Annotated in this window: 45 protein-coding genes and 1 other annotated feature; of the genes, 33 read left to right on the top strand and 12 right to left on the bottom strand. The window is 42.3% G+C overall.

Features of this window, described 5'->3' with window-relative positions:
• Positions 1–344: 344 nt before the first annotated feature.
• Complete coding sequence (locus tag I2503_RS02775) at positions 345–626, bottom strand: type II toxin-antitoxin system RelB/DinJ family antitoxin (protein WP_196966940.1); 282 nt, start codon at positions 624–626, stop codon at positions 345–347.
• A 995-nt stretch (positions 627–1,621) separates the two neighbouring features.
• On the opposite strand from I2503_RS02775, the gene lepA reads away from it, so the two are divergent.
• The 5 genes from lepA (at position 1,622) to I2503_RS02750 (ending at position 12,034) form a co-directional block, all read left to right on the top strand.
• Positions 1,622–3,445 (top strand): translation elongation factor 4, encoded by a 1,824-nt coding sequence (gene lepA, locus I2503_RS02770; RefSeq protein WP_196966939.1) that lies wholly within the window; start codon positions 1,622–1,624, stop codon positions 3,443–3,445.
• A 182-nt stretch (positions 3,446–3,627) separates the two neighbouring features.
• Positions 3,628–4,665, top strand: coding sequence for a M42 family metallopeptidase (locus tag I2503_RS02765; RefSeq protein WP_196966938.1), 1,038 nt, complete (start codon positions 3,628–3,630; stop codon positions 4,663–4,665).
• 2 nt (positions 4,666–4,667) lie between these two features.
• A complete protein-coding gene (rexB, locus tag I2503_RS02760) occupies positions 4,668–7,895 on the top strand; it encodes an ATP-dependent nuclease subunit B (protein ID WP_196966937.1) in 3,228 nt (1,075 codons plus the stop codon).
• 1 nt (position 7,896) lies between these two features.
• On the top strand, positions 7,897–11,499 hold the full coding sequence (gene addA, locus I2503_RS02755; RefSeq protein WP_196966936.1) for a helicase-exonuclease AddAB subunit AddA: 3,603 nt from the start codon (positions 7,897–7,899) through the stop codon (positions 11,497–11,499).
• A gap of 55 nt (positions 11,500–11,554) precedes the next feature.
• Positions 11,555–12,034, top strand: a complete 480-nt coding sequence (locus tag I2503_RS02750) for an EbsA family protein (RefSeq protein WP_196092240.1) — start codon at positions 11,555–11,557, stop codon at positions 12,032–12,034.
• On the opposite strand, the gene I2503_RS02745 is transcribed toward I2503_RS02750, so the two are convergent.
• Entirely contained in the window at positions 12,031–12,222 is a 192-nt protein-coding gene (locus I2503_RS02745; RefSeq protein WP_196092241.1) for a ferredoxin, read from the bottom strand. The two genes, I2503_RS02750 and I2503_RS02745, sit on opposite strands and share 4 nt — an antisense overlap.
• Before the next feature lie 54 nt (positions 12,223–12,276).
• Here I2503_RS02745 and I2503_RS02740 point away from each other — a divergent pair, with 54 nt between their 5' ends.
• From I2503_RS02740 to I2503_RS02715, 6 genes are all read left to right on the top strand, one after another.
• Complete coding sequence (locus I2503_RS02740) at positions 12,277–12,717, top strand: SAG1386/EF1546 family surface-associated protein (protein ID WP_210766789.1); 441 nt, start codon at positions 12,277–12,279, stop codon at positions 12,715–12,717.
• Positions 12,718–12,725: 8 nt separating this feature from the next.
• Entirely contained in the window at positions 12,726–13,400 is a 675-nt protein-coding gene (gene cmk / locus I2503_RS02735; protein WP_196966935.1) for a (d)CMP kinase, read from the top strand.
• Between the two features lie 39 nt (positions 13,401–13,439).
• Positions 13,440–13,567, top strand: a sequence feature (ribosomal protein L20 leader region).
• Between the two features lie 15 nt (positions 13,568–13,582).
• Entirely contained in the window at positions 13,583–14,113 is a 531-nt protein-coding gene (infC, locus tag I2503_RS02730) for a translation initiation factor IF-3 (RefSeq protein ID WP_196966934.1), read from the top strand.
• 29 nt (positions 14,114–14,142) lie between these two features.
• Positions 14,143–14,343: a 50S ribosomal protein L35 gene (gene rpmI / locus I2503_RS02725; protein WP_135037788.1), complete on the top strand. Its 201-nt coding sequence runs from the start codon at positions 14,143–14,145 to the stop codon at positions 14,341–14,343.
• A gap of 37 nt (positions 14,344–14,380) precedes the next feature.
• On the top strand, positions 14,381–14,740 hold the full coding sequence (gene rplT / locus I2503_RS02720) for a 50S ribosomal protein L20 (protein ID WP_135037785.1): 360 nt from the start codon (positions 14,381–14,383) through the stop codon (positions 14,738–14,740).
• A gap of 357 nt (positions 14,741–15,097) precedes the next feature.
• Positions 15,098–15,736, top strand: a complete 639-nt coding sequence (locus tag I2503_RS02715) for an NAD(P)H-binding protein (RefSeq protein ID WP_210766788.1) — start codon at positions 15,098–15,100, stop codon at positions 15,734–15,736.
• 215 nt (positions 15,737–15,951) lie between these two features.
• Here I2503_RS02715 and I2503_RS02710 read toward each other — a convergent pair whose 3' ends face one another.
• Positions 15,952–16,257, bottom strand: coding sequence for a bacteriocin immunity protein (locus tag I2503_RS02710; RefSeq protein ID WP_196092057.1), 306 nt, complete (start codon positions 16,255–16,257; stop codon positions 15,952–15,954).
• Positions 16,258–16,260: 3 nt separating this feature from the next.
• Positions 16,261–16,488, bottom strand: a complete 228-nt coding sequence (locus I2503_RS02705; RefSeq protein WP_196966933.1) for a garvicin Q family class II bacteriocin — start codon at positions 16,486–16,488, stop codon at positions 16,261–16,263.
• 253 nt (positions 16,489–16,741) lie between these two features.
• Here I2503_RS02705 and I2503_RS02700 point away from each other — a divergent pair, with 253 nt between their 5' ends.
• Positions 16,742–18,142, top strand: a complete 1,401-nt coding sequence (locus tag I2503_RS02700; protein WP_196092059.1) for a polysaccharide deacetylase family protein — start codon at positions 16,742–16,744, stop codon at positions 18,140–18,142.
• A 137-nt stretch (positions 18,143–18,279) separates the two neighbouring features.
• On the opposite strand, the gene I2503_RS02695 is transcribed toward I2503_RS02700, so the two are convergent.
• Together I2503_RS02695 and udk are read right to left on the bottom strand one after the other, a co-directional pair.
• Entirely contained in the window at positions 18,280–18,888 is a 609-nt protein-coding gene (locus tag I2503_RS02695; protein WP_196092060.1) for a DUF975 family protein, read from the bottom strand.
• An 83-nt stretch (positions 18,889–18,971) separates the two neighbouring features.
• Positions 18,972–19,628 carry a uridine kinase gene (gene udk / locus I2503_RS02690; RefSeq protein ID WP_196092061.1) on the bottom strand — a complete coding sequence of 219 codons (657 nt, stop codon included), beginning with the start codon at positions 19,626–19,628 and terminating at the stop codon, positions 18,972–18,974.
• A gap of 94 nt (positions 19,629–19,722) precedes the next feature.
• On the opposite strand from udk, the gene I2503_RS02685 reads away from it, so the two are divergent.
• The 4 genes from I2503_RS02685 to I2503_RS02670 all read left to right on the top strand — a co-directional run bounded on the left by I2503_RS02685 (position 19,723) and on the right by I2503_RS02670 (position 23,547).
• Complete coding sequence (locus I2503_RS02685) at positions 19,723–20,715, top strand: Gfo/Idh/MocA family oxidoreductase (protein ID WP_196966932.1); 993 nt, start codon at positions 19,723–19,725, stop codon at positions 20,713–20,715.
• Positions 20,705–21,799: a DEAD/DEAH box helicase gene (locus tag I2503_RS02680; protein ID WP_196966931.1), complete on the top strand. Its 1,095-nt coding sequence runs from the start codon at positions 20,705–20,707 to the stop codon at positions 21,797–21,799. Before I2503_RS02685 ends, I2503_RS02680 begins: the two co-directional genes overlap by 11 nt.
• A gap of 121 nt (positions 21,800–21,920) precedes the next feature.
• Positions 21,921–22,727, top strand: coding sequence for an ABC transporter substrate-binding protein (locus I2503_RS02675; protein ID WP_196092064.1), 807 nt, complete (start codon positions 21,921–21,923; stop codon positions 22,725–22,727).
• Positions 22,728–22,737: 10 nt separating this feature from the next.
• Complete coding sequence (locus I2503_RS02670) at positions 22,738–23,547, top strand: transporter substrate-binding domain-containing protein (protein ID WP_196092065.1); 810 nt, start codon at positions 22,738–22,740, stop codon at positions 23,545–23,547.
• A gap of 265 nt (positions 23,548–23,812) precedes the next feature.
• On the opposite strand, the gene I2503_RS02665 is transcribed toward I2503_RS02670, so the two are convergent.
• The 3 genes from I2503_RS02665 to I2503_RS02655 are packed head-to-tail and all read right to left on the bottom strand — an operon-like array spanning position 23,813 to position 26,587.
• Complete coding sequence (locus I2503_RS02665) at positions 23,813–24,547, bottom strand: ABC transporter permease (protein ID WP_196092066.1); 735 nt, start codon at positions 24,545–24,547, stop codon at positions 23,813–23,815.
• Positions 24,537–25,442: an ABC transporter ATP-binding protein gene (locus I2503_RS02660; RefSeq protein ID WP_196092067.1), complete on the bottom strand. Its 906-nt coding sequence runs from the start codon at positions 25,440–25,442 to the stop codon at positions 24,537–24,539. Before I2503_RS02660 ends, I2503_RS02665 begins: the two co-directional genes overlap by 11 nt.
• On the bottom strand, positions 25,433–26,587 hold the full coding sequence (locus I2503_RS02655) for a ThiF family adenylyltransferase (RefSeq protein ID WP_196092068.1): 1,155 nt from the start codon (positions 26,585–26,587) through the stop codon (positions 25,433–25,435). The genes I2503_RS02660 and I2503_RS02655 overlap by 10 nt, the downstream gene beginning before the upstream one ends.
• A 389-nt stretch (positions 26,588–26,976) precedes the next feature.
• Here I2503_RS02655 and I2503_RS02650 point away from each other — a divergent pair, with 389 nt between their 5' ends.
• The 15 genes from I2503_RS02650 (at position 26,977) to I2503_RS02575 (ending at position 43,556) form a co-directional block, all read left to right on the top strand.
• A complete protein-coding gene (locus I2503_RS02650; RefSeq protein ID WP_196092069.1) occupies positions 26,977–27,696 on the top strand; it encodes a LytTR family DNA-binding domain-containing protein in 720 nt (239 codons plus the stop codon).
• On the top strand, positions 27,683–28,912 hold the full coding sequence (locus tag I2503_RS02645) for a GHKL domain-containing protein (RefSeq protein ID WP_196966930.1): 1,230 nt from the start codon (positions 27,683–27,685) through the stop codon (positions 28,910–28,912). The genes I2503_RS02650 and I2503_RS02645 overlap by 14 nt, the downstream gene beginning before the upstream one ends.
• Before the next feature lie 921 nt (positions 28,913–29,833).
• Entirely contained in the window at positions 29,834–30,964 is a 1,131-nt protein-coding gene (gene hemW, locus I2503_RS02640; protein WP_196966929.1) for a radical SAM family heme chaperone HemW, read from the top strand.
• A 2-nt stretch (positions 30,965–30,966) separates the two neighbouring features.
• A complete protein-coding gene (locus I2503_RS02635; protein ID WP_196966928.1) occupies positions 30,967–31,704 on the top strand; it encodes an acyl-ACP thioesterase domain-containing protein in 738 nt (245 codons plus the stop codon).
• Entirely contained in the window at positions 31,697–32,464 is a 768-nt protein-coding gene (locus tag I2503_RS02630; RefSeq protein WP_196092073.1) for a TIGR01457 family HAD-type hydrolase, read from the top strand. Before I2503_RS02635 ends, I2503_RS02630 begins: the two co-directional genes overlap by 8 nt.
• Positions 32,457–33,071 carry a TIGR01906 family membrane protein gene (locus tag I2503_RS02625; protein WP_196092074.1) on the top strand — a complete coding sequence of 205 codons (615 nt, stop codon included), beginning with the start codon at positions 32,457–32,459 and terminating at the stop codon, positions 33,069–33,071. The genes I2503_RS02630 and I2503_RS02625 overlap by 8 nt, the downstream gene beginning before the upstream one ends.
• Before the next feature lie 856 nt (positions 33,072–33,927).
• The gene (locus I2503_RS02615; protein ID WP_196966927.1) at positions 33,928–36,897 is read left to right on the top strand and encodes a type I restriction endonuclease subunit R; all 2,970 of its coding nucleotides are present in this window, start codon (positions 33,928–33,930) and stop codon (positions 36,895–36,897) included.
• A gap of 3 nt (positions 36,898–36,900) precedes the next feature.
• Entirely contained in the window at positions 36,901–37,965 is a 1,065-nt protein-coding gene (locus I2503_RS02610) for an AbiH family protein (protein ID WP_196966926.1), read from the top strand.
• Positions 37,966–38,034: 69 nt separating this feature from the next.
• Entirely contained in the window at positions 38,035–39,261 is a 1,227-nt protein-coding gene (locus I2503_RS02605) for a restriction endonuclease subunit S (RefSeq protein WP_247644669.1), read from the top strand.
• Between the two features lie 148 nt (positions 39,262–39,409).
• Positions 39,410–41,011: a type I restriction-modification system subunit M gene (locus tag I2503_RS02600; protein ID WP_196966924.1), complete on the top strand. Its 1,602-nt coding sequence runs from the start codon at positions 39,410–39,412 to the stop codon at positions 41,009–41,011.
• Positions 41,012–41,054: 43 nt separating this feature from the next.
• Positions 41,055–41,951, top strand: a complete 897-nt coding sequence (locus I2503_RS02595) for a hypothetical protein (RefSeq protein WP_196966923.1) — start codon at positions 41,055–41,057, stop codon at positions 41,949–41,951.
• A gap of 129 nt (positions 41,952–42,080) precedes the next feature.
• The gene (locus I2503_RS02590) at positions 42,081–42,266 is read left to right on the top strand and encodes a hypothetical protein (RefSeq protein ID WP_196966922.1); all 186 of its coding nucleotides are present in this window, start codon (positions 42,081–42,083) and stop codon (positions 42,264–42,266) included.
• Between the two features lie 188 nt (positions 42,267–42,454).
• On the top strand, positions 42,455–43,018 hold the full coding sequence (locus tag I2503_RS02585; RefSeq protein WP_196966921.1) for a hypothetical protein: 564 nt from the start codon (positions 42,455–42,457) through the stop codon (positions 43,016–43,018).
• A 14-nt stretch (positions 43,019–43,032) separates the two neighbouring features.
• The gene (locus I2503_RS02580) at positions 43,033–43,242 is read left to right on the top strand and encodes a hypothetical protein (RefSeq protein WP_196092010.1); all 210 of its coding nucleotides are present in this window, start codon (positions 43,033–43,035) and stop codon (positions 43,240–43,242) included.
• A gap of 104 nt (positions 43,243–43,346) precedes the next feature.
• Positions 43,347–43,556, top strand: a complete 210-nt coding sequence (locus tag I2503_RS02575; protein ID WP_196966920.1) for a hypothetical protein — start codon at positions 43,347–43,349, stop codon at positions 43,554–43,556.
• Between the two features lie 44 nt (positions 43,557–43,600).
• On the opposite strand, the gene I2503_RS02570 is transcribed toward I2503_RS02575, so the two are convergent.
• Positions 43,601–44,488 (bottom strand): cation diffusion facilitator family transporter, encoded by an 888-nt coding sequence (locus tag I2503_RS02570; protein ID WP_196966919.1) that lies wholly within the window; start codon positions 44,486–44,488, stop codon positions 43,601–43,603.
• Positions 44,489–44,532: 44 nt separating this feature from the next.
• A complete protein-coding gene (locus I2503_RS02565) occupies positions 44,533–45,324 on the bottom strand; it encodes a pseudouridine synthase (protein WP_196966918.1) in 792 nt (263 codons plus the stop codon).
• 111 nt (positions 45,325–45,435) lie between these two features.
• On the opposite strand from I2503_RS02565, the gene I2503_RS02560 reads away from it, so the two are divergent.
• Positions 45,436–45,798, top strand: coding sequence for a DUF1304 family protein (locus I2503_RS02560; RefSeq protein ID WP_196092014.1), 363 nt, complete (start codon positions 45,436–45,438; stop codon positions 45,796–45,798).
• Between the two features lie 137 nt (positions 45,799–45,935).
• On the opposite strand, the gene I2503_RS02555 is transcribed toward I2503_RS02560, so the two are convergent.
• A complete protein-coding gene (locus I2503_RS02555) occupies positions 45,936–46,781 on the bottom strand; it encodes a DegV family protein (protein WP_196966917.1) in 846 nt (281 codons plus the stop codon).
• A gap of 124 nt (positions 46,782–46,905) precedes the next feature.
• Here I2503_RS02555 and I2503_RS02550 point away from each other — a divergent pair, with 124 nt between their 5' ends.
• Positions 46,906–47,376, top strand: a complete 471-nt coding sequence (locus I2503_RS02550) for a cytidine/deoxycytidylate deaminase family protein (protein ID WP_196966916.1) — start codon at positions 46,906–46,908, stop codon at positions 47,374–47,376.
• The last annotated feature ends 164 nt before the right edge of the window (positions 47,377–47,540 follow it).

Here is a 47,540-nt window from a genome sequence, read left to right as displayed (position 1 = left end):
ATTTTATTTTCACGCTCAAGGCGTATTCGAGTTATCTCATGACTCTTATTCATCCAGTTTTAGTTACAGGCTCGGCAAAGCCCTAATAAACTTACGGATTTGTATTGCTCATCTTTATTATATACCTAAACTAATTTTCCGTCATGAGTTAGCAGGCGAAGCCTGCTTGGAGTTTTAGTTTGCTTTTAGTACAAGGCAGCGAGTCGCAGACAGTACTGAAGTACGGCAAGACGAGCTAACACAGTAATAAAAGATAAACTAAAAGAGTATAAATTACCTCCACGTTTTTGGATTCGTCTAATATCCTTTCGGAATTGGTTAGTGGTTCTGAGCTCTAACATGAGCTATTCCTCATTCAAGTCATTCAGAAAATCTGAAAAATCCGAATAAGATTGACTAGGAAGGTCACCAGCAATAATACGTCGGGCTTCCTCTATTGCTAATTCTGTCGGTTTATTGTACCTAGGTTGCCGAATTTGAAATGGAAATCCACCTTGCATAATTGCAATATTAAGAAAAATATTAATCGCATCTGTAACAGAGATGCCAAAACTTCCAAAGAGCTCCTCAGCCTCTTTTTTCAAAGCAGGTTCAATTCTTAGATTAATGTTTGCAGTTTTTGCCAAAGAAATCACCTCCTAAGTCAAATTGTACTCCATTTGTGTAACATTTGCAACTATTTTTTTGTGCGTTGGCTCTTTTATTAGAGATTACAAATCAAGATAATTTGGAAGAGTGGCTAGAACTCTTGTGATACAAAAGGCTTGTGTATTTTTTAGTGGATTAAAACGTGTTGAACTTACCAGCAATGAAAGCTAGCTTGAACGATTTATAGGTTTCTTTTCTAACAGTCCTTTTTCTGAAATTAAATTAATATAGTGACGAAAAAATGTTAGTAAATAGTTTTCTCGATTAAGCAGAAACAAAAACCGATAAATCTTAGACAGAGGTCTCGAAAAGGAGTATACTAGAAGAGTAGAAAGTTACAAAGCGGGGCGGAAATCTTATTTTGGAGGTAATGCGTATGCAGAAACCACCTAGAAAGAGAGACGCTATGAGTGTTGAAGCAGCCATTGGGCTTATGCTTCAGTTCGGGATTGACTCCTGGCACTTTTGACATTTATTGTCCTTTGCATTCATCGCATGAACAAAAAATGACAATCAACCGCTAAGAACTTGACAGAGTGACTCGCGGCTGATTGTCGTCTTACATTCGTCCCAAACGCAGTTCAAATTTTGAAACGATGCTCTTTTAAAATTTGAAGAAGTGCATAACTTAGTCAAATTCAAGATAGAATTTGACGTTTGTTGATGAGTTGGTTTACCAACCATCAACAATAGTTAGTGAAACGGTCTACTTGAGGTTGAGCTGGAACTCAACCTCTTTCATAACAAGTATAGCAGATAGTTCTGGGAAAGGCAAAGAATTATCGGTTCTGTGTTATTTTTTCAAGAATTACGTGGAAGTGCCTACAGGTCCTTTAAACAGTTTTGTTAAGGGACTTTTTTATTATTTTTTTTTCGATATAGCAGAAGCGAAAGCCTTGCCCCTCGTTGAAAAGCGAGGGGGTTCTTGTTATAATGGTAGGAGCTTAGATCTGAAAAGAAAGAGACTGTGTTTATGAATTTTGAGGAATTAAAGGCAAGGCAGGAGAAGATTCGAAATTTCTCTATTATTGCCCATATTGACCACGGGAAGTCGACGTTGGCGGACCGGATTTTGGAGGCAACGGAGACGGTTTCTAGTCGGGAGATGCAGGCGCAGCTTCTAGATAGTATGGATTTGGAGCGTGAGCGGGGGATCACCATCAAGCTCAATGCTATTGAATTGAACTATACGGCTAAGGATGGCGAGACTTACATTTTTCACTTGATTGACACCCCGGGACACGTGGACTTCACTTATGAAGTTTCCCGCTCTTTGGCGGCTTGTGAGGGAGCTATTTTGGTAGTGGATGCGGCTCAAGGGATTGAGGCGCAAACCTTGGCCAATGTGTACTTGGCTTTAGACAATGATTTGGAAATTTTGCCGGTCATTAATAAAATTGATTTGCCGGCTGCTGATCCTGAGCGCGTGCGGACCGAGGTTGAGGATGTTATTGGCTTAGATGCCTCTGAAGCGGTTTTGGCTTCTGCTAAAGCAGGTATTGGTATTGAAGAAATCCTAGAGCAGATTGTGGAGAAGGTGCCAGCACCAGCGGGCGATGTGGAAGCTCCGCTAAAAGCCTTAATTTTTGACTCTGTTTATGATGCTTACCGTGGGGTTATTCTTCAAGTTCGGGTTATGGACGGACTCGTTAAGCCTGGTGATAAGATTCAATTGATGAGCAATGGTAAAACCTTCGATGTAACCGAAGTTGGAATCTTCACGCCAAAAGCGGTGGGACGAGACTATTTGGCAACAGGAGATGTTGGTTACATTGCTGCGTCCATTAAGACCGTTCAGGATACCCGTGTCGGGGATACTGTAACCTTGGCTTCAAATCCAGCGGATGCACCTTTGGATGGTTACAAGCAGATGAATCCCATGGTCTTTGCTGGACTTTACCCAATCGAGTCTAACAAATACAACGATTTGCGTGAAGCACTAGAGAAATTGCAACTGAATGATGCCTCTCTTCAATTTGAACCAGAAACGTCACAGGCCTTGGGCTTTGGATTCCGCTGTGGTTTCTTGGGACTGCTTCATATGGACGTTATTCAAGAGCGTCTAGAACGGGAGTTTAACATTGATTTGATTATGACAGCGCCATCGGTTATCTATCAGGTTAACCTAACAGATGGCGAAGTGATAGATGTCTCAAATCCGAGTGAGTTCCCAGATCCAACTAAAATTGAGTCCATTGAAGAGCCGTATGTGAAGGCGCAAATTATGGTTCCGCAAGAATTTGTTGGGGCTGTGATGGAGTTAGCCCAGCGTAAGCGGGGAGATTTTGTGACCATGGATTACATCGATGAGAATCGTGTTAATGTCATTTACCAAATTCCACTAGCTGAGATTGTTTTTGATTTCTTTGATAAATTGAAATCATCGACGCGTGGTTACGCTAGCTTCGATTACGAAATTTCGGAGTATCGGAAATCTCAATTGGTGAAAATGGACATCCTTCTCAATGGCGATAAGGTTGATGCACTTAGCTTCATTGTCCACAAGGAATTTGCCTATGAACGTGGAAAAGTCATTGTTGAGAAGCTCAAGAAAATCATTCCTCGTCAGCAGTTTGAAGTTCCAATTCAAGCGGCGATTGGCCATAAAATCGTGGCCCGCACCGATATCAAGGCCCTTCGGAAAAACGTCTTGGCCAAATGTTATGGCGGTGACGTTTCTCGGAAACGCAAACTCTTAGAAAAACAAAAAGCCGGTAAAAAACGGATGAAAGCCATCGGATCAGTCGAAGTCCCTCAAGAAGCCTTCTTGAGTGTCCTATCCATGGATGACGAATAACCAATGAATGTCAAAACCAGGATACTCGAAAAATTTTAAAAAAATGACGAGGAAGGACGACGAAGGTTGAACTAAGGTTCATCAAGGAGGCATGACAAAGTCAGATTTTAAAATTTAATGAGTATGAATAACCAAGGAAGAGGTGGGTGGGCATAGCCCACCCACTTTTTACAAAGGAGAAAATGATGAAAACTGTAACCTATCTTGAAAACTTACTCGCAATTCCTTCCCCAACTGGTTTTACCCAGGATGTGGTGTCCTATTTGGTGGAGACTTTGGAAAACCTGGGTTTAGAACCACAGGTCAGCCCCAAAGGGAATGTCTTAGTAACTTTGAAGGGAAAAGAGGAAGGGCCTGCTCGTCTTTTGACAGCTCATGTGGATACATTGGGAGCGATGGTTCGGGCCATTAAACCGGATGGTCGTTTGAAGTTGGACCGGGTTGGTGGTTTTCCTTGGAACATGATTGAAGGGGAGAACTGTTTGGTTCATTTGGCAGATGCTTCGACGGTTTCAGGGACGATTTTGTTACACCAAACCTCTACCCATGTCTATAAGGATGCAGGGACTCTTGAGCGGAGCCAGGAGAATATGGAAGTTCGCTTGGATGCCAAGGTGACTAAGGCAGAAGAGACTCAAGCTTTGGGGATTCAGGTTGGCGACTATGTTTCCTTTGATCCACGGACTCAAGTGACGGAGACAGGTTTTGTTAAGAGTCGTTTTTTGGATGACAAGGCCAGTGTTGCGATTTTGTTAGCGCTCTTGGAACAGATTCAATCTGAAGGAATTCAGTTTCCAGTAACCACGCACTTTATGTTCTCAACCTTTGAAGAGGTTGGTCATGGAGCTAATTCGTCCATCCCAGACCAGGTGGTGGAATATCTAGCTGTGGATATGGGAGCCATGGGTGATGACCAAGCCACGGATGAATACACGGTTTCCATTTGTAGTAAGGATGCGACGGGTCCCTATCATTATGGTTTCCGTCGCCAGCTAGAAGCCTTGGCTCAGGAATTTGACATTCCCTACAAAATTGATATTTATCCCTTCTACGGCAGTGATGCTTCGGCAGCTATGAGGGCTGGATGGGACGTGCGCCACGCTTTAATCGGTCCGGGGATCGAATCTAGCCATTCTTATGAGCGCACCCATGTCGATTCCTTGAAGGCTACCTCTGATTTGATTTTCCGCTATCTCCAATCTCCTCTAATGGAAGGTTAAACATGAAAGTAATTTACACTTCAATCCGGGCCAATCTGGTTAAGGATTTGGTTCAGGAAGCTTTGGACCTGGAATCCAAAGGTTACCGTGTCTTTTACATTGCTCCCAACTCCCTGTCTTTCGAAAAAGAAAGACAGGTTTTGGCATGTCTGCCCAAAAAGGCTTCTTTTGGTATCACGGTGACCCGTTTCCAACAAATGACCCGCTATTTGCTGCTGGATCAGGAGACAGAAGTCCAACGCTTGGATGATTTGGGGCTGCAATTGTTGATTTATCGGGTTTTACAGACCTTCCCCCTCGATCAGTATAGAGCTTATGGACGGATTCGGAAGGATCCAGGATTTGTGCAGGAAGTAGCCAAGCTGTATAAAGAATTGCAGGAAGCCCGGATGAGTCTGGAGGATTTGAACTATTTGGACAATCCGGCAAAAGCCCATGATTTGCAGCTGATTTTTCAAGCTTTAGATGAAAGTATGGTTGCTGAAGGCTACCTGCCTGCAACGGCCTTGTCCGATTTCATCAGCAAGCTAGAATCTGGCCGTTTGGATTCGAGCTTGGACAAGGTGGCCTTGGTCATTGATGGATTTACTCGTTTTTCTGCTGAGGAAAAGCACCTCTTGGGGCTCCTGCATCGCAAGGGCTGTCCCATTGTCGTTGGGACTTATGCCGGCGGGCGTGCACGGAAGCAGCAGTACCTTGAAGGAAATCTCTATCAAGCCAGTGTGGAATTTCTTCAAGATCTAGGGAGGGATTTTCAGGCTCAGATTGTGGAAGGTTCTGCTGGAGTTCAAGATGCCTTTCAAGAACTAACGGATAGGCTAGAAATTTTTTATGAATTTGGTCCTATACAGGACCTGCCTCCGCTAGAGGTCCCTCTTTTCTTACATAAATGGGGAAATCCACAAGCGGAAGTCGAATGGGTGGCACGGCAGATTCGCCGTCTCTTAGCAGATGGTTACCGTTATAAGGAAATCCGCTTGCTCTTGGGGGATGTGGAGACCTATGCTCCGCAGGTAGCGACTATTTTTGATCGCTATCAAATCCCCTTCTACATCGGTCGCCGGGAAGCTATGTCTGACCATCCTCTCATTCACTTTGTGGAGTCCCTGGAAAGTTTGGTTCGCCGGCATTTTCGTCGAGAGGATTTGACCAATCTTTTGCAGACAGGCCTTTATGGAAACTTTGAGACTGAAGAGTTAGACCAGTTGGAATCCTATTTGCGTTTCAGCGATACCAATGGTTTGACAGCCTTGCAGCGGTCATTTACATCCAATGACGGAGATCGCTACGATTTGGACAAGCTTAACCACATCCGAGATGCGATTCTAGCGCCCCTTCTTCCTTTTGTCAAAGCCAAAAAACAAAAAGGGGCTAGTCTCCTCAAGAAGTTTCGGACTCTGTTAGAGGAAATCGCTTTGCCAGCCAACTTGGCCCGGTTAAGTCAGGGCTTGGATTTGCGGGAGCAGGAGCAGCAGGCCGAGGTTTGGAAAGCTTTTACGGACTTGTTTGCGCAAATGGATCAGTTGGTGGGAGATACGCCCCTGACAGTAGCAGAATTCTTGGAACTCTGGCGGGCTGGAATCCAGTTGGCTAGCTATCGAACGGTACCAGCTACAGTTGATGTGGTCCAGGTCCAGTCTTATGATTTGGTCCAGCCCTTGGTGGCTAAGCAGGTCTTTGCCATTGGTTTAACGGAAGATTTCTTCCCTAAAGAAGGGGGAGAAATGGGGCTTCTGACCATTGAAGAAAAGGAAAAACTCAATCAACATGCGGATCAAGGTCAAGCGTTGATGATCCCTTGGCGAGAAAATGGGCCTAAGAATCATTTTACCGCCCTGTCTCTCTTAAATGCCGCAGAGGAAGCTCTGTATCTAACTTGTCCAGGGCAGATTGATAATAGTGAAAAGCGGCCCTCTCCTTACCTGCAAGTCCTAGGGAAATTTGGTATTCAGTGGACAGAGTCACACGAGCAGAGGCTAACTGCGGATGATATCGGTTCCTATCAAGGACTCCTGTCCCAAGTAGTGGATCTTTATCAGGAAGGAATTCAGGCAGAGTGGAAGGCGGAGGAAGAATCCTATTGGAAGGCCTTGATTCGCCATTTGCGTCGTCATTTGGCTCAAGAAGGATTCAGTCTGCCTGGTTTGACCTACCAGGTTCAGAGTCGTCCCTTACAGGAGGAGACCTTGGCTCGACTCTATCCACAAGATCAAGGACTCAAGTTGTCTGTTTCCAGCTTGACTGACTATTACAAGAATCCTTATTCCTACTACCTCAAACATGTGCTTCGCCTACGTGAAGAAGGCAGTATTCACCCTGATGCGCGGATTCATGGCCAGTACATGCACCAAATTTTTGAGGAATATTTTGAGCATTTATCTTATGGAGAACCGGCACAAGCCTTACAAAGAGCGATTGAAACAGTGAATCAAGAAGCCTATGTGCGCTACCGGTATGGTTTGGACGGTGAAAGTCGTTTTTCTCAACGAATTTTGTTGGATATTGTTCGGACATCGGCCAAAACTTTGGAAGCACCTGTCACGGAAACTCTGGAGGAAGAGCTATATTTCCACTACCTCCTATCACCTCAAGACAAGCTCTATGTGAGCGGGGTTATCGATCGCATTGACCAGCTTCAAGGAACCTCGATTAAAGGGGTGGTAGACTACAAGTCAGCGAATCAGAGCTTTTCTTATCAAGATTTTTACAATGGTCTGAACTCTCAGCTGGTGACCTACCTCGATTACCTGTCCAAGGATCAGGTTTTTGGAGCTATGTATTTCCATCTCAACAATCCTTTGATTTCCTTTAAAAAACAAGAAGAATCCGGTCAGTATCTAGCTCAAGCCATGAAAGAATTTACCTACAAGGGCCTCTTCTTGAGCAAGGAGAAAAATCGGTTGACGGATCAATATTTGCTGAAAAGCGGTCGCAAGGACTTTACCTTAGAGGAAGAAGAACTGGCTCTGCTCCTAGCCTATAATCGTCTGCTCTTCCAAAGGGCTGGACAAGCCATCCGGCAAGGGCAATTTCCTGTTCACCCCATTAGTGAAGATGGTCAATCGGTGCGCGCTTATGTCGACCAGTACAAGGCCATTACTCAGTTTGAAACACCCTATCATTACCAGAACCTACGAATTCTGGACCAGTTTGAAGGGGTCGCCAACAAGGAGGACTGGCTGGTAAAAATTCGTCAAGAATTGGATATGCAAAGGCAGGAGGAGGAATAAGATGAAACCTGTACCGTTTTTAAAGCCAGAAGAGATTCACCTCTTGCAAGAAAAAGAGGCACAGCTGCAAACCGACCGCAAACGGACTCCTGAACAGATTTTAGCCATTTATAGCTCTGGCCAAAATATCTTGGTTTCGGCTTCGGCGGGGTCTGGTAAGACCTTTGTGCTGGTTGAGAGGATCATGGATCAGCTTAGCCGTGGTATTGGGATTGATCAGCTGTTTGTATCGACCTTTACGGTTAAAGCTGCTGGCGAACTCAAGGAACGGCTTCAAGCCAAGTTAACGGAAAAATTATCGGATCAGAACTTAAGTCCTGTTTTACGGGAGCACTTACTGCGTCAGCGACAACTCTTGCCTCACAGCGATATTGGCACTATGGATGCCTTTAACCAGAAGCTGCTTTCAAGAGAGGGCTACCGCCTGAGTGTCAGTCCTAATTTTCGGATTCTCTCCGACCCTAGTGAGCTGCTCCAATTTCAGAAGGAGGTCTTTGCGCAAGTCTTTGAACGCTATAGTTCTGGTTCAGGAGAAGAGGACTTTTACAATCTGGTTACTAATTTCACGGGCCAAGCCAAGGATATCTCCGGTTTCCGTAGGGTAGTTTATGACCTGGCTGAGTTTATGGATGCCCTGCCTCAACCGCTGGAATGGTTGGAGCAGGCGGTAAATCCTCAGGAAAGTCAGGATTTACGGCAAATCTCACGGGAGTTATATCCAAGCTTGGCGGCTGACTGTTGGACGGCTGCTGATCAAATCTACGACCTCACACAAGATCTGGATTATAAAATGTTCAAAAAGGATGGCAAGAAAACGGCTGTCTTTCTCAAACATGAACAGATGATGGAAGAATTGCGAGCCTTGGCTCAAGGTCTGGATTCGACACTATCATGGGCTGAACTGGAAGAGAAGCTTAGCCAGATTTTATCTCTCCTTCCCAAAACAGGGGTGATTACTGTGGCTGGGGTTAAATACGATTTTCTCAAGACCATTGTGGACCAAGTTCAAGGGCTGCAATCCTTACCCTTTATCTTGGAACAAGAAGCAAACGTCGCTGAGATACTTGATGCTCTTAAGCGCTTTGTGAGGGATTATTATCAGGCCCTCCACCAGGCTAAATTGGCCGAAAATGCCTTTACCTTTAGTGATGTCAGTCACCTAGTGCTGCAGCTTTTGCGGGAATTTCCAGATTTACGTGAGGAGTTAGTGGCGACCTATCATGAAATTATGATTGACGAGTACCAGGATACCAACTCCCTACAAGAGGAAGTGTTGGAACTCATCTCTAGTGGTCACAACCGTTTTATGGTGGGGGATATTAAACAGTCCATTTACCGTTTTCGCCAGGCTGAACCTGAAATTTTTAACCAGAAGTTTAAGTTGTACCAAGACAATCCTCAGGCTGGACAGTTGATTTTGCTCAAGGAGAACTTCCGGAGCCAAGAGTCTGTTTTGCAAGCGACCAATGGTCTTTTCAAACACCTGATGGACGAGGAAGTTGGAGAAATTGACTACAATCAGGTTCATTATTTGGTTGCCGGAAGTGCTGGTCAGAAGCAAGCGGATTTGCAAGCTCAAGCCCAGTGTTTGATCTTTGATCAAGAAAGCGAAGGCGTTTTAAATGAAGGTCATGTCTTGCTTTCTCAGATTCAGGATCTTCACAATTCCGGTGTTCCTTATAAAGATATGTGTGTCTTGGTTGAAAGTCGAACCCGTAATAAGTCCTTGGTGGACCTCTTCCAGCAATGGCAGATTCCCCACCTCGAGGATCAGGGTCAGGGTTCCTACCTCCAAGCCGTTGAGGTGATGGTCATGTTGGATACCTTGCGAGCTCTGCACAATCCCTTGCAGGATTACGCCCTCTTGGCTCTCCTCAAATCGCCCATGTTCGGATTTGATGAGGATCAATTGGCCCGCATAGCCTTGCAAGAGCAGGAAGCTCCCCTATCCTTTTTTGAAAAAATGAAAAAAGCCCATGCAGGTACAGGGGCTGCGCCAGACTTAATGGAGACAGCCCTTCAGGAGAAAATCAGTCTTTTCTTGGAGTATCTGAATTTCTGGCGGGATTATGCGAAATTGCATAGTCTCTATGATTTGATTTGGAAAATTTACAATCAGCGACACTACTATGATTATGTTGGAGCTTTGCCGGATGGGGCCAAGCGGCAAGCCAATCTTTATTCCTTAGCCTTGCGGGCTCGGCAATTCGAGCAAGGTGGCTATAAGGGCTTAGCTCGCTTTGTCGACCGCATTGAAAAAATCCTTGCGGCGGACAAGGACTTGGCGGATGTGGTCACGGAAGTGGACGAGGATGCAGTTCAAATCCTGACAATCCATAAGAGTAAGGGGTTGGAGTTCCCTTATGTCTTTATCTACAATTTAGACAAGGATTTTAATAGCGAGGATTCTAAGGGGCGGATGCTCCTGAGTCGGGATTTGGGAATTGGAATTCAGTCCGTCAAGGTGCTGGAGACTCCCAATGACAAGCCCAATCACCTGCAATCCGTTCGTCTGTCTTTGCCTTCTCTCAATTACCAACGGATTCGGCAGGAGAAGCGCCGGCAGACTCTGTCAGAAGAAATGCGATTGTTATATGTCGCGATGACACGGGCTGAGAAGCAACTCTTTCTGATTGGAAGAGGGAAGCGGAGTAAGTTGGAAGATGCTTATCCAGGAATCGGTCCTAGTCAGGTTTTAGCAGCCAGTGACCGTCTGAGTTATAAGAATTTTCAAGATTGGGTCTTGGCGGTTGCGTCTGCCTTTCCTAGCTTTAAACAGGAAATGGCTGTAACCTTCCTAGGACAGGAGGATCTGAACTTACAAGAGCCACAAGAGACAGTTCCGACTCTACCCGTGGATCCGGATGACCTAACAGCCAACCGCCAGTCAGAGGATTTGACCCGTGCTTTGGAGATTATTGAGAATGTAGATCGTCTGAATAGTCTCTACCAGGCAGCTATCCAGTTACCAACCGTGCGAACTCCTAGTCAGGTTAAGGATCTTTATCAACCAGTCTTTGATCAAGAAGGTGTGGCTTATATGGAGCCGGCACAGGCTATGCCTCTGGACTTTCCTTTGCCAGAACTTGGTCGGAAGAAGTCAGCCATTAAAGCGAGTCAGATTGGGTCGAGCCTCCATGCCTTTATGCAAGGTTTAGATTTATCCCAAGGAAGAGTGGATCAAGAGGTTCTGGAGGAGCGTCTGGCTCAGATGAAATTGGAGCCAGCTTTGGCTAAGGCTTTGCCCTTGAATAAGGTTATGGACTTTTTCCAAACAGAACTGGGGCAACTCTTTTTAGCCAACCCTTCTCGACTCCACAGGGAAGCCCCTTTTGCCATGTTGCAGAAAGATCCAGCTAGTGGTGAGGAATTTGTAGTTCGGGGGATTTTAGATGGGTATCTCTTGTTTGAAGATGAAATTATTTTATTTGACTACAAAACAGACCGTTATCGGAATCCAGCTCGACTTGTCGATCGTTACCGTGGTCAGATGGCCTTGTATGCCCAAGCTCTGAAACAAGCTTATGGAATCAACAAGATTCAATCGTATCTGATTCTTTTGGGAGGAAAGGAGACTCAAGTGATTCCTATCGGGAATTCCTAGCAAGGTCTCCCCATTTTCTAGCATTTATGCTAAACTAGTAAGGAGGAGGTAGACCATGATAAAAATTTTTGGTCAAGTACGCTACCATTGGCAGCCCCAACTATCCATCCTGATTATCTATTGGTCACTCTCTTTAGTTCCTATTTTTTTGGGTTTGGCTTTGATGTATGAAAGTTCACGGATTCCAATGGTGGTTTTGTCGTCCTTTGTACTGTTTATGATTTTAATGGGCATTGGATTTCACCGGTATTTTACCATCTATGACTCAGGAACGTTACGGATTATCTCCGCTAACCCCTTCCATCCTTCTAGATTAGCTATTGACCAGATACAAAAAATAGAGGTGACCAAAACCTCTATTACCCTTTATTTATTTGGCCAAGAAAAAGGCTTGACCTATTATATGCGAAAATGGCCCAAGAAGTATTTTGTTAATGCCTTGGCGTTGAACCCTCATTTCAGGGGGGAGGTCGTTCTAACAGACCATCTCATCCACTTGGATTATTATGAGGTCTATTACCAGGACAAGGGTTAGTGTTCGATGGCCTTTGTTGGGCATTCTTTAATAGCCTGGATTAGGCCTGGGTCAGAGTCTAAATCTAGACTAAGTTCGTCTGTTTGGTAGAATTTAACGATACCATTGTCATGGTAGTCAAAAACATCGGAGTAAGTTTGGCAAAGGCCGCATGCGATGCAGCGTTCAGGTATAAGTGTAACTTTCATAGTTCTATTGTATAGAGAATAGGGCTAAAAAACAAGAAAAAGAGGTAGATTGTTTTGAGTAGAAAACGTAAAAGTGAAATTTCAGATGATAAACTCAATTCGTGGTTGGTGTGGGCAGTGTCTGCAACAGCAATTGTTGTTATTATTATTTCTGGAGTTTTGATTTTCTTATCCGTTGGCGGTAGCAATCAACAAGAAGCTGTACAAGGCTTCTATAGTTCTGAGGTATCTGCTGGCAACGCAGCTTCTTCAACAGAGACTACTGAAGAGTCAACGGATGAGGAAGCGGCTAGTGAGGATGAAGAGACTACAACTAGTTCCAGTCGTCGGAATACCACTGGAGGAGCGACCATTACTGTTCAAGCGGGTGAGGGAGAAGCCGCCATTGCGGCGCGTGCAGGAATTTCCATTGCGGAACTGGAAGCTTTGAACCCAGGAAATATGAGTACCGGATCTTGGTATGCTAATCCTGGTGATGAAGTACGAATTGAGTAGGAGTCATCATGCAAGCATTACAAATTGCCATTGACGGCCCAGCATCTAGTGGAAAAAGCACCGTTGCCAAACTTCTAGCCAAAAAATATGGCTATACGTATTTGGATACAGGAGCTATGTATCGGGCAGCAACCTATCTGGCCCTTCAGGAAGGACTGGATTTGGAAGATGCTGCTGGAATTGTAGCCGCCTTGGATGCTGCCCCAATCTCATTCGGACGCAATACGGGCGGCGAACAATGGGTCTATGTTGGAGATGTTGAGATTACAGATGCTATTCGCCAACCCGATGTTACTCAGGCTGTATCGACAGTCGCTGCTTTGCCGGAGGTTCGGGAAAAATTAGTCCAACAACAACAAGCTCTGGCCCAAGCGGGAGAGATTGTGATGGACGGTCGGGATATCGGAACCACCGTTTTACCGAATGCCCAAGTCAAGATTTTCTTAGTCGCTTCTGTGGAGGAACGAGCAGAGCGCCGCTACAAAGAGAATTTGACCCGAGGCATCGAAACCGATCTGGAGGTCTTAAAGGCAGAGATTGCTGAAAGAGACTATAAAGACAGTCACCGGGAAGTTTCCCCCTTGAAACCGGCAGCAGATGCCATCCATTTTGATACCACAGGAGTATCCATTGATGGGGTTGTCGCTTTTATTGAATCTAAAATTGAAAAAATAAAAAAATAATACTTGACAGAGAGTTCTGATGTGGTACAATGGTTTACATGAGAAAAGCAGAAGTGAGAGCTTCTCGCCTTGCGACTAACGTTGTCTGGCTCTACGATTCAAGTCCTGTCAAGGATTCTATTCGTGTGAGTGGGTGTGCGTTAGCAGACCCACTCTTGTTTTTCTCGAAATAAAAAAAAGAGGTGAACACCATAGCAAAACAAGACTTATTCATCAATGATGAAATTCGTGTGCGTGAAGTTCGCTTGATTGGTCTTGAAGGGGAGCAGCTTGGAATCAAACCATTGAGTGAAGCTCAAGCCATCGCGGATGATGCCAATGTTGATTTGGTTCTTATCCAACCCCAAGCAAAACCACCGGTTGCTAAAATTATGGACTACGGTAAGTTCAAATTTGAGTACCAGAAAAAGCAAAAGGAACAACGGAAGAAACAAAGCATTGTGACCGTCAAAGAAGTTCGTCTAAGTCCAACCATCGACAAAGGTGACTTCGAGACAAAACTTCGGAATGCACGCAAATTCCTTGAAAAGGGAAATAAAGTCAAAGTGTCCATTCGATTCAAAGGTCGGATGATCACCCACAAAGAAATTGGAGCTAAGGTTCTCGCTGATTTTGCTCAGGCAACACAAGATGTTTCCATTATCGAGCAAAGAGCGAAAATGGATGGACGTCAAATGTTCATGCAATTGGCACCAATTCCAGACAAAAAATAAAGTCTGATCATTAGAAAAGAGGAGAAATCATGCCAAAACAAAAAACACACCGCGCATCTGCTAAACGTTTCAAACGTACTGGTTCAGGCGGACTTAAACGCTTCCGTGCTTACACTTCACACCGTTTCCACGGAAAAACTAAAAAACAACGTCGTCACCTTCGCAAAGCTTCTATGGTTTCTGCAGGAGACTTCAAACGTATTAAATCAATGCTTACAGGTCTTAAATAAGACACACTCGTATAACTAGAATCTGGAGGAAAACTAAATGGCACGTGTTAAAGGTGGCGTTGTATCACGCAAACGTCGTAAACGTATTCTAAAACTCGCTAAGGGTTACTATGGAGCTAAACATATCTTGTTCCGCACAGCGAAAGAACAAGTGATGAACTCTTACTACTATGCATACCGTGACCGTCGTCAAAAGAAACGTGACTTCCGTAAACTATGGATTACACGTATCAATGCGGCAGCTCGTATGAACGGACTTTCATACTCACAAATGATGCATGGCTTGAAATTGGCTGAAATCGAAGTAAACCGTAAAATGCTTGCGGACCTTGCTGTGAACGATGCAGCAGCCTTCACAGCCTTGGCAGACGCTGCTAAAGCGAAACTAGGTAAATAAAAAGGTCCAGTGGACCTTTTTATCCCGAGCCTTGAAATTAAAGAGCGAGGCAGGTCCAGCGGACCTTTTTGTCCCGAGCCTTGAAATTAAAGAGCGAGGCAGGTCCAGTGGACCTTTTTATCCCGAGCCTTGAAATTAAAGAGCGAGGCAGGTCCAGTGGACCTTTTTATCCCGAGCTTAAAAATTAGAGAGCGAGGAAGGTCCAGTGGAATAAGTCCTGCAAGAGTTGTGGGATTTAGCAATAGGATCAAGCGAACCTAGTTCGCTACAATTATTCGTCACTCAAAAATAAAAAAATGACGTTAGAAGAAACCTTTGGATTTATCCAAGGTTTTTTCTTGCAATCTTGGAGGTATCATGAAATTTGCAATAATCGGTGCTTCTAGCCGCATTGGATTGGAAGCGATTGACTTAATTCTAAGTGAGACAGACTGGGATTTGAATCTTTTTCTACGGAATCAGGAAAAATTATCCCATGTGAATTTACCGAGTGATCGTGTGCATATCTTTGAAGGTAGTGCCGACAGTGTTGAGGATTTAGTACCGGCTCTGGAAGGAGTGGACTTTGTCTTCGCTAGTCTTGCAGGAGATATGGAAGCACATGCAAATGCCTTGGTTACTGCGATGAAAGAAGCAGGTGTGGCGCGCATGAGTTTTGTTACAACGCTTGGGATTCTTGATGAAGTCCCTGGTGCTTTTGGAGCATGGAATAATCAGGCAATTGGTGCTTATTTGCCCCCTTATCAGGCTGCGGCAGAGATTATTGAGGCTTCAGACTTGGATTACACCATTTTCAGACCTGCTTGGTTGACCAATCAAGCGGAAGTGGACTACGAGGTAACCTTGCGGGATGAGCCCTTCAAAGGGACTGAGATTTCTCGCCGCAGTGTAGCTGCAGCAGCACTTGATTTGGCAAGCAATCCTGAGAAATACAGCCGTCAAAATATTGGTCTAAACAAACCAGGAACGGATGGTCCTAAACCTGCCTTTATGTAATACTCTTTGAAAATCAAATTTAACTGTTGTCAAGTCAGACAGTAGACTGTCTGCGGCTCACTTCCTAGTTTAAGATTGATTTTCATTGACTATAAGTTACGGGTGGCTATCCAACCATAAATCATGAAAACATCCCGTCAGTTCAACTGATAGGATGTTTTTTATGCATAGGACTGGTCTTTAACCATAGTTAAAAATCCAGTAGGAAGACTGCCTCACTTTAACCACAATCCGCTAGCCGCAATTAAGCCTCTTCCCAGATTTTCTTCGAAAAAACCAACGCTGGAAATCTCTTTGTAGAGCGCTGCGACTGGTGGACTAAGAGTTTTTTGGTGCTGAATGTTTTCAACAGATAATTGCCGAAGAGATTCGGCTAATTCCATCAGAAATCGTTTTTCATCATTTTTTTCAGAAAATAGATTTTTAAAGTGCAGTAAAATGTTTCGTTCCGATTCAGTTATCTTCGGATCAAGGATAAGATTGTAGATTTGGTTGTGGATGTTTTCAAAGTTTATTTTCATTCTCTACCCTCTATATCCTGGAAGGTAATAGCCTTGTCCGAGTGATTTTGCCCAACCAGTTGTGATTGTATTGGTGGTTGCCTCAAAAATCCCTTTCGTGACTATATAATCCCATTTACCATTTGGATAGCGACAGGAATAACCATTTGCTCCTTCCATTATAAATTTACAAGTCCCAGAGTTTCCTCCATATATATTTGTAAGCGTACTTGAATTGAGTTTTGTTAGCATAGATATAACCTCCATTAGATATAGTGAATCGAAAAGTGTCGATAGTAAGAGTGAGAGGATTGATTTAAATGTCAGAACAAAAGTGTAATTTTTTCTCTCTTAACTCTTCATTCGTAATCTTAAAGCTTTTCTAGAAAATCTTCAAGAAAAAACCAATCTTTAATTTCTTTGTGTGAAACAATAGAATCATTTGAATATTCCCTCTATCTATCGTACAATAGAGGTTGTGAAACTAGGAGAGAGGGTTCGGTTTGTGAAGAAGATTAGTCCGAAAAATTGGTTGTTGTTTGTGATATTTTTGGGAATGCTAGTGGCTGCTTTGTTGCTGTTGCCGATGATTCCTGAACAGTTTGATCGCTGGCAGGCTAGTTCTAAGATTGAGCAACTCAAGCAGGAGAATGCGGCCTTGGCCAAGGAGTCTAAGAGTGCCAAGCAATACGGTCGGATCGGTCAAGCCGAGGTGGTGGCTTACTATCCTAGCAATTTGGAATCCAGTACCAACCAGCAAATTCAGGACCTAATCTTAGCGGATACGCAGACCTTGAATCCTGAAGGGGAAGATAAGGATTTGAATGCCTTGATTTTTTATTTAGTGGATAAAGAAGAAGGGGCTTTTGCCAATACCCAGCAGGTTAAGCTGGTAAAAAGGGAGTATCCTGTATCTCCAACTTATGTAGGAACTGAGAAAGAGACAACTCTCGCTTCTTACTACTATACAGATGAAGGTGAACAACTTCGGATGGATCAGCTCTTCCAGGATCCTGAAGCAGCTCACTCCAAAATGCTGGATATGATCAAGGCCAACCTTTTATCTCAGAATTTAAATGCCAATCGTGTGGCAGAAGTGATCGAAAGTTTGCAATACACAGACTTAGCCGATTGGGATTTCTACTATGATAAAAAGAGCTTCTGGATTCAACTTCCTCAAGCAATTGGAGAGGTCAAGCAAGTAGCGGTGCCTTTAACGATTTTGTTTGATGTGGTCAATCCAGAGATGCTCAAAGGAGCGGATGCAGAGTCCTACCGGGCTTACATGGCTCCTTCGACCAAGAAGGTCATTGCTCTCACTTTTGATGATGGTCCGGATACCCAGCTCACACCGAAGCTGCTCGATATTTTAGACAAGGAGAAAGTTCCTGCAACCTTCTTTGTATTAGGACGGAATGTAGCTGGAAATGAAACGATTCTGCGCCGCATGAACAAACAAGGGTCAGAAGTGGCCAACCATACCTTTAATCATCCGAATCTACAGCTCATGACAACAGATGGTGCCTTGGCTGAGATTCGCGAGACGCAGAGTGAAATCAAACGAGCGACTGGTATTGATTCCAAGCTCTTCCGGCCGCCGTTTGGAAACTACACAGCTCAGACTCAACTGTATGCAGGACTTCCAACGATTTTGTGGTCCGTGGATACCTTAGATTGGCAGAACCACAATCCAGAGATGATTCTAGACCAGGTGAAGACCTATGCACGACCGGGGGGGATTGTCCTTATGCATGATATCCACAAAGAGACGATTGATGCGGTACCGGCAGTTATTGATTACCTCAAGGAAGAAGGTTATGAATTTGTGACCGTGACAGAATTACTCAAAGTCAAGGGCATTGATCCACAAGGAATTTACTATGACCGTGATGGTCTGATTGAATAACATACTCCGTTAGGTTATCTTTTATTACTGTGTTAGCTCGTCTTGCCATACTTGAGTATTGTCTACAACTCGCTGCTTTGTACTAAAAGCAAATTAGAAGACTAACAAAAAGCAAGGATTGATTTCCTTGCTTTTTGTTATAGCCCTAAAACTTCAGGTTTAGCCGCAGCCAATTCACGGTAAAAGGCTGCACGGGTTGTGTAAATATAAGGAGATAGCCAGAGGCTACCGATTCCAAAAGTTAGGATGGAAAGCAGAGCCCAGCCAATAAAACTAAGGTCTAAGAGAAAGAGGTCTAGTTTATGACCATCCATCAGAATCCGTGATTTGGTGATGGCTTCAGTTGGTTCGATGTCTTTACCTTGGGCGACCAAATCTTCAATAATATAGTTGGTCATGGAATAGGAATAGGACTTAATCAAACCTGGTACGATCAATAAGAGGGTCCAACAGAATAAGAAAATATACTGAAGGATACCGCTGATGAGGACAGGCATGAAACGACCTTGGCGGAAAGCAGTAAAGAATGCAGTGAAGATATTTTCTTCCTTTTGCTTGTCTAAAAGGTTAAGAAAGGCCATTTGAGCACTAGCGAAAAAGAATAAGGACAGGATTCCTCCAAGACCATATGTGAGCACACTAATGATTCCAGGTAAAAATGTTAGCAACATGGTTAAGCCAACTGCCCAAGTCCAGTTGCCAGCCAAAGCTTCCTTGGCTTGATTTTTTAACAGTGTTCGATTCATGAAATCCTCCAAACAATTGTACAGTGGTTAGTATAGCAGAATTGGTAGCTTTGTCAAGATATGAAAAAGACCAGGCATAAGGCCTAGTCCTTGTTTCTCTCATATTCCTCTGATTCTGTTTCGCTTAGAATAGCAGCAATTTTCGTATTGATGAGGTCAATGGCAACTTTGTTGGTGACTCCTTCAGGAATAATGACATCCGCATAGCGTTTGGTAGGTTCGATAAATTGGTGGTACATGGGTTTGACCACTTCAAGGTATTGTTTGATTACAGAATCTAGGCTACGCCCGCGTTCTTCAATATCTCGTTTGATCCGTCGGATGATCCGCACATCATCGTCAGTGTCTACGAAAATTTTGATGTCCATAAGGTCACGGAGTCGTTTGTCCTCCAATACTAGGATTCCCTCAACGATAAAAACATCTTGAGGTTCTTGACGATAACGGCGGTCACTACGGGTGTGGGCAGTGTAGTCATAGGTTGGAATGTCTACAGGTCGTCCAGCGCGGAGTTCGCTTAATTGTTCAATCATCAAATCTGTGTCAAAGGCAAGGGGATGGTCATAGTTGGTTTTGACCCGCTCCTCAGGAGTTAAGTGAGACTGATCCTTGTAGTAGGAATCGTGCTCGATCATGGCAATCTTAGCATTAGGGAAGTTGGATAAGATGGCCCGAGATACACTGGTTTTTCCGCCACCGGATCCACCTGTTACACCGATAATGATTGGTTTTTTATGCATGAAATCGTCCTCTCTATTTTTCCTATTCATTGTACACTATTTTCCCTACTATGTCAGTAGGCTGGTCCATGTTATAATGGAGTGAGGTGAAAAAATGATTACATTTGGAATTTTAGCAACCAGCCCGATTGCCCATGAGTGGATGAAGGCTGTGACAGTAGCAGGGGGCTATAAACTTGGTGCGGTTTATTCACGAAGTCTTGAGAAAGCCCAAGCTTTTGCGGATCAATATGGTTCGGAGATAGAGACTTACGACTCTTTGGAGTCCTTCCTCGCGGATCCCAAACTCGACTTGATTTACATCGCCTCGCCCAATGGCCTTCATTTCCAACATAGCCGCTTGGCCCTTGAAGGTGGAAAACATGTCGTGGTGGAGAAACCAGCAGTTTTACGTCCTTTTGAGTGGGCCAGCTTATTTTCTTTGGCCAAGGAAAAAGGGGCTATGCTCTTTGAAGCAGCACGGAATGTGCATGAAAAGGCTGTGACCCTTGTTTCCGATTTTTTGAAAAATCAGGAAATCTTGGGGGCTAATCTGCGTTATGGCAAATACTCTTCGAAAATGCCATCCCTATTAGCCGGTGAACTGCCTAATGTCTTTTCTGCTACATTTGGCGGTGGTGCCTTGATGGACTTAGGCATCTATCCTCTTTATGTGGCCCATTACTGGTTTGGGAAACCTGATCAGGTTTCTTATCAGGCTCAAAAATGGAATTGGGATGTTGATTTGGCAGGTCAGGCTAACTTGGTGTATCCAAGAAGTCTGGTGACGATCCAAACTGCAAAAAATTACACGACATATCTGCCAAGTGAGATTTATACCAGACAGGGAACCTTGATTTTGGATTCGGTAGAGGAAATCAAGTCTGTTCGCTTTCGAGACCTGGCTGGTGAGGAAGAAATGCTTCCTGTTCAAGCTGCTAGCCACCAGATGGCAGAAGAGGCTATGGACTTTGCGCAGATCATTGAGAACGAAGATTGGCTTGCTTGGGAAAAATGGGCAGAACTAGCCCTTGACGTCCATGAAACGATTTGGAAATTACGCCAAGCTGCGGCCATTGTATTTGAAGGAGACAAAGATGCTGAATAATTTTCCCCAAGCCTGGCAGGAACGCTGGCAGGCTCAAGGTTTTGACCAAGCCACTCCCATTCAGGAAGCACTCTGGCAGCCCATTCAAGAAGGTGAATCACTGCTAGGGATTAGCCCAACTGGCACAGGAAAAACACTGGCTTATTTATTGCCACTCTTGCTGAAGGTGCGAAAAGGCCAGGGGCAGCAGGTGCTCATCTTAGCTCCTAATAGTGAGTTGGCAGGTCAGATTTACGAAGTGACACAGGCTTGGGCACACGACTTGGGCCTCAAGACACAACTCTTTTTATCGGGCTCTAGCCAAAAACGGCAAATGGAACGCCTAAAGAAAGGGCCTGAGGTCTTAATTGGAACCCCCGGACGGGTTTTAGAATTGGTTAAACTCAAAAAAATCAAATTACTGTCTATTGATACCATTGTCTTGGATGAATTTGACCAGTTGCTAAGTAGCTCGCAATTACCATTTGTGGAGCGACTCTTAACTTATGTGCCGAAGAACCACACCCATATCTATATGAGTGCGACTCAGGGGATTCCGATGGACCAGCTGCAGGAAGGCACGCGCCTGATTGCCCTCGGTCAAGAAGAAAAATCCAGTCACTTACAGCACTTCTACATGCAAGTGCCCCAACGTGAAAAAGTGGCGACCCTCCGGAAACTCTTAGCAGTGGATGACTTTCGAGCCCTGGCCTTCTTCAATGCCCTATCAGATGTGGGCAATGCGGAGGAGAAGCTCCAGTACCATCACTTGCCAGCCTATTCCTTGGCTAGTGATATTAATGTGCAGATGCGTAAGCACATTTTGGATCGATTTAAAGACGGTTCCATCTCTCTCCTCCTAGCAACCGATTTGGTAGCCAGAGGAATTGATATCCAAGGTTTAGACTGTGTGATTCAGGTGGATTTGGCACGGGATAAGGATACCTATACCCACCGGGCTGGACGTACCGGCCGCATGGGGCGACCAGGTTCTGTGATCACCTTTGTCAGCCATCCCCAGGAATTGAAACAACTTAAAAAATATGCAAAGGTTTCTGAAATTCAATTAAAAAACCGAGAATTATTTTTGGTAGAGGAAGATTAAAAAGCTGTTTGGGCCTTGTCCCAAACAGCTTTTTTCAGAAAATCGAAGTTTTTTCAAAAACATCTTGTAAATTATACAAAAACTATGTATAATATTCACATCAAACAAGAGGAGATACAAGATGAACGTAAAAAATATTCTTAAAGGAATGGCTGTTTTAGGCTTGGGTCTTAGCTTGGCAGCCTGTGGTTCAAGCACTGCTTCAACACCAGAAGCCATTAAAGAAAAAGGGAAATTGGTCGTCGCAACCAGTCCAGACTATGCTCCATTCGAGTTCCAGACTTTGATTGATGGGAAGAACCAAGTTGTGGGTGCAGATATTTCTTTAGCTCAGGACATCGCCGACGAATTGGGGGTCGAGCTCGAAGTTTCAACCATGAATTTTGATAATGTGCTATCGACCCTTCAGAGTGGGAAGGCGGATCTAGCCATTTCTGGTCTGACCAGCACGCCAGAGCGGGAAGCCGTTCTCTCCTTCTCAGATTCTTACTATGAGAATGGGCATTCGCTCCTAGTTCGGGCGGAAGACAAGGATCAATACCAATCTTTGGATTCTTTCAAAGGAAAAAAAGTGGCGGCGCAAAAAGGTTCGATTCCAGAACAAATGGTGAAGGATCAGTTAGCGGACGCGGAATTGGTGTCCCTCCAAGCCATGGGAGAGGCCATTAATGAATTGGTCGCTGGCAAGGTGGATGCTGTAGCCATTGATGAACCTGTTGCCCTAGGTTATATCAGCCAAAATAAGGCTTTAGCAATCGCCCAAGCTGGGCTAAAGTCCGATGAGTCTCAAGGTAACGCGGTTGCCATGCAAAAAGACAACAAGGAATTGCAAGAAGTCGTTAACAAGGTCATTGCCAAGGTTAAAAAAGATGATAGCTATACCAAATATTTGGAAGAAGCAAGTAAGTACACGGTAGTAGAAGAATAGGAGTAAGACCATGCAATTAAAAACGGTATTGAAAGGTGTTGGGATTCTGGCTCTAGGCTTGGCCTTAACAGCCTGTGGTTCTAGTAGTTCAGGGTCTACCCCTGAAGCGATCAAGGAAAAAGGGAAGCTGGTCGTCGCAACCAGTCCAGACTATGCTCCATTCGAATTTCAAACCCTTATCGATGGTAAAAACCAGGTTGTCGGAGCGGATATTTCCTTAGCACAGGACATTGCGGATGAACTTGGGGTTGAATTAGAAGTCTCAACCATGAGCTTTGATAATGTTTTGACCAGTGTAACAGGCGGCAAAGCTGATCTTGCCCTCGCCGGCCTCTCCAAAACACCGGAACGGGAAGAGGTGGTCACCTTTTCGGATTCATACTATGAAAACGGACGGGTCCTGTTAGTCCGAGCTGAAGACAAGGAAAGTCTCAAAGATTTAGAAAGTTTTAAGGGCAAAAAAGTAGCCGCTCAAAAGGGAACCCTCGAAGAACAATTGGCAAAAGAGCAAGTGGCTTCCGCTGAATTGGTTTCTCTCCAAGCCATGGGTGAAGCCATCAACGAATTGGTTGCCGGTAAAGTAGATGCAGTAGCCATTGACGAAGCCGTAGCTCTTGGCTATGTATCGCAAAATAACAAATTGGCGATTTCAGACGCGGCGCTGAAAACCCAAGAAACCGTCGGTACAGCCGTTGCTATGCAAAAAGACAACAAGGAACTCCAAGAAGTTGTCAACAAGGTCATTGCTAAGGTTAAAAAAGACGGTAGCTACGCCAAGTATTTGGAAGAAGCAAGTAAATATACGGTTGTAGAAGAATAAGGTTAACTGATTAGTCTAATACTCATTGAATTTCAAATTCTGACTTTGTCGAGCCTCTTTGATGCGTGCACGCACTACCGTCATAGTCTTTCCTTGTTATTTTTTGAAATTCTGAGAGTATTTTGATTGAAATTAGTTAAGTCTGAGTTAAGGGAATAAAACGAAGGAAAAGAAAAAAGGGACCGATTCTTGTTTTTGAGTCAATACAGTCCCTTTTTTCTTATATTAAAAAGTTTAGTTGTCTATGGGATACAGTTCTTAAATATTAGAACCTTTTTTTCAACTGCTTTAGGGAGATTACTGAGCAGGTGAGTAGCCAAAATACTACAATTCCAACCTTGGGCCAGGCGATGTCTTGATTTTGAAAGAATGTATTGCGAATTAAATCTCCCGAAGGAACGAAGGGCAGGAATTGATAGATTGCAAGAATTGCAGCAGGTATCCGTTCAGCTGGGTATAGAATCGGTGCGAAGAGTAAACCAATCATCAAGATAATTTGTGTCATTAAAATTGTTAAACTAGGACTAGTAGCATAGGCAATAGAAAAACCAAGGCTAATCATCGTTACAAGTATGAGATAAAGGACCAACAGACCTGACCAACTAAAGGTAGGTAGGATCCTAAATTTTAAAAATACTACTAAGAAAGAAATACAGACACCGGGAATAGCCGAAAGGCTCCATATAAGTATATCTGAAAGAAGGATAAGTTCTCTATTTACAGGAAGGGTTTTTACATAGGTTACAAGTCCGTTTTCTTTATCATTTGTTAAGGTCTGTGGAGCGATCGTTGTCCCGATGGTCACCATCCCCATAGTAATTGCACCAGATGCCAGGTAAAGATTAATTTGATCATCCGCTTGTGGTATGATCTGCGAGTAACCAAATGTTAGAGCCAAGGTCATCAGTAGTTGAAAAATGCAGCACAGTAGCAATAAATTCCTGTTTCGGATGTAGCTCCAGCTCATCAAAGCTAATAGTTGTTGTCGCTTACTGGTCATCGTTCATCTCCTCGTATTGGTCATTTAAGGTTACAGTTGTTATGCTGTAATGGCTAATTTCCTCTCTTTCAATTTTTTTCGTCATCCACGTTAGAACCTGTGGTACCTCTCCATTATCTGCTCGGACTTCAATCTGACCATCTTCTTTGTGAATGAAGGAAAGTGGGAAATCCATTAACACGTGAAGGTTTTGAGGAAGAAAACTGATCTTTATTTTAGCTTGATGGGAGAGTTTTTTAACAGATCCTGCTGCTTTAATTTGTCCTTGTTCCAATAGATAAAAACCGTCAGCATATTGTTCCACCTCAAGAATATTATGGGTAACAACGACTACTATATGTCCGCAAGCCGTTAATCCTTGAAGGTAAGACCAAAGTAACTTACGACGGATGGGGTCAACATCATTGGTCGGTTCATCTAAAAGTAGGATGGGAGGGGGAGCGATGACGGCCATCGCAAAAGAGGTTAGACGCTTGAGACCACCAGATAAATGATCCCCAGATTTGTTTTCCCATTTCCGAATATCTAGAGCGTCTAAAATGTGCGACACCTGCTCTTCTAATTCTGAACCTAACAATCCCCGAATTTTGCCAATTGCACGAACTGCTTGGCGGATTGAAACGCCTTTTAGAGGGGCATGCAACTGGGGCATCATTGCTACCTTCATACGTGCATCATCGGGATTTATTGTTAGGGATTGATCCTCAAACAGTACTTGGCCTGAAGTCGGCTTAACGAGACCTACGATCTGATTGAGTAGGGTCGTTTTTCCTGCTCCGTTATGACCGATTAAAGCAGTTAACTGACCAGCAGGGAAAGTACACGTAATATCTTTGTTTGCGAAAAACTGTTCTTTTTCATACTGTTTGGATAGATGTTTAATTTCTAAGTCCATGTTTCATACTCCTTTTCATCGCTATAGTATGAAAAGATTTCCCAGTCTTCCACATTTCCGTCTCCACATGTAGGACAATCTTCTTCGTAGCGGGGCCATGGATCATGGCAGAATGAAGCTCCATCTTCAAAGTTTACTTCAAATTGTGTACTTAAACTCATCGGTGGTGTGTAATTTGTGAGAACCCTGACGAATTCGTCTGCAAGTACTGCACTTAATTGAAAAATAGCTGGTCCATAAGCAATTGTAGGCGGAGAAAAATTTATTTTTTGAAATCCTAAAAACTGCCCTACAAAATTTGGCGAAGTTTTTGTATAGTGAATGTTCAAGCAATCAAAACAACCGGTTATTCCGGGAATAACAGAATAGATGCGTCCTCTACTTATCTGAGAACCACCAAATATACAAGGAACTCCTGCCTTGATGATAGCTTCATTTACACGTCTCTGTGCGGTAAAAGGAGGCTCATCCATGACGCAAATCACAATTGTCGCTTTAGATTCTAAAATAAGTTCATACACATCAGCTGAAGATTCTATTTTTTTTGTAATAGCTTTTAATGCGACAGACGAGTTCATTTTTCGAAACTCTCTTTCGGCAACTTTTGCTTTACTCAAACCAATATCGTCTTGCTTATAGAGAAGTTGACGTCCTAAATTACTCAGCTCGACAGTGTCGTAGTCTACGATTGTCAGTTGTTTGGGTCCTAAGCCAGCTAGTAAGGTTAAAACATTTGCCCCACCTCCCCCTAGCCCAAGCAGTAGAACGGAACTCTCGTTAATGTTTCTCTGTATATCTATACATTTGTTAATATCCTTTAAATATCTACGGAAATAATGAATATTTGGAATATATCTATCGTCAATTATTGGGAGCTCACAATATTCTTCTAAAACATCTGCTTGATCCAATAAATCAATTCCAAATTCGATATCCTCAGTCGTTAAAGTAGGATACATTTCTTTTAGATTCTCAATCACAAGGGATAGTGGTTTTCCATTTAGTTGATTTGCTAAGGCCAACAGCTGTCCTGAAGGGTCTACAAATTCTTTCGTAATACCTAACTGAGCTCCAATTCGAAAAACGGTCTCATTTATTGAATAGATAGGATAGATATTTTTTACGCATGGTCTTTTAAACTTCATCGTACTTCCTCCTATAGTCTTTTAGTTTATCTTTTATTACTGTGTTAGCTCGTCTTGCCGTACTTCAGTACTGTCTACGACTCGCTGCCTTGTACTAAAAGTAAACTAAAAGACTATAAATGATAATCTTGGATAGAAAAAGGGGATTAGAAATCTGTGATATTCCTAACCCCATGGTTTTCTTCATTCCTAGAAAACAACCCACAGAACATCACCAGCCTGAATAGGCTCACGAACTTTTGCCTGTCGCATATCCCCATCTCCTTTCTATATTTTCCTTATTTTATCTTTTTAATGAGTCGCCATAGATTCTTATGTAAAAAACTGCAGATTTTATGTCATTTTTGGTATAATAAAATCAATAATTTATCAAGGAAGGTGGATTTATATTGCTTAAACTAGCCATTTGCGATGATAACCCTCAAGCAAGTACGATAGTCGAATGTGCGCTAGCAGAGAATTTTTCAGAAATAGACTATACGTTAGATATTTATGAAAAACCTGAAAAATTATTGCAATCTGGGGCATCTAATTACCATCTTCTTTTTTTAGATATTGAACTGGGTTCACAGTCAGGTATTGATGTTGCTGCGAAACTGCGCAAACAAAATCCGGATATTCTGATAGTCTTTCTAACAAGTCATCGTGAGTATATGGAAAAAATTTTTCCACTTCAACCCTTTGATTATTTATTAAAACCACTAGCATTAGAACGTCTTAAACAAGTGATGGAGCGGGCGGAACAAGTTTTAGTCCTAAGTAAACGATTTTTTACTTTCTCCTACAATCATGTTCATTATAATCTACACATGATGGAGATTTTATATTTCGAAAAGGAAGGGCGTAAACTTGTCATTCATACTTTGACAGGAATCCATACTTGCTTTATGTCCACGAAGGAAGTATTAGAGCAAGTTGCAAACTATTTTGTGCAGTCTCATAATTCTTATATCTTTAATGTTCAGTATTTTTATAAACTTGAGGGAGGGAATGTCATCTTATCTCATCCAGATGGTCGATGGAGCTCCTTACCAATTAGTCGGAAGTTTCGTAAAGAACTTCCAAATCAGATCTTTCAAATTTTAAGGAAGCTAAATGGTTTTAATTAGTCTGTTTCATATTTATACAGCTATCGCAAATATCTTTATGATGGGTTACTTTTTCTATCAAGAATCCTATTCAAAATTCCCAAACAGGAGACAGATTCTGTTTTTAGTAGGACTAGTAGGAGTGGAAGCCTATGTCTACTATCAAGATCTATCATTAGCGGCTATCGTTTCTATCCTTTGTGGAGGGGTCGCGAATCTCTATTTAGCTCGTATCTACGGACATTCTTGGAAACAAGGTGTGTTTTGGACATTTTTCTTTTTAGCTCAAAGCTTACTTCTAGAGAGCTGTTTGGCACTAGTTCTGATGAATTTTATTGCCAATTTGTACACCATTGAAAGTCTTTTTATCTACATCAATTTACTGATTTTACTGGGAGCACTGCTAACTTTTTTCTTAAAACAATTTCTACGTCCAACCGAGGGAGGTGCTAGCATATTAAGATTGACCATTGTTCCAATCATTACAGCAGTTCTCCTATTTTTGGAATTGACGCAACAACAAAACAGACTCATTTTAACTTTTGGCCTGCTCATCATTAATGGACTTGTACTTTTCTTCTATGATTGGATGCAGAAAGAAGAAGTGGAGCGCATTCGAATACAATCAGAAATGGAGAGATGGGAAGGACTGCTTGAGAGCGCTAAGGCTACTCGGGCACTCAAACATGATTTGAAAAATCATCATGTGACCCTCCTTGCTCTTCTGCAGGAAGAGAAGTATGACCAAGTGAAACAGGTTCTGGGGCAAAATCTAGCTAGCTTGGAATCCTCAGAAACTTTTTATACGAACGACGGTACTTTGAATTACTTGCTCAATCAGAAACAGAGTGAGGCGAAAAAAGTTGGTGTAGAGGTCCGTATCCATTGTCTCTTGCCTGAGAATATAGCGCTTAATCCAAATATCATTGCAATTCTCTTGGGGAATCTACTGGATAACAGTATTGCGGCAGTTGCTCGGCTTGAGACTGCTGCTTCTCCTATAGAGTTACAGATTTACTATTTTAAAAACAAGTTAACGATTGCCATCCAGAATCCTTTTGATATTAAAGAAAAAAGCAGCCGTGTCCACCGTCAAAAGAGTGGTCTTGGAACGAAAAATATTCGAAAACTCGTCAGTAATAACGGTGGTCTTTACCATCAAGAAACTGATGGCCCTTTCTATAAGGTTGAAATTATTTTCCCTCGTGTGGATTTAGTTACAAGTGTGATCAACTAACTTTTCTGCTGCTTTTTAAGCATTGTAGGTTACAACTTTTGTCTTCAGTTCCATTTCTAGATAAGATTAAGTCTATTTTTAAGGTAATGGAAGAAAGTTAGAACATGCTTGTTGAAGAATGAATATGCAGAGGTTAGATGCTCCCAGTCTTTGGTTTTTATTTAAATACGTATTACACGTATGGCGTGCTTTTCTTGTCAGGAGATAAAATCACTATGCTTATGTCGAAAAAGAAAATGGTTGCGCTACTTTCCTCTCATGGCTGGAAAAAGTTAAGGAAAGAAAAGAATCTCATGTAAAGATGGATAAATCTGGTCAGAGACTTATAAGGATTCCCAGATGGGGAGATCGATTGGGAAATGAATAAGGGTTAAACTTTTCTAAAACTCTATCAGAAGCGATAGCTGAGAAGAAATTACAGAATTTTTAAATAGGTTTTTGCTTGAAATATTAGACTTCCTGCGAAACTAATGTATATGATCCAATTTCACAGCAGAATATATCGCATAACCACACTGAAATATCTTGTGACTCAGTCTTTTTTCAAATGATAACTCCGATGAATCTCAAGTTCCGTCAGTGTTTTGCAGGAAGTCTAATGATAGAAATGAAGGGAGTATAGATGAATAAAATACGTTTTTTGTTAAAAGTATAAGCGTTGCTTCCCTATCGCTTAATGTACATGGAAGCTCCATTCCAAAAATTCTTGATTAGGCAGCGAAAATGAATCTTAAAAAATTGAGAATGATTGATAAAAGATTGGGGATGACATAAGAAGGTAGAGATCGTATTGGCTGAACTAAATTGTTTTGTATAAAGGCGCAGTACCTCAAACATTAGATGTAGACTCTAGTGATTAGGGTCTTTTTTGATATCCGAAAGGGCTATCTGAATGTATAAATTTATCGTATAATAGAAAGCATGAATACTAAACCAAGGGCAGCTTATGTCCATATACCTTTTTGTACACAAATATGCCATTACTGTGATTTTTCTAAGGTCTTTATTAAGAACCAACCGGTAGATGATTATTTACGGGCTTTGATGGAGGAGATTCGAGCTTATGAGCCGGGGCCTGTAGATACGCTTTATATCGGGGGTGGAACGCCGTCAGCTTTGTCGGCACCGCAATTGGAGTTCCTCTTGGAAGGCTTGGCGTCGATTTTTGATATTAGCCAGGTGCAGGAGTGGACCTTGGAGGCGAATCCGGGGGATTTGTCTCAGGATAAGATTGATGTGATGGCCAAGGCGGGCTTGAATCGGATCTCGCTTGGAGTTCAGACGTTTGATGATCGAGAATTACGGCAGATCGGTCGGATGCACCAGGAGAAGGATATTTATGAAAGTATCGATCAGCTCAAGGCTGCAGGTTTTCATAATATTTCCATTGACTTGATTTATGCCTTGCCCAATCAAACCATGGACCAAGTTGTCACCAATGTGGAGAAGGCTTTGGCCTTGGATATTCCCCATATGAGTCTCTATTCCTTGATTTTGGAAAATCATACAGTCTTTATGAACCGGATGCGACGGGGCCAACTGAATCTCCCTCAGGAGGATTTGGAAGTGGATATGTTCCACTATATTATCAATCGGCTCAAGGAGTCTGGCTTTGATCATTATGAGATTTCCAATTTTTGCCGGCCTGGTTATGAGAGCCGTCACAATCTCATGTATTGGGATAATGCAGAGTATTACGGTCTAGGAGCAGGAGCTTCGGGCTATTTAAATGGCGTTCGTTACCGAAATCATGGTCCTATCCGCCATTATTTAGAGGCGGTTGCGGCTGGAGATGCGCGTGTCTATAAAGAAGAACTCAGCCTCAAAGAACAAATGGAAGAAGAGCTTTTCCTTGGACTTCGCAAACGGTCCGGGGTTTCGATTCAGCGATTTGAGCAGAAGTTTGCACGTTCTTTTGAAGAAGTCTATGGTAAGGTCGTAGCCCAATTGCTGGAGGAAGGCTTACTGATTCGGGAAGGTGATCGGCTTCGAACGAGCCAGAAGGGGCTCTTTTTAGGGGATACAGTAGCCGAACGATTTATTCTGGAGTAGATATGGGAAAAGTTTTTCAAGAACGAGTTCCGATTCGATTTGAATGGGTAGATAGGACAGGTCGGATTTCCCTGCCTCGTTTTATCAGTCTTTTATTGCAATTTTCTGGTAGGCAATCACAAGCGCTGGGGATTTCTGACCAGGACTTGGCTGATCGCTATGACTTGGCCTGGATTGTTTTGGAGCACCAAGTCACAATCACGCGCTTGCCTCGTTTAGACGAGGAAGTTTTACTAGAAACCGAGGCCTTGTCCCACAACCGGATTCTCTGTCATCGGAGCTTTCGGGTGATGGATACATCCGGTCAGGTCTTGCTGGAGATGCAGTCCTTGTTTGCGCTTTTAGATTTGTCCAAGCGAAAACTCAGCCGGGTTCCAGAGGAGCTGGTCCAGCGCTATGGCTCGGTTTTCCAAAAACGGGGACTGAACCCCCACTCTTTTGCGGCATTGGAGCAGTTTGAAGAGGTGATCCATCCCCTTCATTTTTTCCATATAGATCGGAATGGGCATGTCAATAATGCACATTATTTGGAGTGGGCTATGGCCAGCTTGGGTTTTAATTTTTTGGAGCAGCACCAAGTTGCGCGCGTGGCGATTAAGTATGTGAAGGAAATTCGGAGAGCCGATGAGGTTGTCGTGCAGACGCAGGTAGAGGGTCGGCGGTCGCGCCATGAAGTCTATGCTGATGGCGATTTGCGGGCTCAAGTTGAAGTAGAATGGAGAGAGAATCAAGATGTATAAGGGATATTTGTTGGATTTAGATGGGACCATTTACCGGGGCAAGGAGCTGATCCCAGAGGCGCGTGATTTTGTCCAGGAGTTGCAGAAACGGGATATCCCCTACCTCTTTGTGACCAATAACACCACCCGCCGCCCTGAGGCCATCCAGACCATGTTGGCCGAGCGCTTCGGCCTCTCGGTCCCCCTCTCTACCATTTATACCGCTAGTCTTGCGACAGTGGATTATATGTTGGAGAAAAATTTAGGGAAGACCGCCTACGTCATTGGTGAGGACGGGTTAAAGGCAGCCATCTCCGAAGCCGGTTTTGAAGAAGATCCTCTTAACCCAGCCTATGTGGTGGTCGGATTGGATACTGATTTAACCTATGAGAAGGCTAAAATTGCCAGTCTAGCTATCCAAAATGGTGCCCATTTTATCGGAACCAATCCAGACCTGAATATCCCTACAGAAGAAGGACTCTTGCCAGGCGCTGGTTCCCTCGTTCGGTTCATCCAAGCCAGCACCCGGGTGGAACCTGTCTATATCGGCAAACCTCAAGCCATTATCATGGAAAAAGCCTTGGAACGCATTGACTTGACCAAAGAAGAAGTGGTTATGGTCGGGGATAATTACATGACCGATATCCGAGCAGGGATCGATAATGGCATTGCCAGTCTACTAGTTCTGACCGGATTTACCCAAGCAGAAGAAGTACCTGACTTGCCAATCCCCCCAACCCATGTGGTGGCTTCCCTAGCGGAATGGAGTTTCCATGAATAGGCGGATTCTGGGCACAGGCCTGATTCTCGTGTTTTGGGGCCTGTCTGCCTCCATTCTGTTAACCATCCTGGCTTTTGATCTAGGCTACCCCCTCTTTCTAGAGGTCTGGGATTTACCAGGTAGACTAGGCAGGCCAGCCCAAGATTTAGCTCGGCAAGTAGACGTTCTGATGGATTACCTAACCCTGCCCTGGGTGACAGAATTGAAGTTTCCAGACCTACCCTCTTCGGAATCAGGACTCTACCACTTTTTCGTGGTTAAACTCCTCTTTCATTTCTGCCAATTGGTTTTTCTCGGAACAAGTATTGGAATGGTGATCACCAAACCTTGGCGCTGGTTACCCTCGTCTTGGTACCGAACGTGGATCCTGCTTCCACTAGGCCTTGCTTTTTTAGCAGTCTTAGTCGGATTTGACCAGTTCTTCATCTGGTTCCACCAAATCCTATTCCCAGGAGATTCCAGCTGGCTCTTTGATCCTGCAAAAGATCCGATTATTTTGTTACTGCCACAGGATGCCTTTATGCTCGCTTTTGTTTTCTGTGGAATCCTCTATGAACTTTATTTCCTTTCTTGGTACATTTATGCCAAAAGAAAAGAGCGCCGATAAATCTTCGACAACTCTTTGAGAAAAGTGTATACTGGAAAAGTAGAAAGTTACAAAGCGGGGCGAAAATCTGAATCTGGAGGTGATGCTTATGCAGGAACCACCTAGAAAGGAAATTCGCATGAGTGTTGAAGCTGCCATAGGGCTAATGCTTCAATTCGGGATCTTACTCCTGGCACTGTTGACATTTATTGTCTTATGTATTAACCATATGAACAAAAAATGACAAACAGCCGCTATGAACTTGACAGGTGATTAGCGGCTGTTTGTCGACAATCAATTTGTCCCGTCTTTACAACGGTCTACGATGAGGTTGAGTTAGCACCTCAACCTCTTTCATAACTAGTATAGCAAATGATTTTCTTAAAGGCAAAGAAATAGTGGTTGAAAGTGTATAGTCTTTTAGTTTACTTTTAGTACAAGGCAGCGAGTCGAAGACAGTACTGAGGTACGGCAAGACGAGCTAACACAGTATTAAAAGATAAACTAAAAGAGTATAAAGTCAACTCATTATCCTGAAAATCTAATAGGCCAGTTCCGTAAAGGGGCTGGTTTTTTGATTGTTAGGGGAGGGAGGACAGATCGATTGAAATTCCGATGAAGCCCCTCCTTAATTTTAGAAAGAGATAGACAGTTTGGACCGAATTCGATAAAATAGAAACAGACCTGTGCCTATATGCACTAGATATGAACTATAGGAGTATCTTCAGATGATGAAACGCCCAGCACACACACACATATATATATATATATATATAACTTAGTTTTAGTGAATTTTTTTGAAATACAAGATCAAACCTGCTCTTTATTAGGGCAGGCTTTTTGGCGTACCTCAAAAAGAAATGGGGTGGCCTAATTGGTGAAAGAAAACAAACCGCGATTAGAGTTGGAGTTTGAACAAGAACTGATTCGTCGTTTGACCTTAGGGGAAAGTCAATGGACCTATCGTCCAGACATTCGAGATGTAGAGGATTTATGGGAAAACTTTTTTAAAATCCTTGCTGCTAATAATGTTCGATATCTATCTGATCATCCATTAACGGAACAAGAAAAACATCAAATTAAAAACCAATTGAACTTTGCGAACTTCTATGAGGCTGCTAAATGGCTAGCAGGAGAGAATGGGGTCGCAAAAGTGATGGTTCAGAGGGAGGATGCCAGCCTTGGTCGGATTCGCTTAGTAGTGGTTCAGAGAGAGGATGTTGCTGGTGGTAAATCCTGCTACGAGTTAGTGAATCAGGTTGTGACCAAAGGAGAAGCCAGTCGGCAGAGACGAGGTGATGTGACTCTCTTGATTAATGGTTTACCCATGATTCAAATTGAGCTAAAATCTCGTTCTAAACCTTTCATGGATGCTTTGAGACAGGTGAGAAAATACGAGAAGGAAGGACAATTCAAGGGAATTTATTCATGCCTTCAAATGTTTGTTGTTTCCAATATTACGGAAACACGATACATAGCAGCCGCCAAAGATTCAAAGATTAACCCACAGTTTTTGACCAAGTGGGTCAGTAAAGAAAATCAACCCATGCCACATCTTTTCGATTTCGCTCAAGAGGTCCTGTCAATCCCAATGGCTCATCAAATGGTGATGCAGTATAGCGTCATCGACGATGATAAAAAGGCTTTGATTTTATTACGACCTTATCAAGTACATGCGATTGAAGCGATTAAGAAGGCCAGTCAAGAACAAAAATCAGGCTATATTTGGCATACTACTGGGTCTGGTAAAACACTGACTTCTTACAAGGTAAGTCGCAATCTCTTACAGATTCCAACTATTCGAAAAACGATTTTTTTGATTGACCGTACTGACTTGGATCAACAGACAACCGCAGCATTTGAATCCTATGCGGAGAACGATACTGTTGATATTGATCAAACAGATGACACACGTGAGCTGCTCAAGAATCTAGCTTCAGAAGACCAGCGTGTAATCGTTACGACCATTCAAAAATTAAATACCCTGCTTCGCCAGTTTGAGGAAGGGAGACATGCTGGTCAATTAAATAGAGTTCGAGAGCTAAAAGTGGCTTTTGTTGTGGATGAGTGCCACAGGGCTGTGACACCAGAACGCCAGCGCATCTTGGAAAAATTCTTTTTCCAATCACTCTGGTATGGCTTTACGGGAACGCCAATTTTCAAGGACAACAAACGGGAACAAAAAGGAGACCTGGCACAGACGACAGAGGAACAGTATGGTCCCTGTCTCCATCATTACACCATTAAAGAAGCGATACATGATAAAGCCGTCCTTGGTTTCCAAGTGGAGTACAAACGGACGATTACAAACATGGAAGAGGAGCTGATTGACGATACTGCTTACGATTCAGAAGAACACATGCTGGCCGTTTTAGACGCTATTCTCAATAAATCCCAGCGCAAGCTTGGCTTACATCAAGGTGTTGGCAAAAGCTATGAAGGACTTTTAACGGTAAAAACCATTGCGCGGGCGCAAGCCTATTACGATTTAATCCAAAAGATTAAGGCAGGTCAAACGAGTCTAAAAATTTCTAAATCCGTTCAAGAAAAACTTCCAGACTTCCCGAAAGTTGCGATTACCTATTCGGTGACGGAAAACGAAGAAATGTCCTCCTCAAACCAAGATCATATGGCTAAAACGCTAGCAGATTACAATGCCATGTTTGGGACTCACTTTGGAGTGGCTGACCTCTCCTCTTATAATTCTGATTTGAACGATCGGTTGGCACGGAAAAAAGAAAAATTTGCATTCCGTGAAGAACAATTGGATGTAGTTATTGTGGTCGATCGACTTTTAACCGGCTTCGATGCTCCCTGCCTATCAACCATTTTTATCGACCGCCAACCCATGAAACCACAGCATCTGATTCAAGCTTTTTCCCGTACTAATCGTTTATTTGACAAGTCTAAAGAATTCGGGCAAATCGTTACCTTCCAAACCCCTGATCGCTTTAAGGCTAAAGTGGACGAAGCTCTTAATCTCTATTCAAATGGCGGAGAAACAGCTGTTTTGGCTCCATCTTGGGAAGAGGAAAAGGCAAAATTCCTTGATAAAGTTGCTCAACTTCGAGAAGTTGCCCCAAGTCCGAATCAAGTTCCAGAATTGGAAAGTAGTGACATTGAATTGAAACGATTCGTCAAGGCTTTTCAAGAATTTGACAAAATATTTGCCTCTGTTCAAGTCTATTCCGATTACGAACGAGAAAACCTTCTGGAATCCGTAGGTTTTAGCCGAGAAGATATTGAAGACTATAGCGGTCACTACCAAAATATAATCGAAGAACTCCGTCAACGTAAGCCTGAGGATGAAGAGGATCCTGAACCACTTGATATCGAGTATGAACTGGAATCCGTTCGGACAGACGAAATCAACTACCATTACATTCTTTCCCTCATGGAAAATGTCGTTAACAACCAAGAAGACATCCTTTCCAAAGGAAAAGTCGTAGCAGACTATATCGCAGACTTAGGTAAAAATAACCGACCTCTGTCTCAAGTAATGGAAGAATTCTGGCAAGAAGTCCAAGAAAATCCCCAACAATACCAAGGTCAATCCTTCGCCCATCTGTTTGAACAAAGACGAGAAGAAACTATCCGACAAAAAGTCCTTGATAAAGCAGCAGAATGGAGCATCGGCGCAGATGAATTACAATTCATTGTCGACTACTACCGACCCGGCCAAGAAAATCAAATCGGTGAGAAAGACCTCATCGCTACCTATGACCACAAAAGTTATAAAGCCCAACACGGAGACCAAGCCCTATCCCTTCTTAAATATAAACGAGCTGTTAAAGATGACTATCGAAATATGATTGAGCAGGATATACTGCCACTGACTGGGAGGTAGGATATGAAGAAAAAACTATTTATTATTGGGAATGGATTTGATTTGGCACATGGTGTTAAGAGTGATTATCTATATTTTAAGAAATACGTGTATGAGAAGGCATTTGGAACTAGTAAAGAATTGACTAATCTTACTGGAAAAGTAGATATCGCTGACTTTTTAAATGAAAAAGATTGGGAGGATTTGAGGGTTATTTCAGATTTCGATATTTCAAGTCTACCCGAAGAGTATGAACCGGATAATCAGGAATGGAATCAGATGTGTTATCAACTTCTGTCTCAAACAATGAGCGACACTCGAACATGGTCGGACTTTGAAGAGGATATTGTGGGACTAGCAAATCCAGAAGTTGATTTCGAGCTAGTTTTAGATAGAGAAGGGGATGTCGACGGCTTTAAATCCGAAAGTAATATTGAAGGATTAGGAAATAGCTTATTACCTCTTGTGGCAGCTATTAATTCTCTTTTTGTAGAGTGGATAGAGCAAACTTATCAGGAGTGGAACGAATGTATGGGTTCATGTGTAGAAAAAATTAAAAAGAAAGCAATTGTTTCAAATCAAGACAGCTATTACCTAACATTTAACTACACAACTATCCTAGAGGATTTATATGATATCCAACAAGAAAATATCTATCATATTCACGGTGAGATTGGAGATGAAATAATCTTCGGACATAAAGGTAACGATACAGAGTATGATAATCCACTCGATATTAGTTACTATACTGATGAGTTAGTCTTGCAACTTAAAAAACCAGTAAAAGAGATTCTGGATAGATCTAGAACTAACGACTTTTTTGAAAAAATAACTGAGATTGAAGAAATATACTTTATAGGAGTTGGAGCTATTAAAACGGATATTGATGATGATTATCCTGGAGTTGATGATCCATACTTTGAAAAAATATTTGAATTAATGCAGAATGTTGATATTTATGTGGATTGTTATGATGAAAAGCAAAGATCAATGATTATCAAAAAACTTAAAAAGTGGGGAGCGGAAAAGGCTGACCAGTTGCAGTTTGTTGATACTTCCGGAGATATTGTTATTGATTCTAAAATATAGGATTTGATAGCTTTCAAATATATTTATAAACTCTGAAAAATGATACAAAAATTGATAGGAGAATCGAAAATGCAAAGAAATGTGCCTGAATTTCGTTTTGAGGGATTTGATAATTGTTGGGAAAAACGAAGACTAAAAGAGATTTCGAGTCATAGAGGTGGAACTGCAATAGAGAAGTATTTTGATCAGGATGGAACCTATAAGGTGATATCAATTGGTAGCTACGGACTTGATAATAAATACGTTGATCAAAACATTCGAGCACTATCAAATGCAGTAACTGATTCTCGTGTTGTTTATGCAGGCGAACTCACCATGGTCTTGAATGATAAAACAGCAAATGGTTCTATAATTGGTAGGACACTCTTTATAGAAGAAGATAAACAATTTGTTGTTAATCAGCGAACTGAAATTATCACACCTGGTAAAAGATTTAACGCACTTTTCGCGTATTTTACTTTGAATAATGATTTTAGAGAAAGGGTGAAAAAAATCGTTCAGGGAGGAACACAGGTGTATGTTAATTACTCAGCTGTGGAAAATTTGAAGTTATCAATTCCTTCATTTGATGAACAGGAACAAATTGGGATTTTTTTAAGAAAATTAGATCACCTCATCACCCTTCAGCAGCGTGAGTTAGATTATTTAAAGGAAACGAAGAAAACAATGCTTTCAAAACTATTTCCGAAAAAATCTGAAACGATTCCGGGAGTCCGTTTTGACGGATTTACGAACGTTTGGGAACAGCGGAAGTTAGGAGATTTAGGAAAAATTGTGACTGGTAATACTCCGTCAACTACTGAAAATATAAATTATGAAGTAGGTGGTTTAATGTGGGTTACACCTTCTGACATATCTCATAATAAAATCTATAGTACTTCGAAGCAATTGTCAGAAATTGGCATATCTAAATCTCGTACCGTTCCTTCTGGTTCTATACTCGTTACGTGTATCGCAAGTATTGGAAAAAATGCTTTAACATTAAGCAAAGTTGCATTTAATCAGCAAATTAATGCACTAACACCGACTGAGAATTATGATAGTTATTTTTTGTTAACTTCATCCTATTATTGGTCTCAGTTCATGATTCAAACTTTGGCTGCATCTGGAACTATGCAGATTGTTAATAAAACAGAGTTTGGAAAAATATTGACTAAAGTCCCGTCGTTAAAAGAACAACAATCCATCGGATCCTTCTTCTCTACCCTTGACCACCTCATCACCCTTCAGCAACGTAAGGTGGATTTGTTGAAGAGTCAGAAGCAGACGTTGTTGAAGTCTATGTTTCCTCGTTAATACTCATTACATTTCAAAATCTGAATGTGTTAATCCTCTTCGCCGAACCCCTAGTTCTGTCTTCATCGGATTGCCTTTTCAGATTTTGAACTGTTTCGAGTATAAGTTATTAGCTTTGTTTTTATTTTAAATTTATTAAGGAGTTTGTATGTCACAAGAGAATTATTCAAAATCACTGTATCAAACGCTTTGGAATTCTGCGGATATTTTGCGGGGTAAGATGGATGCGAATGAGTATAAGTCTTATCTGTTGGGATTAATTTTTTATAAATATTTATCGGATAAGCTTTTGCACGCGGTGTGTGAGAACTTGGAAGTAGAGTTTGTGGATTTGGTTCAGGCTCAGGAGTTGTTCGCGGAGAGTTTGGAAGATGCGGAGCTGCGGGAGGATTTGCTGGATATTCTTCAAGATGAACTGGGTTATGTTTTGGAAGCGAATTTGACCTTTACGTCTTTAGTGTCTCGTGTTTATACGGGTGACTTCCAACTGGAAGATTTAGCTCAAGGTTTTAGGGATATTGAGCAGTCGAATGAGATTTTTGAAAATTTGTTTGAGGATATTGATCTTTATTCAAAGAAATTAGGAGCTACTCCACAGAAGCAGAATCAGGTTATTTCTGAGGTCATGAAAGAATTGAATGAGATTCAAATGGAACTTCATGAGGGAGATATTCTGGGGGATGCCTATGAATATTTGATTGGTCAATTTGCCTCTGATTCGGGTAAGAAGGCTGGGGAATTCTATACCCCCCAAGCTGTTTCTCAATTGATGACTCAAATTGTTTTTATGGGGCGTGAGAATCAGAAAGGGATGAGTTTGTACGATCCAACCATGGGTTCTGGTTCCTTGCTTTTGAATGCCAAGCGCTACAGTAATGAGGCTGCAACAGTTTCTTATTTTGGTCAAGAAATCAATACTTCAACCTTTAACCTGGCTCGGATGAACATGATGTTGCATGGGGTAGCCATTGAGAATCAGAAATTACATGTTGGTGACACCTTGGATGCCGATTGGCCGACTTCGGAACCGACGAATTTTGATGGTGTCTTGATGAATCCACCTTATTCTCAGAAATGGTCAGCGGATAAGGGATTTTTACAAGATCCTCGATTTTCAAATTTTGGCGTTTTGGCTCCGAAATCCAAGGCTGACTTTGCCTTTCTCCTTCATGGTTTTTACCATTTAAAACACAATGGAGTTATGGCCATTGTGTTGCCTCACGGGGTGCTCTTCAGGGGTGCGGCTGAGCTTAAAATTCGGAAGCACTTATTGGAAGAAGGAGCGATTGATACGGTAATCGGTCTTCCAGCCAATATCTTCTTCAATACCTCTATTCCGACAACAATTATTATTTTGAAGAAAAATCGGACTAGCAAGGATGTGCTCTTTATTGATGCTTCCAAGGAATTTGAAAAGGCTAAAAACCAGAATTTCATGAGAGAGGCTCATATTGAGAAAATTCTAGAGGCTTATCAAAAGCGCGAGGATATCGAGAAGTTTGCCCACTTGGCTTCCTTTGAAGAAATTCAGGAAAATGATTTTAACCTAAACATCCCTCGTTATGTGGATACCTTCGAGGAGGAGGAGGTAGAACCTCTATCGGAATTAGTTCTTAAATTGGAAGAGACTGAAAAAGAGATTGCGGAGACACGAGCACAACTGCAAGAAATGATGTCTCAATTGGTTGGTACCAATCCAGAAGCTCAGGCAGAACTGGATGCCTTTCGGGAACGGTTTTTGAAGATGTAATATTAAGGATGGAATTAATGTTTGATTTTATGAAAAGGAGAACGTGAAATTGTTTTGGGGAATAGTGATTCTGGTTGTAGCTTCCTTTTTTGTTGTGATGATTTTGTCAACGGATTCGGAAGAAAATAGTCATCGAGAAATTGATGCACAAGCAAGTAGTGATAAGGATAGTGATGAGGAAGTTTCAAGCCCAATCTTTAAAAGTTTTGAGGAGGACTATGATTTTTGGCTGTCTGCTTCAAATTTATTTCTTGAAGAACATACTTATTCAGATGGAATCATTCGAGAATTAGATGAAAAATCTTCTGATGCAGGAGCAAGCATTATAGTATTTTGGGAGCAATTGGAAACACGTTTAAATAACTATCTGGAAATACATCCAACAGATATAGAAAGGATGGTGTTACTGGATAGAGCTGTTACTGCTAAAGATGAATTTTCTAGCTTTTATATGTTAAGGAATGGTAAGGAGTTTGAATTGCTTAGAATGACAACGAATTTTTTGATCACATATTATCCCGAACAAGCATTGGATTATGAGGAAGCAATAGCATCAAATATTGATCTATTTGGGAAGATTGAGATTGGAGCTGAAACAATTTTATTAGCTTTGAATGGTGGAGAACTCTTTCCCAATACGCAAAAGAGTTATATTGATCAATATACGAGAATCCATAAAATCTATCAAAACATTTGTGCAAATTTGACTTCCATTGCCTTTAAAAATCAAATTTATAAAGAAAAAGAAATCATGGGTGAGAACGAAGAGTTTGAAATTCCAATCTTTGTAGTATTTGCTGGACAATACTCCGAGCTACAAGGTAACGTTCTACATTCAATTGATGAGGAAGAGTCATTCGATTTCAAACCGTTTGATAAGTTGTTTCAAAAGACAATTAAAACCAATAGACTTGATAGGAAACTTCTTGCAGATAATTGACATTTTATTCCATGAAAGTTCAATCAGTTATGTGTCTTCCTTGGATTTTGTGGTAGACTAGTATTGCAAGAAGAAGTTTGCAAGTTTTTTTGAAATCTTTAAACAGATGAGGTAAAGGAGGCTCCCAGTATGAACTTAGAATATTGGTTTGATTTTATGGAAGGTTGGACTACTGAAGAGATTGTATTCTCAATTGGCTTATTTGTAGTGGTTGGTTTTCTTGCTCTTCTTACGACACCTTATTCATCTTCTTTTATGAAAGCGAAGCGAAACGCCATCATTGAAGATGAGTATCGAAAGAGATTTAAGAAGTGAGAAATCCATTTTGGAAAATCCCTGTTATCTATTTACTTTAGTTTTATTTTTTACACGAAGCAGCAAATCATTATCAAAATGTTGATTTGCTGCTTTTTGCTATGGTTTTGGAATCAAGATCTGATTTTTCCTCCGAATAAATAAGTAAGATCTTAGGTTATGATTTGGTTAAATTGGAGGGATTTGATATGATAAAAAATAGGACGGTCGTGTTAAATGAGGAACGGAAAATCACTTTGGGTTGTTTTCATGGGACTAAACTAGGAAATGCCAAGTCTATATTCTCGGAACAAGAATTCAGGTTTCGACCTCGTCCCAATCACTGGTTAGGAAATGGTGTCTATTTTTTCGTGGATGATGAATATCAAGCCAAGTGGTGGGCCAGTAAGGGTGGTCATAGGGGAACCAACCTACCAGCGGTTTTATATTTTCCGTTAACGATCACTAGAAATGAGCTTTTGAATTTAAATTCAATTCGAGATTTAGAAATCTTGGATAAATTTGCGGAGGAATTGATTTCAAAGATTGGTAAAGTTTTGGTAGAGTTAGGGAATACGGGAACTCAGAATTTCCATTGCTTCCTATTAGACTCATTTATGTTAGGGAATAAACAGTACAAGGCTGTTCGTCGAACCTTTTTATCTACGAAAAAGGAGATTGGGTTGAGTCGCTTCGCGCAGTTGTCGGATCAACTGTGTGTGTTTGATCAGTCTATCATTCCTTTTTCTAGGATAAAAATTCTAGATATCTAGTTTGGAGGTAGTTTATGAATCTTACACGAGAAGAACTAGCAAAGCTCTTTGATGAGTATGGCTTCGAATACAAATTTGATTCCCCCACTCCAGGAATTCATTTTAGAGATGGGTCTTTTAAAAGATTTGATGAACTTCCATTGCCGAGTGAATATTTAGGAGATTTAGAGTGGATGGCGGAGTACGAGCGTCAGTTACTGGCGAGTTTGGAAGAGGAGTCATAACTGGATTGTTTCTAATTACCTTGAGATTTCTTAGATTAATTGGATCGTTATGACTGTCAATTCCTTTTTGCTAAGGATTTCTTTTTAAGTAGGGGAGGTAATCGATGGAATTAACACTTGAAGATCTTACAAAGTTAATGGATGAACATGGAATAAAATATACTTTAAATTCTCCCACGCCGGGTGTTCGATTTGGGGACGGACCCGTTATTCCTTATGATGAGCTTCCATTACCAAGTGAATATCTCGGAGATTTAGAGTGGATGGCGGAGTACGAGCGTCAGTTACTGGCGAGTTTGGAAGAGGAAGCCTAACAGAAAAAGTCTGGCAGTTTATTAGTCTGCCAGACTTTTTCTGTTTAATGATGATGTCCGAGGTCGTGGATGTCGAGTTTTTCGGTGTGATGTTGGTGCTCGAAGCTGGAGTAGTCGAATTCGACGGCGCTTTCTTCGATGTTTTGGGCTTGTAGGAGGTGGTGAACTTGGTCTTTGAGGAGGCGTTCATCTGTCCCTTGGGCGATGTGGAGGTGCAGCATTGCAACGTGGCGTAGGCCATCCATGGTCCAGACGTTAAGCTGGTTGACTTGGTAGACACCTTCCATTTTTTCGAGTTGCTCGCGTAAACCTTCCAGATTGAGGTCTTCTGGCGCTTTTTCAAGAAAAATTTGAAGATTGGCTAGGAACTTAGGAAGGGATTGGCTGAGGATGAAAAGGGAGATGGCAACGGAGAGCAGGGGATCGAGGAAATACCAGTCGGTAAACTGGAGGACGATGCTGACGAGGAGGACGGCGACCCAACCGAGGATATCTTCTAGGAAATGGAGGGTGAGGATTTGCTGGTTGGCGGTTTCACCTTTGTGAACCATGCGGGCAGCCAAGCCGTTGATGAGGATAGCTAAAATGGCTAGGACAAGGGTTCCTTGGCTGTTCACAACCGGTGGGTTGAAAATTTTCGGTGTATTTTCAATGAGCAGGATGGTGGAACCGGTAATGAGGATAGTAGCGGTGACCAGGGCTGCTAAGATGCTATAGCGTTTGTAGCCCAGGGTGTAACGCAGGTCGGTCTGTTTGTCAGAGATTTTTTCCAAATAGGCTGAAAGTCCGATCGCCATGGCATCTCCGAAATCATGAACTGCGTCGGCGAGGACGGCAGAAGACTGGAAAAGCACGCCGAAAATGGCTTCAAGAATGGCGAAGGAGAGGTTTAGGATAAAGGCGATAAAGGTGGTTTTAGAGCTGTTTTTCATAATTTTTTCCTATCTAGTTGCTTCTATAGTCTTTTAGTTTACTTTTAGTACAAGGCAGCGAGTCGTAGACAGTACTGAAGTACGGCAAGACGAGCTAACACAGTAATAAAAGATAAACTAAAAGAGTATAAAAGCTGAATTAGTTGAGTTTTTTCGTCTGCAGTTAATCCTCGGTAGCTTCCGTAGGGAAGGCTTGTATCCAATTGGAAAGGACCGAATTGAATTCGTTTGAGGCTTATGACTTTGACACCAACGGCTAGGAACATTTTTTTAACCTGATGGAACTTACCTTCGGCCAGGCTGATGAGGGCTTGGCTCTGGTTGAGGTTAGAATCTTGGGTGGTCAGTTTTGCCGGTAGACACTGGTAGCCATCGTCAAAGATGATCCCTGTTGTAAAGAGGTCTGGCAGGTCGGCATGTAGGGGACCATTGACCTGGACTTGGTAGGTCTTGGTGATATGGGCATCAGGGTGGAGTAATTGGTAGCCAAGTGGACCGTTATCCGTCAGCAAGAGTAGTCCGGAGGTGTCCCTATCCAGACGACCGACAGCGTAGAGGTCGGGATTCCAATCGGACCTTGCTAGGGAATCAAAAACAGTAGCATGGTGTCTATCCTGATTGGCGGTAACGACACCCCTTGGTTTGTGAAGTAACCAATAGTGGTGGTTTGTTGATGGGGCTGGCTTCCCCTCAATCGTGACTTCTTGAAGATCCGTGTCGACATTTTGAGCTAGGGATTTTGAGGGCTTGCCGTCGACTAGAATTTGCCCTTTAGCTAAGGCTCGCTTCATGTCTTTTCGGCTATAAGTGTTGGCCAACAGTTGATCGATTCTCATGCCTCCATTGTAACAAATTTTCTGTAAAGGGTAGCGTTTTTTCAAGTTTTTGTGCTTGAAGAGGACATTGGATTTTGCTATACTAGTAAAGTTTTTTGAAAGGAGAATCTTATGTCGATTATTTCACAAGTTTTATTAGTGCTATCTGCAGCTTTGTTTTTCTTTATTTTCTATTTGGAAACAATTGCGACAGCTTCTGATCGTACTAGTAAAGTCTTCAGTATTAGCAAGGAAGAATTAGAAGCAAAATCCATGAATGTTTTGATGAAAAATCAAGGGGTCTATAACGGTTTCATTGGATTAGCTCTTTTGTATGCGGCTTTCTTTAGTCCCAATGGACGTGAAGTGGCAATTGTTTTTCTTGTAAATATTTTGGTTGTTGCAGCTTATGGGGGAGCAACTAGTAGCCCATCTATTTTGATGAAACAAGGTACACTTCCATTTTTGGCACTTTTGAGTCTCTTGTTTTTCTAATTTAAAATGTAGGGAAAGCCTATTGAGGTAGGAGAGATTTTCTTGTTCCATTTTGAGCAGATAAAAATAGCTTAGAATCATTGTCTTATAAAAGCTGATTCTAAGCTATTTTTCTATATTCAGAGTTTTATTTAGAATTAGTTTGTCTCGTAACCAATCAGGATTCCACCCTCTTCAGCGTAGAAGCTACAGATTCCTGACGTTGGGAGAATGTGGATATCGGCTTGAGGATATTCAGACCAAATGAGTTTGCTTAGATCTTGGCAAAACTCAGGATTACTGCGGTGTGACATGTGGATGCGACCGCCTTGATAGCCCGCCTTTTGCATTTCTGCCCAGGTGGTAGAGACGGCTTTTTTATTTCCACGCGCTTTTTGAAGGAGTTCGAGTTCCCCTTTGCTGCTGGCTTGGCCGACCATGCGGATGTTGAGGAGGCCAACGACTTTCCCAACGATTTTGTTGAGGCGGCCGTTTTTGACCAGATTATCTACTTTTTCTAGGACAAAAATCAATTTGCTTTGTTTTTGATAATCATCAATGGCAGCGACGATTTCAGGATAAGTCAAACCTTGTTTGATGTAGTCATTGAGTTGGTAGACCAAGAGGTCCATCTCCCCACCAGCTGAGAGGCTGTCAATTACGTGAACCTTGGCATCTGGATGACTTTCTAGATAAATTTCTCGTGCCAATCGCGCAGCATTGTTGCTGCCGGATAGGGCACCAGTAATGGTCACTACAAAGATGGCGTCAGCATCCCCAAAGGCTTGGAGGTACTGGTCTGGGCTTGGACAGGCAGACTTCGAAGCCTGTTCACTGGCATACATGACTTCCATCATAAAATCAATATCCAAGCTCTGTTTATCTGCAAAGGTCTTATCGCCAACTTGCACATACATAGGGATCGATTCAAAACTCGTGTTGGACGCGAGGTGTTCCAACTCACGATAATTACACGCCGAGTCCGCAATAATTTTCCACTTCATACCGTTACTCCTTAAAATTGTACACTTATTATACTTTTGTCTTTTTGAGTATATCATATTTTAAGCTAAAATCAAAAGAAAAAGGGAATATGCTATAATTGTCTTGTACTCAGGAGGAAAAGGTATGTCACATCAACGACTGGCCTGGGATGAGTATTTTGCAGCCCAGGCTCTCTTAATATCCAACCGCTCAACCTGTACTCGAGCTCAAGTTGGGGCAGTTTTGGTCCACGATCATAAGGTGGTTTCCACAGGTTATAACGGTTCCGTTTCCGGAACCGAACACTGTACGGACCAGGGATGCCTGGTTGTAGAGGGGCACTGTGTCCGGACCTTGCATGCAGAGGTAAATGCGATTTTACAAGGTGCAGAACGGGGCATCCCAAGAGATTTTACGGCTTACGTCACCCATTTTCCCTGTCTTAATTGTTCCAAACAGTTAATGCAGGTTGGGTGTTCTCGAGTGGTCTATATCCATGATTACCGAATGGATGATTATGCTCAAAAATTGTACCAACAAAAAGGAGTCACCCTCTTACAAATCCCCTTGAATCAAGTACAGAAAGCTGTGCAGGAAAGTGGATTCTTCCAATAGCCGCGTTAGTGTAAAATAATTCTCGGTAGCCGATTGAAAAAAATAAAAAAGTCCTATATCCTAGGAAGTGCAAAATCAACCCGAAAGGATATAGAACCTATGACTATTGTATCAGAGATTTTCGAGAAATTAAAGGACTGTCAAAATTTATCCGAAGTTGAGGA

It is taken from the genome of Streptococcus sp. NLN64, assembly GCF_015831295.1.
In the GTDB taxonomy this organism is placed as follows: Bacteria; Bacillota; Bacilli; order Lactobacillales; family Streptococcaceae; genus Streptococcus.
Note: the sequence above shows the minus strand (reverse complement) of the source record. Positions and strands in the feature narration are given on the sequence as shown.

Bases quoted from the DNA above. Each gene is read 5' to 3' on its own strand.
- I2503_RS02605 (WP_247644669.1), top strand. From the start codon at position 38,035: ATGCAAAGAAATGTGCCTGAATTTCGTTTTGAGGGATTTGATAATTGT.
- I2503_RS02585 (WP_196966921.1), top strand. From the start codon at position 42,455: ATGATAAAAAATAGGACGGTCGTGTTAAATGAGGAACGGAAAATCACT.
- I2503_RS02575 (WP_196966920.1), top strand. From the start codon at position 43,347: ATGGAATTAACACTTGAAGATCTTACAAAGTTAATGGATGAACATGGA.
- rplT (WP_135037785.1), top strand. From the start codon at position 14,381: ATGGCACGTGTTAAAGGTGGCGTTGTATCACGCAAACGTCGTAAACGT.
- I2503_RS02625 (WP_196092074.1), top strand. From the start codon at position 32,457: ATGAATAGGCGGATTCTGGGCACAGGCCTGATTCTCGTGTTTTGGGGC.
- I2503_RS02715 (WP_210766788.1), top strand. From the start codon at position 15,098: ATGAAATTTGCAATAATCGGTGCTTCTAGCCGCATTGGATTGGAAGCG.
- I2503_RS02565 (WP_196966918.1), bottom strand. From the start codon at position 45,324: ATGAGAATCGATCAACTGTTGGCCAACACTTATAGCCGAAAAGACATG.
- I2503_RS02665 (WP_196092066.1), bottom strand. From the start codon at position 24,547: ATGACCAGTAAGCGACAACAACTATTAGCTTTGATGAGCTGGAGCTAC.
- I2503_RS02670 (WP_196092065.1), top strand. From the start codon at position 22,738: ATGCAATTAAAAACGGTATTGAAAGGTGTTGGGATTCTGGCTCTAGGC.
- addA (WP_196966936.1), top strand. From the start codon at position 7,897: ATGAAACCTGTACCGTTTTTAAAGCCAGAAGAGATTCACCTCTTGCAA.
- I2503_RS02675 (WP_196092064.1), top strand. From the start codon at position 21,921: ATGAACGTAAAAAATATTCTTAAAGGAATGGCTGTTTTAGGCTTGGGT.
- I2503_RS02685 (WP_196966932.1), top strand. From the start codon at position 19,723: ATGATTACATTTGGAATTTTAGCAACCAGCCCGATTGCCCATGAGTGG.
- I2503_RS02555 (WP_196966917.1), bottom strand. From the start codon at position 46,781: ATGAAGTGGAAAATTATTGCGGACTCGGCGTGTAATTATCGTGAGTTG.
- I2503_RS02710 (WP_196092057.1), bottom strand. From the start codon at position 16,257: ATGAAAATAAACTTTGAAAACATCCACAACCAAATCTACAATCTTATC.
- I2503_RS02705 (WP_196966933.1), bottom strand. From the start codon at position 16,488: ATGCTAACAAAACTCAATTCAAGTACGCTTACAAATATATATGGAGGA.
- I2503_RS02580 (WP_196092010.1), top strand. From the start codon at position 43,033: ATGAATCTTACACGAGAAGAACTAGCAAAGCTCTTTGATGAGTATGGC.
- I2503_RS02590 (WP_196966922.1), top strand. From the start codon at position 42,081: ATGAACTTAGAATATTGGTTTGATTTTATGGAAGGTTGGACTACTGAA.
- rpmI (WP_135037788.1), top strand. From the start codon at position 14,143: ATGCCAAAACAAAAAACACACCGCGCATCTGCTAAACGTTTCAAACGT.
- I2503_RS02610 (WP_196966926.1), top strand. From the start codon at position 36,901: ATGAAGAAAAAACTATTTATTATTGGGAATGGATTTGATTTGGCACAT.
- I2503_RS02560 (WP_196092014.1), top strand. From the start codon at position 45,436: ATGTCGATTATTTCACAAGTTTTATTAGTGCTATCTGCAGCTTTGTTT.
- I2503_RS02660 (WP_196092067.1), bottom strand. From the start codon at position 25,442: ATGGACTTAGAAATTAAACATCTATCCAAACAGTATGAAAAAGAACAG.
- I2503_RS02655 (WP_196092068.1), bottom strand. From the start codon at position 26,587: ATGAAGTTTAAAAGACCATGCGTAAAAAATATCTATCCTATCTATTCA.
- I2503_RS02630 (WP_196092073.1), top strand. From the start codon at position 31,697: ATGTATAAGGGATATTTGTTGGATTTAGATGGGACCATTTACCGGGGC.
- I2503_RS02745 (WP_196092241.1), bottom strand. From the start codon at position 12,222: ATGAAAGTTACACTTATACCTGAACGCTGCATCGCATGCGGCCTTTGC.
- udk (WP_196092061.1), bottom strand. From the start codon at position 19,628: ATGCATAAAAAACCAATCATTATCGGTGTAACAGGTGGATCCGGTGGC.
- I2503_RS02765 (WP_196966938.1), top strand. From the start codon at position 3,628: ATGATGAAAACTGTAACCTATCTTGAAAACTTACTCGCAATTCCTTCC.
- I2503_RS02645 (WP_196966930.1), top strand. From the start codon at position 27,683: ATGGTTTTAATTAGTCTGTTTCATATTTATACAGCTATCGCAAATATC.
- I2503_RS02750 (WP_196092240.1), top strand. From the start codon at position 11,555: ATGATAAAAATTTTTGGTCAAGTACGCTACCATTGGCAGCCCCAACTA.
- cmk (WP_196966935.1), top strand. From the start codon at position 12,726: ATGCAAGCATTACAAATTGCCATTGACGGCCCAGCATCTAGTGGAAAA.
- I2503_RS02635 (WP_196966928.1), top strand. From the start codon at position 30,967: ATGGGAAAAGTTTTTCAAGAACGAGTTCCGATTCGATTTGAATGGGTA.
- hemW (WP_196966929.1), top strand. From the start codon at position 29,834: ATGAATACTAAACCAAGGGCAGCTTATGTCCATATACCTTTTTGTACA.
- I2503_RS02600 (WP_196966924.1), top strand. From the start codon at position 39,410: ATGTCACAAGAGAATTATTCAAAATCACTGTATCAAACGCTTTGGAAT.
- rexB (WP_196966937.1), top strand. From the start codon at position 4,668: ATGAAAGTAATTTACACTTCAATCCGGGCCAATCTGGTTAAGGATTTG.
- I2503_RS02695 (WP_196092060.1), bottom strand. From the start codon at position 18,888: ATGAATCGAACACTGTTAAAAAATCAAGCCAAGGAAGCTTTGGCTGGC.
- I2503_RS02550 (WP_196966916.1), top strand. From the start codon at position 46,906: ATGTCACATCAACGACTGGCCTGGGATGAGTATTTTGCAGCCCAGGCT.
- I2503_RS02680 (WP_196966931.1), top strand. From the start codon at position 20,705: ATGCTGAATAATTTTCCCCAAGCCTGGCAGGAACGCTGGCAGGCTCAA.
- lepA (WP_196966939.1), top strand. From the start codon at position 1,622: ATGAATTTTGAGGAATTAAAGGCAAGGCAGGAGAAGATTCGAAATTTC.
- I2503_RS02570 (WP_196966919.1), bottom strand. From the start codon at position 44,488: ATGAAAAACAGCTCTAAAACCACCTTTATCGCCTTTATCCTAAACCTC.